General features: G+C 72.0%; 39 protein-coding genes and 1 tRNA gene (1 of these 40 running past the window's edge). 13 read left to right on the top strand and 27 right to left on the bottom strand.

All coding sequences use genetic code 11. The annotated features are described in order from the left end of the window. Positions 1-278 precede the first annotated feature (278 nt). Positions 279-1,364: a YihY/virulence factor BrkB family protein gene (locus tag EDF23_RS11350; protein WP_123293934.1), complete on the top strand. Its 1,086-nt coding sequence runs from the start codon at positions 279-281 to the stop codon at positions 1,362-1,364. A gap of 58 nt (positions 1,365-1,422) precedes the next feature. On the opposite strand, the gene EDF23_RS11345 is transcribed toward EDF23_RS11350, so the two are convergent. The 3 genes from EDF23_RS11345 to EDF23_RS11335 form a co-directional block, all read right to left on the bottom strand. Then, a complete protein-coding gene (locus tag EDF23_RS11345) occupies positions 1,423-2,913 on the bottom strand; it encodes an aspartate ammonia-lyase (protein ID WP_123341055.1) in 1,491 nt (496 codons plus the stop codon). A 299-nt stretch (positions 2,914-3,212) separates the two neighbouring features. Then, positions 3,213-3,509: a hypothetical protein gene (locus EDF23_RS11340; protein ID WP_123293936.1), complete on the bottom strand. Its 297-nt coding sequence runs from the start codon at positions 3,507-3,509 to the stop codon at positions 3,213-3,215. Continuing rightward, positions 3,509-4,765: an inorganic phosphate transporter gene (locus EDF23_RS11335; RefSeq protein ID WP_123938824.1), complete on the bottom strand. Its 1,257-nt coding sequence runs from the start codon at positions 4,763-4,765 to the stop codon at positions 3,509-3,511. Before EDF23_RS11335 ends, EDF23_RS11340 begins: the two co-directional genes overlap by 1 nt. Before the next feature lie 117 nt (positions 4,766-4,882). On the opposite strand from EDF23_RS11335, the gene EDF23_RS11330 reads away from it, so the two are divergent. The 3 genes from EDF23_RS11330 (at position 4,883) to EDF23_RS11320 (ending at position 8,709) form a co-directional block, all read left to right on the top strand. Beyond that, complete coding sequence (locus tag EDF23_RS11330; RefSeq protein ID WP_131878592.1) at positions 4,883-6,571, top strand: sodium:proton antiporter; 1,689 nt, start codon at positions 4,883-4,885, stop codon at positions 6,569-6,571. A 51-nt stretch (positions 6,572-6,622) separates the two neighbouring features. Then, positions 6,623-8,191: an ABC transporter permease gene (locus EDF23_RS11325; RefSeq protein WP_132084015.1), complete on the top strand. Its 1,569-nt coding sequence runs from the start codon at positions 6,623-6,625 to the stop codon at positions 8,189-8,191. A 230-nt stretch (positions 8,192-8,421) separates the two neighbouring features. Further along, positions 8,422-8,709 carry a hypothetical protein gene (locus EDF23_RS11320; protein ID WP_111084562.1) on the top strand — a complete coding sequence of 96 codons (288 nt, stop codon included), beginning with the start codon at positions 8,422-8,424 and terminating at the stop codon, positions 8,707-8,709. A 30-nt stretch (positions 8,710-8,739) separates the two neighbouring features. On the opposite strand, the gene EDF23_RS11315 is transcribed toward EDF23_RS11320, so the two are convergent. After that, positions 8,740-9,258, bottom strand: a complete 519-nt coding sequence (locus EDF23_RS11315; RefSeq protein ID WP_159573127.1) for an 8-oxo-dGTP diphosphatase — start codon at positions 9,256-9,258, stop codon at positions 8,740-8,742. A 64-nt stretch (positions 9,259-9,322) separates the two neighbouring features. Here EDF23_RS11315 and EDF23_RS11310 point away from each other — a divergent pair, with 64 nt between their 5' ends. Then, positions 9,323-9,673 (top strand): tryptophan synthase subunit alpha, encoded by a 351-nt coding sequence (locus EDF23_RS11310; RefSeq protein WP_131921691.1) that lies wholly within the window; start codon positions 9,323-9,325, stop codon positions 9,671-9,673. A gap of 80 nt (positions 9,674-9,753) precedes the next feature. Then, complete coding sequence (locus EDF23_RS11305; protein ID WP_131921690.1) at positions 9,754-10,644, top strand: aminodeoxychorismate lyase; 891 nt, start codon at positions 9,754-9,756, stop codon at positions 10,642-10,644. A 111-nt stretch (positions 10,645-10,755) separates the two neighbouring features. Here EDF23_RS11305 and EDF23_RS11300 read toward each other — a convergent pair whose 3' ends face one another. Beyond that, complete coding sequence (locus EDF23_RS11300; protein WP_131921689.1) at positions 10,756-11,955, bottom strand: amidohydrolase; 1,200 nt, start codon at positions 11,953-11,955, stop codon at positions 10,756-10,758. Between the two features lie 74 nt (positions 11,956-12,029). Here EDF23_RS11300 and EDF23_RS11295 point away from each other — a divergent pair, with 74 nt between their 5' ends. Together EDF23_RS11295 and EDF23_RS11290 are read left to right on the top strand one after the other, a co-directional pair. Beyond that, positions 12,030-13,340 (top strand): Fic family protein, encoded by a 1,311-nt coding sequence (locus EDF23_RS11295; protein WP_131921688.1) that lies wholly within the window; start codon positions 12,030-12,032, stop codon positions 13,338-13,340. A 40-nt stretch (positions 13,341-13,380) separates the two neighbouring features. Further along, positions 13,381-15,525 carry a S9 family peptidase gene (locus tag EDF23_RS11290; protein WP_131921687.1) on the top strand — a complete coding sequence of 715 codons (2,145 nt, stop codon included), beginning with the start codon at positions 13,381-13,383 and terminating at the stop codon, positions 15,523-15,525. A 107-nt stretch (positions 15,526-15,632) separates the two neighbouring features. On the opposite strand, the gene EDF23_RS11285 is transcribed toward EDF23_RS11290, so the two are convergent. The 3 genes from EDF23_RS11285 to EDF23_RS11275 are packed head-to-tail and all read right to left on the bottom strand — an operon-like array spanning position 15,633 to position 18,321. After that, positions 15,633-17,162 (bottom strand): CYTH domain-containing protein, encoded by a 1,530-nt coding sequence (locus tag EDF23_RS11285; RefSeq protein ID WP_131921686.1) that lies wholly within the window; start codon positions 17,160-17,162, stop codon positions 15,633-15,635. After that, a complete protein-coding gene (locus tag EDF23_RS11280) occupies positions 17,159-17,998 on the bottom strand; it encodes a hypothetical protein (protein WP_131921685.1) in 840 nt (279 codons plus the stop codon). The genes EDF23_RS11285 and EDF23_RS11280 overlap by 4 nt, the downstream gene beginning before the upstream one ends. Then, positions 17,995-18,321: a helix-turn-helix transcriptional regulator gene (locus tag EDF23_RS11275; RefSeq protein ID WP_123293946.1), complete on the bottom strand. Its 327-nt coding sequence runs from the start codon at positions 18,319-18,321 to the stop codon at positions 17,995-17,997. The genes EDF23_RS11280 and EDF23_RS11275 overlap by 4 nt, the downstream gene beginning before the upstream one ends. Positions 18,322-18,389: 68 nt before the next feature. On the opposite strand from EDF23_RS11275, the gene EDF23_RS11270 reads away from it, so the two are divergent. Continuing rightward, entirely contained in the window at positions 18,390-18,662 is a 273-nt protein-coding gene (locus EDF23_RS11270) for a mycoredoxin (RefSeq protein WP_123293947.1), read from the top strand. 116 nt (positions 18,663-18,778) lie between these two features. Here the strand turns inward: EDF23_RS11270 and EDF23_RS11265 are convergent, their stop codons facing one another. After that, positions 18,779-20,905, bottom strand: coding sequence for a DEAD/DEAH box helicase (locus EDF23_RS11265; RefSeq protein ID WP_165901102.1), 2,127 nt, complete (start codon positions 20,903-20,905; stop codon positions 18,779-18,781). Positions 20,906-21,528: 623 nt separating this feature from the next. Then, entirely contained in the window at positions 21,529-22,773 is a 1,245-nt protein-coding gene (locus EDF23_RS11260; protein ID WP_111084551.1) for an aminoglycoside phosphotransferase family protein, read from the bottom strand. A gap of 80 nt (positions 22,774-22,853) precedes the next feature. On the opposite strand from EDF23_RS11260, the gene EDF23_RS11255 reads away from it, so the two are divergent. Continuing rightward, positions 22,854-23,927 carry an aromatic acid exporter family protein gene (locus tag EDF23_RS11255; protein ID WP_131921684.1) on the top strand — a complete coding sequence of 358 codons (1,074 nt, stop codon included), beginning with the start codon at positions 22,854-22,856 and terminating at the stop codon, positions 23,925-23,927. A gap of 60 nt (positions 23,928-23,987) precedes the next feature. Here EDF23_RS11255 and EDF23_RS11250 read toward each other — a convergent pair whose 3' ends face one another. Continuing rightward, on the bottom strand, positions 23,988-24,326 hold the full coding sequence (locus tag EDF23_RS11250; protein WP_111084550.1) for a hypothetical protein: 339 nt from the start codon (positions 24,324-24,326) through the stop codon (positions 23,988-23,990). A gap of 225 nt (positions 24,327-24,551) precedes the next feature. On the opposite strand from EDF23_RS11250, the gene EDF23_RS11245 reads away from it, so the two are divergent. Next, entirely contained in the window at positions 24,552-25,229 is a 678-nt protein-coding gene (locus tag EDF23_RS11245; RefSeq protein WP_111084549.1) for a response regulator transcription factor, read from the top strand. Beyond that, on the top strand, positions 25,226-26,737 hold the full coding sequence (locus tag EDF23_RS11240) for a HAMP domain-containing sensor histidine kinase (protein WP_123293948.1): 1,512 nt from the start codon (positions 25,226-25,228) through the stop codon (positions 26,735-26,737). Before EDF23_RS11245 ends, EDF23_RS11240 begins: the two co-directional genes overlap by 4 nt. 50 nt (positions 26,738-26,787) lie before the next feature. Here the strand turns inward: EDF23_RS11240 and EDF23_RS11235 are convergent, their stop codons facing one another. The 15 genes from EDF23_RS11235 to rplU form a co-directional block, all read right to left on the bottom strand. Continuing rightward, positions 26,788-30,213, bottom strand: coding sequence for an error-prone DNA polymerase (locus EDF23_RS11235; protein WP_131921683.1), 3,426 nt, complete (start codon positions 30,211-30,213; stop codon positions 26,788-26,790). A gap of 22 nt (positions 30,214-30,235) precedes the next feature. Further along, positions 30,236-31,864, bottom strand: coding sequence for a DNA polymerase Y family protein (locus EDF23_RS11230; protein WP_131921682.1), 1,629 nt, complete (start codon positions 31,862-31,864; stop codon positions 30,236-30,238). A 34-nt stretch (positions 31,865-31,898) separates the two neighbouring features. Next, complete coding sequence (locus EDF23_RS11225; protein WP_123938836.1) at positions 31,899-32,759, bottom strand: hypothetical protein; 861 nt, start codon at positions 32,757-32,759, stop codon at positions 31,899-31,901. A 66-nt stretch (positions 32,760-32,825) separates the two neighbouring features. Beyond that, complete coding sequence (locus tag EDF23_RS11220; RefSeq protein ID WP_131921681.1) at positions 32,826-34,430, bottom strand: anthranilate synthase component I family protein; 1,605 nt, start codon at positions 34,428-34,430, stop codon at positions 32,826-32,828. Continuing rightward, entirely contained in the window at positions 34,409-35,332 is a 924-nt protein-coding gene (locus EDF23_RS11215) for an aldose 1-epimerase family protein (RefSeq protein WP_131921680.1), read from the bottom strand. Before EDF23_RS11215 ends, EDF23_RS11220 begins: the two co-directional genes overlap by 22 nt. A gap of 78 nt (positions 35,333-35,410) precedes the next feature. Next, positions 35,411-35,486: transfer RNA gene (locus tag EDF23_RS11210), tRNA-Ala, on the bottom strand. Between the two features lie 108 nt (positions 35,487-35,594). Continuing rightward, a complete protein-coding gene (gene rsfS, locus EDF23_RS11205) occupies positions 35,595-35,969 on the bottom strand; it encodes a ribosome silencing factor (protein WP_131921679.1) in 375 nt (124 codons plus the stop codon). Between the two features lie 131 nt (positions 35,970-36,100). Beyond that, positions 36,101-37,618, bottom strand: coding sequence for a hypothetical protein (locus EDF23_RS11200; RefSeq protein WP_165901101.1), 1,518 nt, complete (start codon positions 37,616-37,618; stop codon positions 36,101-36,103). Continuing rightward, a complete protein-coding gene (nadD, locus tag EDF23_RS11190) occupies positions 37,615-38,214 on the bottom strand; it encodes a nicotinate-nucleotide adenylyltransferase (protein ID WP_111084540.1) in 600 nt (199 codons plus the stop codon). The genes EDF23_RS11200 and nadD overlap by 4 nt, the downstream gene beginning before the upstream one ends. A 10-nt stretch (positions 38,215-38,224) precedes the next feature. Next, positions 38,225-38,425: a hypothetical protein gene (locus EDF23_RS11185; protein ID WP_123293955.1), complete on the bottom strand. Its 201-nt coding sequence runs from the start codon at positions 38,423-38,425 to the stop codon at positions 38,225-38,227. Positions 38,426-38,466: 41 nt separating this feature from the next. Beyond that, positions 38,467-39,732: a glutamate-5-semialdehyde dehydrogenase gene (locus EDF23_RS11180; RefSeq protein WP_123293956.1), complete on the bottom strand. Its 1,266-nt coding sequence runs from the start codon at positions 39,730-39,732 to the stop codon at positions 38,467-38,469. 378 nt (positions 39,733-40,110) lie between these two features. Beyond that, positions 40,111-40,929 carry a glutamate 5-kinase gene (gene proB / locus EDF23_RS11175; RefSeq protein ID WP_228505024.1) on the bottom strand — a complete coding sequence of 273 codons (819 nt, stop codon included), beginning with the start codon at positions 40,927-40,929 and terminating at the stop codon, positions 40,111-40,113. A gap of 7 nt (positions 40,930-40,936) precedes the next feature. Then, the gene (gene obgE / locus EDF23_RS11170) at positions 40,937-42,523 is read right to left on the bottom strand and encodes a GTPase ObgE (protein WP_131878560.1); all 1,587 of its coding nucleotides are present in this window, start codon (positions 42,521-42,523) and stop codon (positions 40,937-40,939) included. A 132-nt stretch (positions 42,524-42,655) separates the two neighbouring features. Continuing rightward, the gene (gene rpmA / locus EDF23_RS11165; protein WP_071257351.1) at positions 42,656-42,907 is read right to left on the bottom strand and encodes a 50S ribosomal protein L27; all 252 of its coding nucleotides are present in this window, start codon (positions 42,905-42,907) and stop codon (positions 42,656-42,658) included. Positions 42,908-42,919: 12 nt separating this feature from the next. Next, positions 42,920-43,228 carry a 50S ribosomal protein L21 gene (gene rplU / locus EDF23_RS11160; RefSeq protein ID WP_111084536.1) on the bottom strand — a complete coding sequence of 103 codons (309 nt, stop codon included), beginning with the start codon at positions 43,226-43,228 and terminating at the stop codon, positions 42,920-42,922. Positions 43,229-43,407: 179 nt separating this feature from the next. Between rplU and EDF23_RS11155 the strand changes: the two genes are divergently transcribed. Continuing rightward, positions 43,408-43,680: a DUF4031 domain-containing protein gene (locus tag EDF23_RS11155; RefSeq protein WP_123313478.1), complete on the top strand. Its 273-nt coding sequence runs from the start codon at positions 43,408-43,410 to the stop codon at positions 43,678-43,680. A gap of 457 nt (positions 43,681-44,137) precedes the next feature. On the opposite strand, the gene EDF23_RS11150 is transcribed toward EDF23_RS11155, so the two are convergent. Beyond that, on the bottom strand, positions 44,138-44,623 hold the 3' portion of the coding sequence (locus tag EDF23_RS11150; RefSeq protein WP_131921676.1) for a hypothetical protein. Its footprint extends 477 nt past the window's final position; 486 of the gene's 963 nt are visible here — the last part of the coding sequence; its start codon lies beyond the right edge, outside the window; its stop codon occupies positions 44,138-44,140.

Here is a 44,623-nt window from a genome sequence, read left to right as displayed (position 1 = left end):
GCAGCCCAGAACCGTCGCTTGTCCTCACGCGTGTGCCAACGACCCACACCAACACCTCACCACTCAAGGTGTTGCAACCACCCCTTGAACCCAAGCGCGGGCGTCTGTCGCTTTCGCGAGACGGACGGCAGACCGTGGCGGGATCGTGTCGCTCTGACGGGGTCGACGCGACCAGGGGCGGACGGGAGGCGCGGGGCGGGCCCGCCACGGGCCTCCCGTCCGCACCGCGGCGCGACCACGGCACGGCGTGACGTCACGTGTCGGGTACCGTACAACGCATGCCGGACAGCGCATCGCGCGACCTCCAGCGGACGGGAGTCCGCGCCGTCGTCCGGCGCACCTACCACTCGGTCATCCGGCACCGCGTCGTCGACGCGGCCGCGTCACTGACGTTCTTCGCGCTGCTGACCGTGTTCCCCACCGCGCTGACCGTGGTCTCCGCACTGTCGATCGTCGACCGCAAGGGCGACAGCCTGGCCGACATCATCGGTGTGCTCGGGTTCATCCTGCGCCCGGAGACGGCGCAGCACCTCGAGACCCCGCTGCGCCAGCTGCTGACCCTCGACAACCCGTGGCTCGGGTTCGCGACCGGCGTCGTGCTGACACTGTGGTCGCTGTCCGGGTACGCGACGGCGTTCGGGCGGGCGATGAACACCTCGTACGAGGTCGAGGAGGGGCGGCGGATCTGGAAGTTCCGCAGCATGATGCTCCTCGTGACCCTGCTCGTGATGGCGGGCGGGGCGATCGCGATCGTGATCCTGCTCGGCACCCCGACGATCTCGGCGGCGATCGTCGCGTCGTTCGGCTGGGCGCCGTGGATCGACGACGTGTGGAACGTCGTGAAGTGGCCCGTGCTCGCCGCCGACCTCGTCGTGATGGTCGCGGTCCTGTACTACGCAACCCCGAACGTGAAGACGCCGCAGTTGCGGTGGGTGTCCGCCGGTGCCGCGTTCGCCATCGTCACCTGGGCGCTCGCGACCCTCGGCTTCGCCGTCTACGTCGAGACGATCGGCGGCGGGAACCGTGCGTACGGGTGGCTCGGCGGCGGGATCCTGCTGCTCGTCTACCTGTACATCTCGAACTTCGTGCTCGTGGTCGGCGGTGAGCTCGACTCCGAGGTGATCCGGATGCGGCAGCTCCTGGCCGGCATCGAGGCCGACGAGTCGATCCGGTTGCCGCTGCGCGACGTCACGCGCAACTTCACGCTCGCCCGCTGGCGGGACGCCGACATCGCCGCCGCGCGGAACGTCCGGACCACCGCGGCCCAGGTCGCCGCCGACGAGGACGCCGAGCCGACCCCAGAGCAGGAACACCTGCGCGACGTGGCCCAGCAGGTGCGCGTCGGCGAGGCGCCGATGCCCTGAGGAGGGGTCGCGCTTGCGCTTCGTTCGTTGCGCTTCGTGCGCCTGCGCTTCCAGCTCGTCAGCGCTCGCGCGCCGCTCGGTCCAGCATCTCCTCGGTGACCACCGGGATCGCACCGGTCGCGAGCTCGATGCCGGACAGCCGCGCCGGGCTCAGCACGCGCTGCACCTGGTCCTCGTCCATCAGGCCGGCGGCCACGACGAGCGTCGAGATCGGCGTCGACGTGGTCAGTGCCGTGTGCGCGATCGACGCCGCAGCCGCGTAGCCGATGTACGGGGTCAGGGCCGTGACCACGCCGACGTTCGTGTCGACCTGCGCAGCGAGCTTCGCCTCGTTCGCCTCGATGCCCGTCACGCAGTGCTCGCGCAACGTCGCACAGCCCCGTGACATCCACTGCAGCGACTGCAGGATCGAGTGCGCGATGATCGGCTCGAACGCGTTGAGCTGGAGCTGACCGCCCTCGGCCGCCATCGTCACGGTGGTGTCGGCGCCGACCACGGCGAACGCGATCTGGTTCACGACCTCGGGGATCACCGGGTTCACCTTGCCCGGCATGATCGACGAGCCCGCCTGGCGCGCCGGCAGGGTGATCTCGCCGAGTCCCGCCTGCGGCCCGGACGCGAGCAGCCGCAGGTCGTTGCAGATCTTCGAGAGCTTCGCGGCACTGCGCTTCACCGTGCCGGACAGCGTCATGAAGGCGCCGGCGTCACTCGTCGCCTCGATCAGGTCCGGTGCCGTCACGACGTCGATGCCGCTGGCGTCCTGCAGCTGCCGGCGGACCTCGTCGCGGTAGAGCGGGTCCGCGGTGATCCCGGTGCCGATCGCCGTCGCACCGAGGTTCATCTCGGCCAGCAGCGGCAGGACCTTGCGGAGCAGGTCGGCGTCCTCCTGGATCGTGTGCGAGAAGCCGGTGAACTCCTGCCCGAGGGTCATCGGCACGGCGTCCTGCAGCTGCGTCCGACCGACCTTGAGGACGTCGGCGAAGGCGTTCCCCCGCTCGGCGAACGCCGCGGACAGCTGCTCGAGCTGCTCGATGAGCCGCCGGGCGGAGAAGATCATCGCGATCTTGATGCTCGTCGGGTACGTGTCGTTCGTCGACTGGCTGCGGTTCACGTGGTCGATCGGGTGCAGGTACCCGTAGTCGCCCCGCTCGTGGCCGAGCAGCTCGAGTGCCCGGTTCGCCAGGACCTCGTTCGTGTTCATGTTCGTGCTCGTGCCGGCGCCGCCCTGCACGATGTCGACGACGAACTGCTCACGCAGGGCGCCGTCCCGCACCTCCTGCGCAGCACGGTCGATGGCGTCGGCACGCTCGTCGTCGAGGACCCCGATCGCCCGGTTCGCCCGCGCTGCCGCCTGCTTGACGGTGGCGAGCGCCTCGATGAGGTCCGGGTACACCGAGATCGGCACCGACGTGATCGGGAAGTTCTCCAGTGCCCGCAGGGTGTTGATGCCCCAGTAGGCGTCGATCGGGACCTCGCGCGACCCCAGCGAGTCGCTCTCGGTACGGGTCTGCGCCCCGGTGGGGGCCTGTGCTGCTTCGTTGCCGGTCACACGTCGAGGCTAGCCCAGTCCGTCCGGCCGGTCCGGGAGCCGGGCGGGAGCGCGCACATGGTGAGCAGGAATGGTCGGGTCGCCGGAACGCACTCGACCATTCCTGCTCACGAAGCGCGCGTCGCGTCAGCGCCGCCCACACCCAGCCGGACGGGAGGCACGGTGCCAGGCCGCCACGGGCCTCCCGTCCGGTGGGCGCGAGCGATCGCGTGCCCGTGGATGGTGAGCAGGAATGGTCGGGTCGCCGGAGGGCACTCGACCATTTCTGCTCACGAAGCGCGCGTCGCGCGCGCCCCGCGTCAGTGGAACTGGGGGACGATGAGGTAGATGCCGTACAGCACGACGGCGCCGCAGACCGCGTAGCAGAGGATCGCGAGCGCACGGAAGGCACGCACCGCGGTCGTCGCTCCGGCGGGGTTCGGGAACCCGGCGGTCGCCGGACCGATCGTGCCGTCGTCCTTCACGGTGAACTTGCCCGCGCGGGTGTCCGCGGCGCTCCAGAACCGGAGACCGACGGAGTACACGGCGACGACGAAGCACGACGAGACCACGGCGACGAGCGCCACGGTGACGAACGCGAACCAGTCGATTCCCATCAGCGACGGCCTCCCTTGCGTGCGGCCATGCGGCGGAGCGTGCGCTCGCGGCTCAGCGCTGCGCGGCGGTCCGCGACGGCGTCGGCGCGCTTCTTGCGCTGCAGATCGCGCAGTTCCTTGCGGGTGTACACGGCGTTCGCGGCGACGTCGACCTCGATGGCCGAGGCGCCTTCGTGCGGCTTCCGGAGCGACCACAGGTACAGGCCGAGGATCACGGCGGCGCCGACGATGGCATCGATGACGAGCCCCATGACGCCCAAGCGCGCGATGCCCGAGGCCACCGCGCCCACGGCTGCAGCGGCGGGCAGCGTGATGAACCAGGCGATGACGATCTTGCCGGCGGTGGACCACTGGATCTTCGAGCCGCGGCGGCCGAGCCCGGCACCGATGATCGAGCCGGAGGACACCTGCGTGGTCGAGAGCGCGAAGCCGAGGTGGCTGGACGCCAGGATCGTCGCGGCGGTCGAGGCCTCGGCGGCGAAGCCCTGGGTGGCCCGGATCTCGGTGATGCCGGACCCGAGCGTGCGGATGATGCGCCACCCGCCCGTGTAGGTGCCGAGCGCGATCGCCAGGGCACAGGCGACGACGACCCAGAACTGCACGCCCTGGTTCGACGACTGCGCCCCCGAGGCGATCAGCGTCAGCGTGATGACACCCATCGTCTTCTGGGCGTCGTTCGTGCCGTGGGCGAGCGACACCATCGACGAGGTGAAGATCTGCCCGACACGGAAGCCGCCGCGCTCGTTCGGGAACACCGGGCGCTTCGTGATCCGGTACGCGATGCGCGTCGACAGGAACGACACGAGCGACGCGATCACCGGGGACGCGAAGGCCGGGATGATGACGACCGTCAGCAGCGCGACGTAGTTGACGGACTGGAACCCGGCGCCGACGATCGCGGCTCCGATCAGTCCGCCGAACAGCGCGTGCGACGACGACGAGGGCAGCCCGCGGAGCCACGTGATCATGTTCCACACGACCGCTCCGATGAGCCCCGCGAAGATCATCTCCGGTGAGATCGCGACGCCGCCCGGGCCCTCGTTGATGAGGCCGTGCGAGATCGAGGTCGCCACCGCGGTGCTGAGGAACGCACCGACGAGATTGAGCACCGCGGCGACCGTGACCGCGACCTTGGGCTTCATGGCCCCGGTCGCGATCGGAGTCGCCATCGCGTTGGCGGTGTCGTGAAAACCGTTTGTGAAGTCGAAGAAGAGGGCCAACGCGATGACCAGGACGACTATGAGTGTGATGTCCACCGCGGGCCAGTGTTCCCCATCGACGGCCTCCGGAGCAAACCTGATCGGCAACCTGCTGTTCACCGGAGCTTCAGACTCGTTCAGATTCGGAACCATGCCGATGCGAGAATGAGTCCCATGGACACCGTCGAGCTCCTCATCCTGTTGGTCGGATCGCTCGCGGTGACCGGGTTCGCACGGGCGAAGGGGCTCCCCGCTCCCCTGCTCGTGACGGCGGTCGCGCTCGCAGCGTCGTTCCTGCCGGGGCTCCCCGCGATGGAGATCGACTCCGAGGTGATCCTGACGGTGATCCTGCCGCCGCTGCTCTACTCGGCGGCGCTCGACGTGTCGTGGCAGAGCTTCCGGACGTCGATCAAGCAGATCCGGCGTCTCGGCATCTTCCTGGTCATCGTGACGGCCCTCGTGGTCGGCGCGGTGGCGTACTTCCTGATCCCGGACATGACCCTGCCCGCGGCGATCCTGCTCGGTGCGATCGTCGCCCCGCCGGACGCGGTGTCCGCCGCCGCGATCGGTCGCAAGCTCGGGCTCCCGCGCCGGGTGATGACGGTGCTGTCCGGCGAGAGCCTGATCAACGACGCCGCGTCCCTGACCCTGGTGCGCGTGTTCACCTTGATCATCGCGGGGACGTCGCTCACCATCTGGCAGGACCTCGGCATCTTCGGCCTGGCGATCGGCGTCGGCCTGGCCGTCGGCATCGTGCTCGGCGTCGTCGTGCACTGGATCCGGATGCGGCTCAACGACCCCGTGGTCGAGACGATCATGAGCATCCTGCTGCCCTTCGTCGCGTACATCCTGGCCGAGGACCTCTCCGGCTCCGGCGTCATCGCGGTCGTCACGGCCGGCCTGTACATCGGCTACAACTCGCCGAAGGAGGGCTACGCCACCCGCCTGCAGGAGCGCCCGCTGTGGACCAGCATCGACGTCATCCTCGAGGGTTTCGTCTTCGCCCTGATCGGCCTGCAGCTCAACACCGTGGTGCAGGACCTGGTCGAGAGCGAACGGAGTCTCGGCCAGACACTCACCGCCGCGGCCGTGGTGCTCGGCGTCGTGATCCTGGTGCGGCCCCTCTTCATCTTCGAGTCGTACGTGCGCAACCGGTTCAACGGGCGATGGCTCCGTCCGCTGCGCATCAAGCTCTCCCGGGGCCACCCGTCACTGCGGTGGATGCGCGGGACGGCCGAGCCGAAGCTCAACTGGCGCGAGCTCACCGTCATCTCGTGGACCGGCATGCGCGGCGTGGTGACCCTCGCCGCCGCGGTGTCCGTGGTCGCGAGCCCGACGCAGATCCCCGCACAGGACACGATCTTCATCATCGCGTTCTTCGTCACCGTCGGCACGCTGCTGCTGCAGGGCCTGACCCTGCCCTTCGTCATCCGTGCACTCAAGGTGCAGGACCCGGCCGAGGGCGAAGAGGACGTCCGGAGTGAGATGCGACTGAACCAGCGCACGACCGAGGCCGCCATCGAGCTGCTCGAGAAGCGACGTCCGGACTGGTCGAAGCAGTACGGCGCCGTCGCCGTCGACTCCGTGGTGAACCGGCTGAAGGCACGGCTCGAGCGGCAGGTCGAGACGTTCCGGCAGGACGCCCTCGAGGAAGAGGTCGAGGAGCGCAACGCCCCGATGCGCCTGCGTGGCTCGCAGATCCAGGACATCCGGCGCGAGCTGCTCGACCGACGACGCGAGATCGTGCTCGAGGAGCGCGAGAAGGGCAACCTCGACGAAGAGGTCATGCGCCGCGTGCTCGTGACCCTCGACGCCGAAGAACTCGCGATGGACTCGGCGCAGGCGTCACGCAGCCGCTCCTGAGGGCCTCGGCGTATCCTGGCGCTCCGTCCGAGAACAGGAGCACAGCGCCGAGTGAGCACGCCGCGGAACGACGTCAACAGGAACGACGACACCCCGGACCGTCCCGGAGGGTCCCGGCCGACGTCGGCGCCGAAGCCACGCAGCACCCGGCCCTCGGCCCGCGGGACCAAGCCCCGTCGCGGCGCGAAGGTCGCCGGTTCCACCCGACCGGCTCCGCGCCGACAGGCACCCGTGCCGGCACCGCAGCAGCACGGTGCGTACCGCCGCTGGTACTCGACGTTGCACCCGTCGCTCCAGCTCATCGGCCTGCAGCTCTGGATGCCGCTGTTCTTCATCGTCGGCTTCTGCCTCTGCTACGTCTTCGCGTTCCACGCACCGCACCCGCACGACGTCCCGATCGCCCTGGTCGGCAGTGACCCGACACTCGTCGCTGCGGTGCAGAAGGCCTTGCCGGGCGAGTTCGTGTTCCACACCTACGACTCCCTGGCCGCAGCGAAGCGTGACGTCATCGCCGGCTCGATGGCGGTCGCCTACGACCCCGCGACGAACGAGTTCTTCAAGGCGAGCGCCCACCAGTTCCAGGTCGCGAGCCTCGTACCGGCGACGCTGAGCGCGGTCCTGACCGGGATCGGGGTCGCGACCCCGAAGACCACCGAGCTCGCTCCCCTGCCCGCGTGGGACGAGTACGGCACCGTCCCGATGTACGTCATGCTCGCCTGGTGCATCGGCGGCTACATGGTCGCGATGTTCATCGGGATCATGGGTGGCCCGCTCCGGCACCGCACCCGCATGACCGTCATCGTCGTCGGCGGCCTCGTCATCTCCCTCATCACGAACACGCTCGCCGGTCCGGTCGTCGGCGCCATCCACGGCCACTGGATCCAGCTCGTGCTCATCGCGTGGGGGTGGATCGTCGCGATCGGTCTCGCCGTCAACGGGCTGAGCTACTTCGTCGGCCGGTTCATCGCCGCCCCCGCCATGATCTGCTTCGTGTTCCTGTCGATGCCGTCGTCCGGCGGGGCGTACCCGAAGTGGTTCATGCCGGAGCCGTTCGCCTGGCTCAACAACGTCGTGGTCGGGTCGAGCATGGTCGACATGATCAAGCACCAGATCTACGGCGTCGGCCCCGGCCCTGCCCGCGGCCTGATCACGATGGGCTGCTACGCCGCGGTCGGCCTCGTGCTCATGTACTTCGGCAAGAAGTGGTGGGAGCGCCGACGCATCCGCGCCATCGTCACGGGGCGGACGACGATGTTCCAGGACGCCAACACCGCGAACCGTGAGTTCCTCGGCAAGGAACGCGACGCCGAGCTCGAGCGCCACGGCCTCGAGTCCACCGAGACGGGCACCCTGAGCGTCCTGAGCGACGACGACTGGGAGGACGCCCGCGTCGGCGGCGACGTCTTCACGGGCGGCCGTGACGGCCTCGAGACCGAGACCACCCCCACCGGCCGCATCCCCGTGCAGCGGACCGGGGACCGCACGGGAGGCGCGGGGACCGGACCGCGCACCCGTCCCGTCCCACGCACCGGGGGCTCCAGGGCGCCGGCTCGGTCCGACACGTCGGCCCGCGTCGACGCCGGGGACGAGCCCCCGCACGGCCGGCACGCGGACCGGTAGCTCGTTCCTGACGATCGCGCCGCTCGCGCAGACCGACTGCGTGCGCATGTTCCGACGATGCACCAGTCGAACGACGCGCACTCTGTCGCATGATGCACATGCATCGACTGCGTGCGCATGTTCCGACGGTGCACCAGTCGAACAACGCGCACTCTGTCGCATGATGCACGTGCATCGTCCGTGCCGGCACGCGGACCGGTGAGGCGTCGGCGGCGCGTATCCTGGGAGGCATGAACCCCCGCATCACCTGGCACCGCGTCCTCGTCACCGTCGTCGTCGTGCTCCTCGTGCTGACGGTCGGCTTCTACGTCGCGAGCATCGTGCTCGCTCCCGCCGACGGCCGGAACACCGCCGGGCTCTTCGTCGGCTGGGCGATGTTCGCCATGGTCGGCGCGATCGTGTTCGGGATCATCGACTTCTTCGTCCGGCCCCTCGGTGGTCGCAGCGGGGACGCCGAGGTCATCGCCGCCGCCGAGGAAGCACGCACCGGCAGCACCCGCACCCAGCAGACCCGCTGATCCGCTGATCCGCAGACCCGCTGATCCGCTCTACGCGGGGGTCTCGACACCCGTCCCGGTGAAGCCCGCGACCGTCGCGTCGTCGTCGGCGAACGTGAAGCGTGCACGCACCGCACCCCCACGGAGCACCGCCGGTAGCCAGTACTTCGCGTCGTCCCACATCGCCTCGTAGGGGACGTCGGCGACCGGGATCCACCGCGGCTCGAGCTCGTCGGAGCCCGACGGGCTGCCCTGCCAGCGGCGGCACACGAAGACGTCCGAGACCTGGGACCAGGACGGCCGGTACGGGAACCGGTAGTCCAACGTGCCACGGGCCTCCAGGTCGACCGTCTCGAGACGCAGGCCGACCTCTTCGCGCACCTCGCGCACGGCGGTCTCGACCGCCGTCTCACCGGGCTCCCGCTTGCCGCCCGGGCCGACCAGCCGGCCGGTGCCGAGGCCGCGGCGCTTCTCCCCGAGCAGGACCTCGGGCCCGCTCGCGCCGTCGCGCAGCAGGTAGACGACGACCACTCGGGGGTGTTGGGACTTGCTCTCGTCGCGCGGGGTCACCCGTCCAGTCTGGCCGAAGATGTGTCGTACGCTCTTCCCATGGCAGGCGTGCTGCGGGGGCACCATGGCTGAGCCCCGCAGGACCGGGCGCAGCCTCGAAGTGCTGCGCGCCGAGGCGGCGGAGGAGATCTCGATGCTCGTCGAGCACCGGAGCCGTCAGGGCGAGGACCCGTGGGAGTTCATGCCGACGCTCCCCACGGTGGACGAGCAGGTCGTGCTCATCCTCCGGGCCGACGCGGTCGACCTCGACGCCGCGATCGGCAAGCGGCACGCCCAGTGGTCGATGCACCCCGCGTCCGGCCAGGGCACCGCGCTCGGCGAGGAGTACCACCGGTTGCGCCGGATCGCGCTGCAGCACCCCGAGCTCACCCAGGCGGTGTGGAAGCTCATGGGAGCCCTGCCCGACGCGAGCTGACGCGCACGTACAAAGCGCGTCTACGCACGAAGCGCGCCCACGCACAACGTGCGCGGACGCGCGTGCGGTTGGATGGGCGCATGACCGAAACCGTGCTCGCGATCCTCAACCAGCCCTCCCGCGACGCCGCGCCGCACGACCCCGCAGCGGACGCCTTCACCTGGGCGAAGCCGCTCGAGGAGCACCTGCAGGTGCAGGACCTCGGCGTCACCCGGGGCGACGGCGTGTTCGAGACGATCACGGTGGTCGACGGTCGTCCGCAGGCCCTCGAGGCGCACCTCGACCGGTTCGGCCGCTCCGCCGCGATGCTCGACCTGCCCGCGCCGGACCCCGACGCCTGGCGGCAGGCGATCGAGGCCGTCTGCGCCCGGCTCGACCCGGTCCGCGAGGCCTTCGCGAAGACCGTCCTGACCCGTGGCGTCGAGGGCACCGACCGACCCACCGGCTGGGTCTACGCCGCACCGTCCGTCGACTCGACCGCCGCGCGCACCGAGGGCATCTCCGTCGTCGTGCTGGACCGCGGCTACCGACACGACGTCGAGCGCACCTCGCCGTGGCTGCTGCAGGGCGCGAAGACCCTGTCGTACGCGGTCAACATGGCCGCCCTGCGCGAGGCCGCCCGGCGCGGTGCCGACGACGCCCTGTTCGTGTCGAGCGACGGCTACGTGCTCGAGGGCACGCGCGCGAACCTGATCCTGAAGGTCGGCGACCGGCTCGTCACGCCGCGCACCGACATCGGGATCCTGGCCGGCACGACGCAGGCCGACGTCTTCCGCTTCGCCGAGCAGGAGGGCATCGAGACCGCCTACGAACTCGTCACGCTCGCCGACCTGCAGGCCGCCGACGCACTCTGGCTCGTGTCGAGCGTCCGGCAGGCGGCGCCGATCCGCTCCGTGAACGGCGACGCCCGTGCGGTCAACGCGGACCTGACGGACCGCATCAACGAGTTCCTGCTGGCGCGCGAGGTCTGAGCCGGCCAGGTCCGCCGGCCGTCACCGCCCAGCGCCCCCGGCGCCACGGACGGGAGGCCCGGATCGCGACGTGCGGGCACGTCGCGATCCGGGCCTCCCGGCTCTCCCCCGCTACCAGCGCGGGGTGGTGACGCCCTCGCCGTTCGCCCACTCGAAGACCTGCCGGCCGTCGATCCAGACGCGCGTCGCGCGACTGGTCGCGTCGAGGGGGTCGCCGTCCCAGAGCACGAGGTCGGCGTCGTGGCCCACGGCCAGCCGACCGACACGGTCACCGAAGCCCAGGAACTCGGCCGGGTTGACGGTGAGCGCCTCGAGCGCGGTCTGGGCGGGCAGGCCCTCCTTCACCGCGGCGGTGGCCTGGTCGACGAGCATGCCGATCGGCACGACGGGGGCGTCGGTGGTGATCGCGACCCGGACGCCGGCGGCGGCGATGGTGGCGAGGTTCGGGATGCCGCGGTCACGGAGCTCCACCTTCGAGCGGCTCGTGAACAGCGGGCCGTAGATGACCGGGATGTCCTTCTCGGCGAGCAGGCTGGCGATCTTGTGCGCCTCGGTGCCGTGGTTCACGACGAGTCGGTACCCGAACTCCTCGGACAGCCGGATGGCGGTCGCGATGTCGTCGTGGCGGTGGGTGTGCTGGTCCCAGACGAGTTCGCCGTCGAGGACCCGGACGAGCGCCTCCTTCGTCAGGTCACGCGCGAACGGCTCACCCTTCGCGGCGGCGGCGTCACGGGCGGCACGGTAGTTCTGGGCCTCGACGAAGGCGTCACGGATGATCTTCGCGACGCCCAGGCGCGTCGACGGCGTCTGGCCCTTGCCGCCGTACACCCGCTTCGGGTTCTCGCCGAGCGCGCTCTTGATGCTCACCGAGTCCGAGATCAGCTGTTCGTCGACGGTGCGCCCGCCCCAGGTCTTGATGGCGACGGTCTGGCCGCCGATCGGGTTGCCGGACCCCGGCTTCACGACGATGCTCGTGATGCCCCCGGCGAGCGCGTCGCGGAAGCCCTCGTCGTCGATGTCGATCGCGTCGATCGCACGGACCCCGGCCATGTTCGGGCCGGTCATCTCGTTCGTGTCGTTGCCGGCCTCGCCGTTCGCCTCCTCGTGGATGCCGACGTGGCCGTGCGACTCGACGAACCCGGGGACGAGCCACGCACCGGCGGCGTCCACGACGGTGATCCCCGGGGGCGGTGTGACGTCCGGGCCGATCGCGGTGATGCGGCCGTCCTCGACGACGACCGCGCCGCCGTCGAAGGCGGGGGCGGAGACGGGGACGACGTGGGCACCGGTGATCGCGAAGGAGTTGCTCATGCCACCAACGCTACGCGGACCGGCGAAATACGAATTCCTGGCGTCGGGCGTCCGGGGGTCCCTACGCTCCCGGCATGGTGCATCGGAACGAGACCCCGGACGTCCACGACGGCTCGACCGCGCTCGGGGGCCAAACCGCGCACGGCGGCGTGCTCGTGCACCGCGGATGGCCCGTGCACGGCAGCGCGGAGCGTCCGTGGCGCAGCGCCCGCCGGGGTTCCCGCGCCGACCGGATGACCACGTCCGTCCGCGTGTCGCTGCCGCCGCGGATCGCTCGTGCTCGGTGGGTGCCCGACGCCCGGACCGAGGCGCTGCTCGACCGCGCAGCCGCGGCGCTCCGGTCGCTCGACGTCCACCACGGTTCCCGGCTCGCGCCGCTCGGGTCGGTGATCGGTCGGACCGAGGCCGTCGCCTCGTCGCGGATCGAGGACGAGTCCGCGTCGCTCGACGACTGCGCCCGAGCCCTCGTGGGCATCCGCGCGAACCCGAGTGCGACCGTCGTCGTCCGCGCCGCCGGAGCGATCGAGGGGTTGGTCGCGGCAGCGGACACGGGCGTGATCACCGAGGCCGCGCTGCTCGAGGCGCACCGGCTGCTCATGCGCGACGACCCGGTCGACGGGCGGTACGCCGGGCGCTACCGCAGCGTCCAGAACTGGATCGGTGGCGGTGACACCCCGCGGCTGGCGACGTACGTCCCGCCGCCGCCGGAGCTCGTCGCGCCCCTCATGGCCGACCTGTTCGCGTTCCTGCACCGGACGGACCTGCACCCGATCGCCCAGGCCGCGATCGGGCACGCCCAGTTCGAGTCCATCCACCCGTTCACCGACGGCAACGGCCGGATCGGACGTGCGCTGATCAGCGCCGTGCTGCGACGCCGGGGCGTCACGACGACGGTGACCGCGCCGATCGCCACCGCGCTCGCAGCGGATCGGGGCCGGTACTTCCGGCACCTCGCGCGGTACCGCGACGGGGTCGTGGACGCCCTCGTGACAGACGTCGCGAGCGCCATCGGCACCGTGTGCGACGAGGCGACCGTGACCGCCCTGCTGCTCGACGAGCACGCGGCCGACCGGATGGCGGGTCCGTGTGCCACGAGAGCCCACGCCGTCGTCGGACGGGCGCTCTCCGACGACCCGGTCCTGACCGAGGCCCGACTGCAGGACCTCCTCGCCGGTGTCGACGACGGGCCGGTCGACGACGACCTGGCCGGCTCCGTGGCCGCAGACCTCGTGCGCGCCGGAGTGCTGCGTCCGGTCACCGAGCGGCGGCGTGACCGTGCCTGGGTCGCACCGGCTGTCGTGGACGAGCTCGAGGCCTTCGAGCAGCGGGTCCGCGCGGGGGTGGCGGGGCGGACGCGGTCCGACCGGTTCGGGGCGGCGGCGTGACGCCCGGCTCGCCACGGGGCCGTGCGCATAGGGTGGGACGGTGAGCACCGAGCACTCCCAGGCCACCCCGCCCACCGCCGCCAAGCGGCCCGTGACGCGGACCCACCACGGCATCGACTTCGTCGACGACTACGAGTGGCTGCGTGACAAGGAGTCGCCGGACACCCTCGCCTACCTCGAGGCCGAGAACGCCTACACCGATGCCGCCACCGACCACCTCGCCCCGCTGCGCGACCGCGTCTTCGCCGAGGTCAAGAACCGTGTGCAGGAGACCGACCTCTCGGTGCCGGTGCGCATGGGCGACTGGTGGTACTTCACCCGCACGGCCGAGGGCAGCCAGTACGGCGTGCACTGCCGTGCGCCGATCGCCGGTCCGGACGACTGGACCCCGCCTGCCGTCGTCGAGGGCGAGTCGACCCTCCCTGGCGAGCAGGTCGTCCTCGACGGCAACGCGCTGGCCGACGGCCACGAGTTCTTCTCCCTCGGCACCTACGACATCAGCGACGACGGCACCCGCCTCGTCTACGGCATCGACGTCGAGGGCGACGAGCGGTACACCCTGCACGTGCGCGACCTGGCCTCCGGCACCGACCTGGGCGACGCCATCCCGAACACCGGGGCGGGCGCGACCTTCGACCCGGCCGGCCGCTACGTCTTCTACCCGACGGTCGACGAGTCGTGGCGTCCGGACAAGATCTGGCGGCACGCCGTCGGCACGGCAGCGTCCGACGACGTCCTGGTCTTCGAGGAGCCCGACGACCGCTACTGGGTCGGCGTCGGCGTCACCCGGTCGTCGCAGTACATCGTCATCGAGCTCGGGTCGAAGATCACGTCCGAGGCCCTGGTGCTCGACGCCGCCGACCCGACCGGCGAGTTCCAGGTCGTGTGGCCGCGACGCGACGGCGTCGAGTACGAGATCGAGCACGCCATCGTCGGCGGCAGCGACCGGTTCCTGGTGCTGCACAACGACGGTGCCGAGAACTTCGAGCTCGTCGACGTCCCCGCCGACGACCCCACGTCCGAGCGCGACCGCCGGGTCGTCGTGGCGCACCACACCGAGCGCCGCATCGAGTCCGTCGACGCCTTCGCCGGGCACCTCGCGCTCGAGTACCGCTCCGAGGCGCTCCCCCGCATCGCGATCATCCCCATCGAGGGCGACGGGTACGGCGACGCGCACGAGGTCCCCTTCGACGAAGCGCTGTTCTCGGCCGGGCTCGGCGGCAACCCCGAGTGGGACCAGCCGACGCTCCGCATCGGGTTCACCTCGTTCGTCACCCCGTCCGAGGTCAGCGACCTGGACCTGGCGACCGGCCAGGTGACGGTCCTGAAGCGCCAGCCGGTGCTCGGCGGCTACGACCCCGCCGACTACGCGCAGGAGCGTGACTGGGCCACCGCGTCGGACGGCACCCGCGTGCCGATCTCGCTCGTCTGGCGCCGCGACGCCGTCGACGCGGACACCCCCTCGCCGCTCCACCTGTACGGCTACGGCTCGTACGAGCACTCGATCGACCCGGGCTTCAGCGTCATGCGCCTGTCGATGCTCGACCGCGGCGTCGTCTTCGCGGTCGCCCACGTGCGCGGTGGCGGCGAGATGGGCCGCCACTGGTACGAGAACGGCAGGACCCTGACGAAGAAGAACACGTTCACCGACTTCGTCGCGGTCGCCGACCACCTGATCGAGTCCGGCCGCACCACCGCGGACCGGCTCGTGGCCGAGGGCGGCAGCGCCGGCGGGCTCCTGATGGGTGCGGTGGCGAACATCGCACCGGACCGGTTCGCCGGGATCGTCGCCGCGGTGCCGTTCGTCGACGCACTCACGAGCATCCTCGACCCCGACCTGCCGCTGACCGTCATCGAGTGGGACGAGTGGGGCGACCCGCTGCACGACGCCGAGGTCTACCGCTACATGAGCGAGTACACCCCGTACGAGAACGTCCGCGACGACGTGCAGTACCCGCGGATCCTCGCCGTGACGTCGATCAACGACACCCGTGTGCTCTACGTCGAGCCAGCGAAGTGGACCGCGAAGCTGCGTGAGGTCGGGGCGCCGGTGCTGCTGAAGACCGAGATGTCCGCGGGCCACGGTGGCGTGAGCGGTCGGTACGCCTCGTGGAAGGAGCGAGCGTTCGAGCTCGCTTGGCTGCTCGACGTGCTCGGGCTGGCCGACGAGGCGCCCGCCGCCTGATGACTTGGTGAGCAGAAATGGTCGGGTTGCCCTCAGGCACCCGACCATTTCTGCTCACGAAGCGAGCGCCCGCGCCCGCGCCCGCGCCCGCGCCCGCGGCGTGCGGCTCACACGCGGTTGAGCGCGTGCACCGCCTCGTCGTAGGACTCCTCGGCCAGGCGCACCCGGTCCCCCGCGAGCACGCCGTAGCCGAACGTCCCCTCGCCACCGCGTTCGGCGATCGCCGCGTTGGTCCGCAGCGCGTCGAGGGCGTGCAGCGATCGGACCCGCTCGGTCAGTACGTCGGCCGCGCTGCCGATCCGCTTCCAGAGCGCGTGCGGGAACGCGTCGTCGCCGAGGACGTCCATCGCCATCCGCGCCCGCATCGTGCCCTGCCAGGCGGCTTCGGTGGTCGCACGGTCGGCGGCCTCGCGCTCGGCGGCGGTGTCCGAGGTGTCGTCGGCGACCGCGGCCCGGACGAGCTCGCGGATGTGCGGCTTCACGACGGCGCCGACGTCCTGCGCGACCTTCTTCGGCGATCGGAGCGACCACTCGGTCGGGGTCGGCCGTTCGACGGCGTCGTCGAGCGCGTCGAGCAGCTCGAGGAACGGCTCACCGTGCACGAACGCGACGACGTCCCGCACCGACTGGTCGCGGCGTTCACGGGTCGAGGCCAGGATGCGTTCGCGGGTCATGGAGTCGACCAGGTCGTCCTGCGCCGGGGTCGACGCGCGCGGCAACCGGTCGATGAGGTACTCGTTGAGTGCTGCGCGCGCGGTCACGGCAGCCAGGCCGTCGGCCGCCTCGGCGGCGCGGTCGACGGTGTCGCCGGCGGCGAACGCCGGACGGTAGGCGCCGAGGATCGACGCGATCTCGAGGGCGGTCTCAGCCGTCTGCCGGAGGTCGGCCGCGTCGCCGGAGCGGAGCCGCGATTCCTGGCCGAGCAGCGCAGCGCGCAGCTTCCGCAGTCGCTTCACGAGGACGCGTGCGGTCGTGCCCTTGTCCGGCTTCTCCTCGGTCTGGAGGCGCGGTGCCGGTGCTCCTGCCAGCCCGCGTGCCAGCTTGGACGCGACGGCGGCGGGGCCGGCGCCGACGGCCGCGAAGCGCGCGTCGAGGACCGCGAAGAGCTCGTGCGCGACCTGCGGGTCGACGTCGGCGACGGCCTCGACCTCGACCTCGCGCCAGGTGCGCGGCGTTTCGGGAGCGTCGTCGTCGAGGCGCTGCGCGGTCACCTGGTCGTCGGCGAGCTCGGCGACCTGGTCGCCGTCCTCGTCGAGCAGGCGGGTCACGGTGCGGGTGGTCGAGATGCGGACCACGGGGCGCAGGCCACGGCCGCGGCGCTCGGTGAAGAGCGCCGCGAGGACCTCGGTCGGCACCGTGTCGGCGTCGTCGGTCAGCGGGAAGTGCTGCTCGTGGCGGACCGTGTCCGACTCGGAGCGCTTGATGTGCCACCCGGCGTCGGGGCCACCGGTCCGCCGGCGGACCGTGACCCGCGCCGCCACCAGGTCGTACCGCTCGGTGTCCCAGTACGTCGCATCGAGCTCGAACGGCTCCTGGTGCTCGGTGCGGAGGATGCCACCGGCACCGACGAGGTCGGGCAGGGCACCGCCCTCTGGCAGGTCGTAGGTGCGCTCGATCTCGAGGTGGGTGTCACTCACACGGTCTTGTCTACCAGGGCTTCACCGTGCGCCTCGACCACCGCGGGCGCATCGGTGGAGAACCGTGACGCCACCACGGCTCCGACGACGGCGACCAGGAACGGGACGAGCTGCCCGATCCACGACACCAGCGCCATCGCGGAGTACGGGATCCCCGAGCCGTTCGCTGCTTCTGCGAGCGGGAACACCAGTACGGCAGCGACGACGGGCAGGACGAGGAGCGAGTACGTCCACACCGGTCGGCGGAGCACCACGAGCCAGACCGCGAGCAGCCCAGCCGCGATGACGCCGACCTGGACCGGGACGTACACGGGGACGTTGAGCGAACCGCTCGTGATCGCCCACCACACTGCGGCGATGGCGAACACGGCAACGGCACCGAGGACCCGGCGGCGGCGTGCGACGTCCGACACCAGCAGGACGCTCGTCGCGACGGCGACGCCCGGCACCACCGCGAGCCCGATCCCGACCATGTCGAAGACAGGACGCGCCTCCGGCAGGCCGTTGTACCGCTGCAGGAGCGCGAGGACGCCCACCGAGACGACGAAGGACAGCACTGCGAACGCGACGAGCACCGGGATCGTGCGGATGGTGTGCGGTGCAGAACGGACGGGCGTCGGCAGTGCGGTCATGGTGTCCCCCCAGGTGGAACGGTGGCCGGCGCGTCGGTGGAACAGCGCCGTGGTGAACGCGCCGAACGCGAGTGCGGTCGGCGAGAGGTCGAGTTCGTGGGCATCGCGGACGTCGGCGAGCCACTGCTCGCGGCGGGCAGCGCGGTGTGCCGCGGGTGAGACCGCGACGGCGACCCCCACGAGCGCCCGGTCGAGCGCGCTCACGAGGTCACCGGCCGGTGGGCCGAGCGAGCCGGACGAGCGGGCGTCGCGGCGGACGGACGCGCGGCGACGAGGTCGCGTGCGGCGTCGACCCCGTCGGGCGTGAACTCGTAGAGCCGACGACGCGGCCCCGGCCGGCTGGTCTCGTCGTCCCACGACGACGTGATCCACCCCTGCCGCTCGAGTCGCTCGAGGATCGGGTAGACGGTGCCGGCCTGGCGCCCGGTGGCCTTGATGACGAGCAGCCCCCATGCCGGACCGTCGACGGTCAGCAGTGCGTCGAGCACGTCGAGCGTCGGGGCGGTGATGCGTTGGATCGGATCCATGCGGCTTAACCTAGCTATATCGGATAAGCACGTCAAGGGCGTCCAGAAAGCGGGGTTAGCCTGACGCCATGAGCGACACGATCACCCGCGAGCAGTTCACCCCCGAAGCCGGCGGCGTCACGATGTTCACGACCACGTGGTGCGGCTACTGCGCCCGGTTGAAGAACCAGATGACGAAGGCCGGCGTGCCCTTCACCGAGGTCGACATCGAGCAGACCCCGGGCACGGCGGAACTCGTCGCCGAGGTCAACGGCGGCAACCAGACCGTCCCGACGCTGGTGTTCCCCGACGGCAGCACCGCGACGAACCCCTCGCTGGCCGAGGTGCAGTCCCGCATCTGAGCGGCGCCCCCCTGGCGCGGACCCCCGCACGACCGAAGTCCGTCCGAACCGCGTGATCACGTGGTTCGGACGGACTTTGGTCGTGCTGAACTGATGCGCGCCGCGCGACGCGGTCCCTAGCCCCCGAGCGCCTCGGTCAGCAGCGCGGCCATGGCGTCGAGCTGGATGTCGCCGGAGTCGACGAGTTCCTCGTCCGAACCGTCGAGCGCGCGAGCGGCCAGGGACGCCTTCGAGTCGATGAGCTCGGCGATCTTGGTGTCGATCGTCTGCGCGGCGATGATGCGCCACGCAGTGACGGGCTCTTCCTGCCCGATGCGGTGCACGCGGTCGATTGCCTGGGTCTGCTCAGCGCTCGTCCACGACAGCTCGGCGAGCACGACGTTGGACGCCACCTGCAGGTTCAGGCCCACGCCGGCCGCGGTGAGCGAGCAGACGATCACGGCGACGTCAGGGTCGTTCACGAACGAGTCGATCTGCGCCGTGCGCTGCGTGGCCGTCTGGTCGCCGCGGATCGTGGCGGTGCGCAGGCCACGTCGAGCGAAGACCTCTTCCGCCTGGTCCATCACGTCGAGGTGCTTCGCGAAGAACACGACCTTGCCGACGTTCGACGCGAGTTGCGCGGCGTAGTCCGCTGCGAGCTGGGCCTTGGCGCGACCGATACGTCGGACCATCGAGAACACGTTCTCGCCGGTCGACGACGCGTCCTGGTCCTCGAGCTCCCAGCGCGCGACCTGCCGGACGAGCTTGTGGTCGATGCCGACGACCGGGTCCTGCCCGGTGCGGGCGTCGAGCGCCTGGTGGTACCGGCGGACGAGCTTCGCGGTGAGCTCGCGCTCGGCGTCGCGGATGGAGCGGCCCTCGTCGCCGTCGAGCTCGACGGGGATGTCGGCGATCCGGCGGGCCGGGATGTCCGCGGCGACGTCGACCTTGCGGCGTCGGACGATGCCCTGGTCGATGACGGCACGACGGGCCTCGACGAAGAAGCCCTGGTCGGCGGGGGTCAGCCCGATCTCCTCGAGCTCGTTCATGAGCTTCGCGCGGGGCTTCTTGTCGTCGATCCAGCCGAGGTACTCCCAGATGGTGCGGAAGTCCTCGACCGAGTTGATGAGCGGGGTGCCCGTCAGCGCCATGAGCAGCGGTGCTGCGGTGCGCTGCCGGATGCGGTCGGCGATCTGCAGCACGAACCGTGCCCGCTGCGAGTCCTTGTTCTTGATGAAGTGCGCCTCGTCGACGACCATGCCCTTGAAGCCGAAGCCCCCGAGCCAGCCGGCGTGCCGGTCGAGGATCTCGTAGTTCACGATGATGATGTCGGCGAACCCGTCGAGGTCGTTGCCGTCCCCGTGGATGACGGTGGCGCGGTGGTTCGGCACCCAGCGCTCGGCTTCGCGCGCCCAGTTCGTCTTGACGACGTTCGGCACGACGACGAGCAGCGGGAACGCGTTCGCGGCGTCGGCGGCGAGCAGCGACTGCGCCGTCTTGCCGAGGCCCGGCTCGTCGGCGAGCAGGAACGTGCGGTGCCCCTGCGACGCGGCGGCGACCAGTTCGGCCTGGTGCTTCATCAGCGTGGTGCCGGAGCGGGAGTGCAGCGAGGTCGGCTCGGGCAGCGGCATCGTCGCCGCTCCCCCGCCTGCGCCGTACTCGAACGACTTGAACAGCGGACCGAAGAGCTCCCAGTTCGCCAGGCGACGCGGGTGCGCGACCGGCTGGTCGGCGAGTGCGAAGTCCGGCGGCAGGAACGGGTTGGCGAGCTGACGCTGCACGACCGCCTGCGGGGTGACCGCGCGCACCGGGGTCTCGGCGACCGGGGTGGGCTCGGCCGCGATGACGAGGTCCTCCGGCTGCAGCTCCATGCCGCCGGCGATCATCATGTCGCGCTTGACGGCGCGGGTCGCCTCGGAGACCTGCACCTCTTCTGCCAGCAGCTGGATGACGCTGGTGTCGCGGGCCGCGGTCTTCGCGAGGATCGTCGCCACGCCGTCGAGCCGCTTGAGCTGCTCGGCGCGCTGCGAGTCGGTGAGGTCGGTGTCGCCCTTCACCCGTGCGCGCTCTTCGCGCATGAGCAGTGCGACGGCTTGGAACTTCGTCCGGTTCGTCGCCTTGAGCGGTCCACGCTGCGCCGCCGCCTCGACCTCGCGCACCGCGCGGGCGAGGACGGGGATCACGCCGTCGTTGTCCAGCGGCCTCGTCCGACGTGACGCGGTCCGCGTCCCGCCGGCAGCTCGCCGGGTGCCTGATCGAGCCAACGCTCCTCCTGTTCCGCCCACGCATCGGGGCGAGCCGCCCGTGGGGCGGAAGTCCTGCACCGGGGCCTGACACGGCTCCGGTTCGGCTGCGGGCCACCGTGGCCCACCGCATCGCCGGTCCCCGCTTCGGGACGTCCGGTGGAGTCCCGCGGACCGTTCCACCGCGAGCGCCTGCTCGGCGCCGGGTGCGACGGTCCGCGCCGGGATCCGGCGTCGTCGCACGCACGTGACGCCCCCGCGGGGCGGTCACGGCCCGGTTCCCGCGTCGATCAAGTGATCGACGGCTGCGTCCGGAATCGACGCGGCACGCGGGAACGCGGTGCGTGCGCGCTCAGTTTACTCCCCGACCCCCGACAGAGGCGACTCCTCGTCGCCCGCGCGCGTCGCGCCTCCTGGAATGCCCCGTGTGCCGGCCGGGAGGCACGGTGCGGGCCCGCCACGCGCCTCCCGTCCGACGCCGGTCGCGTCCACCCCGCCGACGCGACAGATCCCGGGTCCCCACGCCGACCACCCCGCCAAAGCGACGGATCCCGGATCCCCACGCCGACCACCCCGCCAAAGCGACAGATTGCCGCCAACGTTCCGCGCAGATCTGTCGTTTTCGCGACGGGGGCCGCGAGCCGTCAGACGCGGGGCGCGGACCGCGGGCGGACCAGGCCGGCCGCCGGCAGGACCGGAGCAGCCTCGGCCAACGCGGCCCGCGTCGCCGCGAGGAGCTGCTCGGCGGTCTGGATGCCGTTCGCGGAGCCGGTGGTCGCCTGGCCGCCGGCGTGGGCGAGCAGCTGGGCACCGATGGCGGGCCCGATGCGGTCGGCCTCGCGCGGGTTGCGGGCGACCCAGTCGCGAGCGATCGCGTCGGCGAGGCGCTCGGCCGCGGCTCCGCGGTCGGCGTCTCCGCGCGATCGGTGCCAGAGGCCGGTGACGACCAGGTGGGCGACGACCGCCCCGATGTCACGGACCGGGAAGCCCCACCCCGCGGTGTCGATGTCCAGCAGGCCGGAGATGCGCCAGGGCTCGTCCTCGTCGACGAAGACCTGCTCGAGGTGCAGGTCGCCGTGCACGACCTGCTTCGTCGCGCTCGTCCAGCCGATCGACCGGCGGCCGATGGCGTCGTACAGGCGGTCGATCTCGTCGGCGTCCTGCGGCAACGCGGCGATGAGCGTGCGGCGGTGCCAGTCGGCGTGGTCCATCGCGTCGGCACGGGCCTGCTGGGTCATCGGGACGGTCGCGACCCGACCGCTCAGGGCGGCCAGCGACGCGACGAACCGCGGGTCGTCGGCGATGTCGAGGATGCGGCTGCCGGCCGGCACGCCGCGGATCCGCTCGAGTACGAGGAGCCCGTCGCCGCGGCTGGACAGCACGCGGGGCACCGGCAGGCCCGCCGCCACGAACTGCTCGTGCGACTTCACGATCGGCGCGACCCGGTGCGGACGGACGATCTTCAGGAACAGGGTGCGCTCGGGGGCGTCCACCCGCACCACCGCACGCTTGCCCGGTCGGTACGCGGCCACCGTGAGCACCGGGTCGGTGACCGGCATGCCGAGCGTCGTCAGGAGCTCGGCGACCGCGTCGCGGTAGGTCACCTGCGGCAGCACCGGCAGACCCGGGTCGTTCGGGTACGCCCACACCGAGACGGGTTCGCCGGTCGCGGGGTCGGTGACGATCGCACTGTTCTGGTCGTGCGCGCCGCCGGTGTCGACGTACGTCAGGACGGTGGCGCGCTGGCCGTTCCGGTCGACGGTGTCGACCTCGTAGCCGTACAGGTAGCCGTTGCCCGAGGGCTCGACGGAGTGCGCCCGTGCGGCCACGACGGAGGTCCCGGAGCCGGCGAAGGCCTGCGGGATGACGCGCTCATGGTTGGGCCACACGACATCAGTCAACCGTGTCCGGACGTTTTCGTCGCGTTCGTGCACGGCTCGGCGTGCGGGCGGTGGCTAGCGTGGTCGGGGTGAACCCGGTCGCGCGTCTCCGCAGCTCCAGTCGCACGCCGTTCCTGCAGGTCGTGAAGACCGCGGTCGCGGTCGTCGCGGCGGTGCTGCTGTGCCGGCTGCTGATCCAGGGACCGTTCCCGACCTTCGCCGCGATCGCCGCGCTGCTCGTCGTGCAGCCGAGCATCAACCAGTCGTTCGTCAAGGGCCTCGAGCGGAGCGCCGGTGTCGTGCTCGGCGTGCTGCTCGCCACCGGGTTCCACCTGCTGCTCGGCGACTCGGTGTGGGTCGTCCTGCTCGTGGTCGTGCTCGCCATCCTCATCGCCTGGGTGCTCCGGCTGACCCCGACCTCGGCCACCCAGGTGAGCATCAGCGGGATGCTCGTGCTCACCGCGGGGGTCGTCACGCCGAACTACTCGGCCGACCGGATCCTCGAGACCGTGATCGGTGCGGTCGTCGCCCTCGTCGTGAACGCCCTGATCATCCCGCCGGTCCTGCTCGAGCCGGCGCACCTCGCCGTCGCCCGACTCGCCCGCGACACCGCCGTGGCCTTCGAACGCGTCGCGATCGGCCTGACCGAGGGGTGGGACCGCGACCGGTGGCAGGACGCCCTGGTGCGGGCCCGCGCGCTCCGGCAGCAGCACGCGAAGACCGAGGCATCACTGAACGCGGCCCGCGAGTCCCTGACGATGAACCCGCGTGGCGGCCGGCACCGCACGATCCTCGACCGCGACGTCGCCATCACCGAGCACCTGCGCGTCCTGGTCACGCGCGTCACCGGCATGACCCGGGCGATCCACGACAACACCGCACCAGACCTGCGCGCCGATCCGGTGGTCGGCGGCATCGCGACCGAGGTGGCCCGGATCGGATCGGACGTCCGCGCGCTGAGCGCCCGGGTCGAGTCGACACAGCTGGACCCGTCGTTCGCCGCGGGCGCCGGTGGGGACGATGCCGGGGTGGCGACCGCCGAACCCGCGCTGACCGCGCCGATGGAGATCGTGCGACCGAACTCACGGCACTGGGTGCTCATCGGCGCCCTGCTCGAGGACGTCCGACGCGTGCGCGAGGAGCTGCTCGGCGAGGACGACTGACGCCGGTCGGTCGCGGCGTGCCAGTGCCGGCGCCGCTCGGGCGCGGCGTGCCGGTGCCGGTCAGCGCGTGGCGCGCGCGGCTTCGGCCGCCGTCTGCACGACGTCGTCCCAGATCACCGCGGCCGGCACGGCGGGATCGGTGCCGGGCACGCCCACGTCGGCGAACCGGCTGATCTCCGCGACGACGGCCTCGGTGCCGACTTCGCGCGCCGCGCGGCTCGCCACGTCGGGGACGGCCGTCCGCAGTTCGGCGACCACGCGGTCGCGGCGGACGCCCTCCATCTGGCCGAGTGCGCCGATGCCCTTCCACGCGGCATCGAGCTCCGCGCGGAGACGGACGATGGCCGGGTGGTCGACGGACGGGTGGTCGACGGACGCGTGGTCGATCGGGTCGTTCATGGTGCCCCCTGGTGCAACGGACCGCCCTTCGGGTAAGCGCTGTCCGCCAGGTGATCCTACCAATGAAGCAAGAAGTCCTCATGTCCCTAGAACGCGGGACAGACCGTTCTGCCCGGTGGCCTGGCAGCCACGGTACCCGCTCCTGTGACGAGATTCAGTGAGTTCGGCCCGGGCATCGACCCTCCGCGCCCGTTCGATGCCACGATGGGTCCGAGGAGGTCCACTATGCGGCTGTTGGTGGTCGAGGACGACGACGAGATGCGTGCCCTGATGGAGCGCGGTCTCGCTGCCGAGGGGTACCGCGTGACGGCGGTGGAGAACGGGGTCGAGGCGCTCATCGCCCTCGGCGAGCAGGCGTTCGACCTGGCCGTCGTGGACGTGATGATGCCCGGCATGTCCGGGTTCGAGCTCGCACGACGCATCCGCGAGCGCGAGGACCCCGTGCGGATCCTGCTCGTCACCGCGCGCGACGCCGTGGACGACCGCGTGTTCGGCCTCGACGCCGGCGCGGACGACTACCTCACCAAGCCGTTCGCGTTCGCCGAGCTCACCGCCCGGCTCCGCGCCCTCGGTCGCCGCGAGTCCGCCGGGGCACCCCGCACGATCGAGGTCGGCGACGTCTCGATCGACTCCGAGGCCCGTCGCATCTCGATCAAGGGCCAGCGCGTCGCCGTCAGCCCGACCGAGTTCGCGCTGCTCCGCCTGCTGGCTCGCTCCGCCGGCAGCGTGGTCGACCGGCCGAAGATCCTCGAAGAGGTCTGGGACGGCTCGCAGCACGTCGACCCGAACGTCGTCGAGCAGTACATCTCGTACCTCCGCAAGAAGCTCGTCGCCCACGAGGCCACCGTCGCGATCGCCACCGTGCGCGGCCGCGGGTACCGCCTGGATCTGCTCGGGGCGTGAGCGGGGCCTCCGCTCGCCCGGGGCCGGACCGCCCACGACGCGGTCTGGTCCGCCCCCTGCGCCTGCTGTCCCTGCGGGCACGGATCACGATCGGCTCGACGGCGATCGCCGCGGTCGTGATCGTGCTGCTCGTGCTGGTGATGCGGTTCCAGGTGGTCAGCGTCGTCGCGAGTGCGACCCGCACCCTGTTGGACGCCGACGCCGACCCGTACGTCGCCACGCTCGAGGTGGACAGCGATCCCGACCTGTCCCCGCCGGGCAACGCGCAGCTCGTCGCCGTGGTCTCACCGTCCGGCGACATCGTGCTCTCGACGATGCCCACCCGGGTGGAGAGCGCTCTCGGCAGCCTGACCTCCACTCCGGCCGGCACCTCGATCATCCGGGTGTCCGGGTCCGAGTACCGCGTGGTCGTCGAACACCCCGTGAACCAGGCCGGCCGGTGGACGGTCGTCGCCGCCCGGAACTCGCAGGCCGAGGCGATCGTGGTCGACGACCTCACCTCGACCCTGTCGCTCACCGGCGTCGCGATCCTGCTCGCCTTCGGCGTCGCTTCGTGGATCCTGGCGACCGCGGCACTCCGTCCCGTCAACCGCATGCGCCGAGAGGCCGAGCGGCTGTCCGTCGCGCCCGAACGGGCCGAGCTGCCCGTCGGCCCCGCGCAGGACGAACTCGCGTCCCTGGCCACGACCCTCAACGCCTTCCTCGCCCGCACGCGCCAGGCCACCGAGCGGGAACGGCAGATGGTGTCCGACGCCAGCCACGAGCTCCGCACACCGCTCGCCATCCTGACCACCCAGCTCGACCTGGCGTCGCTCGACGGTGACGACGCCGCCGCCCTGGCTGCCCACATCGAGCGCGCCAAGCACAGCGTCGCCCGGCTCTCCCGGTTGGCGAACGACCTGCTCGCGTTGTCGCGGATCGAGGAGTCCGAACGGCGGGAACAGGACGGCGACCAGCGCCCGGAGACCGCCTGGTCCGACCTCGGCGACGAGGTCATGGCGGCCGTCGACCGGGTCCGGCTCATCGCGTCGGCCAAGGACGTCACCGTCGACTTCGACCTCGAGGCCCCGGTGGCCGTCGGTGGCTCCGGGCCCGGCATCGGCGGTGGGACCCACGAGCCCCGCTACCGGCTCGACACCGGCGGCATGGCACAGCTCGTCACGAACATCGCGGGCAACGCGGTGTCGGCGCTCCCCCGCGGCGGCGGCATCTTCGTGTCCTGGCGCAGCACCGGCGGCGAGGGCGTCCTGCAGGTCACCGACGACGGCCCCGGTGTCCCCGAGTCGTTCATCCCGGTGGCGTTCGACCGGTTCACCCGACCGGACGAGGCCCGGAAGTCGCGCCCGAACCCTGATCCGGCCACCGGTGCGATCGCCCTGCCGGGTGGATCCGGGCTGGGGCTCGCGATCGTCCGTGCGGTGGCCGAACGCGCCGGCGGGACGGCATCGCTGCGGAACGTGCGCTCCGGCGGACTCGAGGTCACGGTGCGACTGCCCGAGGTCGAGTAGCCGCGCGCCTCCTCCGCGCCCGCCGCGCGCGGACCGCTGCCCGCGACCACTCACTGGAAGTCCCGCGACCGCGTGCGCACGGACAGCGACAGGTGCTCGATCCGGTCCGCCACCAGGTTGACCACGCCGTCGGGCGACCGCTCGAGGATGCCGCGGACGATCACCGCCGGGGATTCCCGGGCGACCCGGCGGTAGCGGCCCCACACCCCGACGCTGCAGATGACGTTGACCAGCCCGGTCTCGTCCTCGACGTTCATGAACGTGATACCCGATGCCGTCGCCGGACGCTGCCGGTGCGTGACGATCCCGCCGATCTCGACCCGCCGCCCGGTCTCGGCTGTCGCGGTGTCCTGCACGCTGAGCACCCGGCGGGCGGCGAGCCGGTCGCGCACGTGCCGGACGGGGTGGTCGTCGGTCGTCATGCCCGTCGACCACATGTCGGCGATCAGGACGTCGCCGCTCGTCATCTGCCCGAACAGCGGCGGTTGGACGACGACCTGCGTGTCGGGCAGCTGATCGGCGCGCTCCGCAGCGGCCTGGGCCGCCGACCACATCGCACCGCGGCGGTCGATGTCGAACGGGGCGAAGGCGTCGGCAGCGGCGAGCGCCTCGAGCTGCGCCGTCGTCAGCCCCACCCGGCGGGCCAGGTCGGACATGTCGACGAAGGGGCCGTTCGCGTCACGCTCGGCGACGATCTTCTCGGCGCTCTTCCGGCTGAGCGAGGCGACCTCGGCGAGTCCGAGCCGGACCGCGAACGCGCCGTCGCGGCGGTGCCGTGCGGTGTCGTCGGGCAGTGCCTTGTCGAAGGGCAGCACCGGCGGCTGCTCGGTGTGCAGGCAGGCGTCGTCACCGCACGGGGGCACCACCTGGTCGTCGCCGAGCGGTTCGAGCGTCGCGTCGACACCCGAGCGCAGGATGTCCGGTCGGAGCACCTGGACGCCGTGCCGACGGGCGTCGGCGACCAGGGTCTGCGGTGAGTAGAACCCCATCGGCTGCGCGCGGAGCAGCGCGGCCAGGAACGCCCCCGGGTAGTGCAGGCGCATCCAGGCGCTCGCGTAGACGATCAGGGCGAAGCTGATCGAGTGGCTCTCCGCGAAGCCGAAGTTCGCGAACGCCTGGATCTTCGCGTAGATCGCGTCGGCGTCCTCGCCGTGGATGCCGTTGTCCGACATGCCCGCGTAGAGCTTGTCGCGCAGCCGGTCGATCTTCTCGTGGCCGCGCTTCGACCCCATCGCCCGCCGGAGCAGGTCGGCGTCGTCGCCCGAGCAGTTGCCGACCGCGATCGCCATCTGCATGAGCTGCTCCTGGAACAGCGGCACCCCGAGGGTGCGTTCGAGCACCGGTTCGAGCGACGGGTGGATGTACGTGATCGGTTCCTCGCCGGTCCGACGCCGGATGTAGGGGTGCACGGCACCGCCCTGGATCGGGCCGGGGCGGACGAGGGCGACCTCGATCACCAGGTCGTAGAACCGCCGTGGGAGCAGCCGGGGCAGGGTGCCCATCTGCGCGCGGGACTCCACCTGGAACACCCCGATGGTGTCGGCTCGGCAGAGCTGGTCGTAGACGCCCTGTTCCTCCTTCGGCATGGAGTGCATCTCCCAGCGCTCACCGCAGTGCTCCGCCGCCAGGTCGAACGAGTACTGCAGCGCCGCGAGCATGCCGAGGCCGAGCATGTCGAACTTCACGAGCCCCATGAAGGCGCAGTCGTCCTTGTCCCACTGCAGCACGGTGCGGCCGTCCATCCGCGCGTGCTCGATCGGCACGACCTCGCCCACCGGCCGGTCGGTGAGCACCATGCCGCCCGAGTGGATGCCGAGGTGGCGCGGGAAGCCCAGGACGTCGCTCGCCAGCCCGACGACGGCCGGCGGGATGTCGTGGTCCTGGCTCTCGGTCACCGAGCCCCACCGTTCGACCTGCTTCGACCAGGCGTCCTGCTGCCCCGGGCTGTGGCCGAGGGCCTTCGCCATGTCGCGGACGGCACCCTTCGGGCGGTACGTGATGACGTTCGCGACCTGGGCGGCGTTGTACCGGCCGTACTTCTCGTAGACGTACTGGATCACCTCTTCGCGGCGGTCCGAGTCGAAGTCGACGTCGATGTCGGGCTCTTCGTCGCGCATCGCCGACAGGAACCGCTCGAACGGCAGGCCGTAGCGGATCGAGTCCACCGCGGTGATCTCGAGCAGGTAGCAGACCGCGGAGTTCGCGGCGGAACCCCGCCCCTGGCAGAGGATCCCCCGGCCGCGGGCGTACTGCACCATGTCGCGCACGATCAGGAAGTAGCCGGGGAAGTTCTTGTCCTCGATCACCGCGAGCTCGCGTTCGATGCGCTCGCGCTTCTGCGGGTCCACGCCGTCGGCGCTGCCGGGGTAGAGCCGACGGGCACCCGTCCAGGTGAGCTCCCGCAACCAGGACATCGCGGTGTGGCCGTCCGGCACGTCGAGGTCGGGCAGCCCGGGCTTGACCGTGCGCAGGCGGAACCCGAGTTCGTCGGCCAGCGCGACGGTGTTCCCGATCGCCCCCGGGTACCGCCCGAACCGCCGGGTCATCTCGGCGCCGGAGCGCAGGTGCGCGGTGTCGGCGGCCGGCAGCCACCCGTCGATCTCGTCGAGGCTGCGCCGGGCCCGGACCGCGGCCAGCGCCGTCGCCACCGGGAACCGGTCCGGGGTGGCGTAGTGGACGTTGCCGGTCGCGACCAGGGGCAGCGTGTACCGCTCGGCGAGGGTCGCGAGCACGTCGTTCCGCGCACTGTCGAGCGGGTCGCCGTGGTCGAGGAGCTCCACCACGACGTTGCTGCGCCCGAAGCGGTCGAGCAGCACGCGCAGCGCGGTCTCCGCCGCGGACTCCCCGCCCTGCTCGAGCGCCTGCCGGACGGTGCCCTTCCGGCACCCGGTGAGCACCCGCCAGTGTCCGTCGGCCCGTCCCGCGAGCTCGTCGAGGTCGTAGCGCGGGCTGCCCTTCTCGGACCCGGCCGCGAGGTGCGCACTCGTCACCGCGCCTGCGAGCCGGTGGTAGCCGTCCTGCCCGTCGGCGAGCAGGAGCAGGTGGGAGCCCTCGGGATCGGGGACGCCGTTCTGCGGTTCGGTCAGGCCCAGCGAGAGCTCGGTGCCGTAGACGGTGCCGACCTGCGGGTACGCCTCGGCGACCTCGGCCATCCGGGCGGCACCGTAGAAGCCGTCGTGGTCGGTGAGGGCGAGGGCGTGCAGGCGCAGCCGTGCGGCTTCCTCGAACAGCTGCTCGGGCTGGCTGGCACCGTCGAGGAAGCTGAAGGCCGAGTGCGCGTGCAGCTCGGCGTACGGCACGACCGGAGGGCCGTCGTCCGCAGCCGCCGGCTGGTCCGTGGGGACGTACGGCTCGCGCTTCCGCGACCACGCCGGGCTGTCCCCGCCGTCGCCGGCCTTCGCCGTCCCCGGACTGCGCTTGTCCGACAGGGCGCGTTCGAACTGCGACCACGGCACGGGTGGGTTGCTGTAGCCCATCAGGTCCTGCTCCTGGATCGGTTCACGTGGCGATCGCCTCCGCCCACCACCGGTGGTCCGCCAGCACCAGGTACCAGGCACGGCCCTCGGCGTCGACGAGCTGCAGCCGGTGCAGTCGTCGGCCGCCGGACTCCCACCACCGCACGACGAGCGGCCAGGGGCCCGCCCAGGCCGTGACGGGTGCGAACCCGCCGCCCCGGTCCCCCTCGGCGCGGAACCGTTCGGGTGCGCCGGACAGCACGCCGCGGTCGTCGACGTCGACGCTCGCGCCGTCGCCGGAGACCACGTCGACCGGCCGGGGACGCTCGAGGACGGTGGCGGGCGGCGGCCCGGGCAGTTTGCCGGGCCACGGGCGGTCGCGCACGGTGGCCAGGGCACGCTCGCCGCCGGGCGGGGCGTCGCCCCACGGCACGAGCACCACCCGCTCGGACAGGGTCCGGCCACCACCGACCCGCGGGCTCACCACCCCGTCGTGCCCGACCATGCCCTGGATCCGGGCCAGCCCGTGGTGCACGCGCTCGTCCGGTCCGGAGCCCCAGAGTCCGCGTTCGTGGTTCGCCATGTCGTCGACGGCGACCGGCTCGAGCACGACCGAGGTGACGGGGGCCTCGAGCCCGGTCGGGTCGACCCCGCCGGCGAGCTGCCACCGCACCCGGTCGACGACGTCGGCGGCGTCGAACCACCGGGGGTGCGCCCACGTGCGTTCGAGCAGGATGTCCCGCTCGTCAACGATCCCCACCCGGATGGTCGTCGCGACCAGCCCCGCGGCGCGGAGGCGTGCGGCGAAGTCGTCGGCGGAGCGCCGGAACGCGAACGCGATCTGGTCGGCACGGTCGAGCGGGGGCTCGAAGGCGGCCTCGATCCGGAGCTCGGGCGGGATCGCGCGTGCCGAGATCTCCCGCGGGTCGCGTCCGCCGGCCAGCCGGTGCAGGAACGCCCCGGCGACCCCGAACCGGTCGCGGACCTGCTCGTCACTGAGCGACGCGAAATCGCCCAGCGTGGTGATGCCGAGCCGGTCGAGCACCGTCGCGAGCTCGGGGTCGCCGAGCACACCGAGGGGCAGGGCCGCCAGGAAGTCCGACGAGCCGGAGACCGGCACGATCCGTACCCGTTCGCCGGGACGCACCGGCCGGGCCCGTGCCGCCTGCTCCGCCGCAAACGGGGTGTCCGCCACACCGGCCCGCACCGCCGGGGCGCCGTGGTCGGCCGCGATCCCCGCCAGGGTCGCCGCGGCCGCCCGCTCGCCGCCGTAGTACCGCGCCGGCCCCCGGGCACGCAGGGCGAGGGTGCCGGGCCGCAGTACCTCGACCCCGGGGACGGCCGCCTCGACCGCGCGGATGACGGGTTCGAACGCGCGGTGGTCGAGGGCGTCGTCGTAGGGGTGCACGACGAGCTCCGGACAGCGCGCCTGTGCCTCGCGCACCCGGAGGCCCCGGACGACGCCGTGCTGCCGTGCGGACGCGGAGCTCGCGAACACCAGACCCTTCGCGACCACGGCGAAGGGTTGCTCCGGCGGCGCCCCGGCCGCGCGGGCCGCCGCGATCACCGGCCAGTCCGGGCACCAGAGCACGATGGTGCGGGTCGGCGGTGGCTCGGGCAGCGCCCCGCCGCGGGCGATCGCGTCGGCACGGACACGCCCCGGCGCGATCACGACGCCACCGCCACGCCCAGCAGCACCCCGGCGATCACGACGCCACCGCCACGGGCCGCAGCACCCGGGTGTCGCCGGACCCCACCGACGGCACGGGGGTCGCCGTCCGGACCGTGCCGTCGGCCGCGGGCAGGAGCAGTTCGGCGCTCGTGGGGCGCACGGCACCCGCACGACCGGTCGCCGTCACGGTGGCGCGACGCTCGGTCAGGTGCCCGTGGCCCTGCCCGATGCCGCTCCACACCGACGACGTGATCCGCAGCGTGACGTCCGCTCCCGGCCAGGACCCGAGCGCGACGAGGGCCCCGCCGCGTTGCCGGAGCCGGGCCGACAGGCGGGCGACGTCGCCCGGCACCACCCGGCCGAGCGGCCGGGTGAGGACGATCTGGGCGACGTCGGCCATCGCCGCGGTCACCGCGAGCCACTGGTCGCCCGGATCGGGGACGAGCACGAGCCGCTCGAGGTCGATCCCCGCGGCGGCCGCGGCCTCGATCCCGAAGGACGGCACCCCGACGACCGCGCACCACGCACCGGACGCCGAGGCCGCCTGCAGCATGGTGATCGCGAGCAGCACCGACTCGGGGACGGCGTAGGTGCCGCCGACCCGGATCGCACCGCCGGGCAGCAGGGGTTCGAGAGCGGAGGCGGTCGGGAGCCCAGCGGTGTCGACACGGGTGGACTCCATGTCGGTGACCCGGGACCGCAGGGACGTGATGCGGTCGAGCGCCGCCCGGGCGTCACCGAGGTGGTCCGCAGCGCCCGCGCCGCCCCCACGCGCAGCACCTGCGCCCGCGCGCGCAGCACCCGAACCCCCGCGCGCAGCACCGCCCCGCCCGACCCGGTCCGGGCCGGGCGACCGGAGTGCCGCCGCTGTCTGCATGCCCTCATATTCGAACATGTGTTCGATGATGTCAATCGCGTCCGACATCCGTGGACAATCGGGTCGAACGCGTGTTCGGTCAGCTCACCACGTCGCCACCGCTCCGACCGCGCCGAGCACCGACCGCGTCTTCGTCTCGACCTCGTCCGCCTCGTCCGCCGCCACCGACGACCACGTCACCGCTCCCCCGGCCCCGAGCGTCCGCGACCGGACCTCGACCGGACCCACCCCGCCGCCCGGGGCGTCCACCACCGTCACCAGTGTCCGGATGACCACCGACAGGTCGACCGCCCCGCTCGCCGAGAAGTACCCGATCGTCCCCGAGTACACTCCGCGCGGCGCGCCCTCGAGCCGGTCGGCGATCGCCATCGCGCTGATCTTCGGCGCGCCGGTCATCGACCCCGGTGGGAACGCCGCCCGCACCACGTCCGCCGGCGCCGTCCCCGACGGCAGCACGGCACCGATCGTCGACACCATCTGGTGCACGCTCGCGTAGGTCTCGACCGCGCACAGCCGTTCGACGTGCACCGACCCGGGGATCGCCGTCCGCAGCAGGTCGTTCCGCAGCAGGTCCACGATCATCACGTTCTCGGCACGGTCCTTGGCGCTCGCCGCGAGTTCGTCCCGCACGGCCGCGTCGGCGGCAGCGTCGGCGAGTCGTCGCCGCGTGCCCTTGATCGGTTCCGCCAGCACGGTGCGGTCCGCGGCGATCCGCAGGAACCGCTCCGGCGACCGGCTCGCCACGCGCAGCGGGCCGAGCCGCAGGTACGCACCGAACGGGACGGGGTCCGACGCCCGCATCCGGATGTAGTCGTACAGGTGCGGGTCGTACAGATGCGGGTCGGACAGGTGCGGGTCGGACAGGTGCGGGTCGGACAGGTGCGGGTCCGTGCCGGGGCCGACCCGGGCCTCCCGGCCCCTGCCCGGCACGGAGAAGGAGGTGGTGAGACAGACCTGGAACGCGTTGCCCTCGCGGATCTCGGCGCGGCACGCGTCGACGGCGCGTTCGTGGTCGGCTCGCGACGTGCGTCCGACCGCTGACGACACCCCGGCCGGGAGGCCCGTGGCCGCGTCCGCCACGTCGGCCGGCGACGGCGACCCGGTCACCGTCTCGAGCCACGCCCGGTTCTGCGCGCTGGCCGCCGGTTCCGCGTCGGCGACGAGCGTCAGCGCCCAGGCATCGCCGGTGTGGTCGACGACCACGGCACGGTCCACGAACCGCAGGTCGGCGTCGGCGTGGCCGTCGGCGGTGCGGTCCGGGCCGCCGGACTCGCGACCGAGCTCGTACCCGAGGAACCCGACCCAGCCGAGTGCGAAGCCGCAGCCGGCGATCGGCTCGGGCAGCTGCGGCGTCCGCGCGAGGAGGTCGGCCAGCACGGTGAAGGCCGGACGGTCGTCGGAGGACGACGAGCCGAACCAGCCGGCAGCGGGCGCGGCGACCTCGACGGACGCCTGCCGGTCCTGGTGGCGGAACCGGGCCCCGAACGGCCCATCCGCCCACGTGAGCACCGACCATCGCGCCCGTGGTCGAGCGGCCTCCGGTGCGCCGTCCGGCAGCGCGGAGTCGAGCCACACGAGGTCGCCGTCGGCCGCGGCGGCCAGTGCGCCGAGGTCGGGGACCGGATCGAGCTGGCGGACCTCGATGCGGGCGCCGGCCGACGGACCGGTCAGATCGCGGAGATCGTCCATGCGGCGGCGTGGGACGCACCGGGGGCGAGCACCACGAGACCGCGGTCGACACCGTCGTTGAAGGCGTCCGGGGCGCACGTCATCGGCTCGACCGCCAGGCCGGCGCGGTGGTACTCGGGGACCACGTGGTCGGCCGTGTGCACCTGCACCCACGGGCACACCGGACCGAAGGTCGCGCGGACACCCCGGCCGTCCGCTGCGGTCAGGGCGATGGTCGCGACCCCGTCGGCGTCGCGGTCGAAGCCGGTGAAGGCGTGGTCGATGAACCGGTCGCCGATGCGTGTGGCGGTGCGCAGGTCGAACTCGTCGTGCACGGGGACCAGGTCGGTCGGGATCAGCCGGTCCGGCGTGACCTCGAGCACCTCGGCCGCGGGCAGGGTGAGGGTCCAGTCGTCGACCGTGCCGGCGCCGGCGACCAGGTACGGGTGCGGGCCGGTCCCCCACGGGGCGTCGTCCGCGCCGGAGTTCGTGCCGGTGATCGTCGTGTGCAGCCCGGCGTCGTCCAGCCGGTACTCGACCAGGACCTCGACGCGGTACGGGTAGCCCGCCTGGGCCTGCACGGTGGTGGCGAGCACCACGCGGTCGGACTCCTGCGCCTCGACCCGGAAGTCGGTCCAGGCGACCAGCCCGTGCAGGGCGTGGTGCCGTGCCGGTTCGGTGAGCGCGAGCTCGTGGTCGACACCGCCGAACGAGTACTCGCCGTCGACGACGCGGTTCGGCCACGGAGCGAGGACGGCACCGCGGAACGCCGGCCGGACCTCGTCGGCGGCGAACGGCACGATCAGGTCGCGACCTTCGTGCCGCAGGGTCCGCAGCGTCGCACCGACCGTGGCGATGTCGGCCGTGTACCCGGCGGCGGAGATCGTCAGCGGGGTTCCGGACAGCGGCGCATCGTTGCTCATGCGCTCAGCGTATCGGGCACGTGCGGCCACCCGCACCACGAAGAAACCCCCGCCGTTCCGGGGAACGACGGGGGTTGTTGGTGGATCTGAGGGGACTCGAACCCCTGACCCCCTGCATGCCATGCAGGTGCGCTACCAGCTGCGCCACAGACCCAGATTGTGTTGCTTCCGTGCCGACCAGTTCCCCGGAGGCACCATAGAAGCGTACACCATGCGAACGCCGGGCAACGAAATCGAAGCCGTCACCCGGGCGCGTCGCTGATCAGGCGGTGTGGTCCACCGGGAGCGCGAGCGGGATGGTCGGGCAGTCTGCCCAGAGCCGCTCGAGCGAGTAGTACTGACGGTCCTCGTCGTGGAAGACGTGGACCACGATGTCGCCGACGTCGATGAGGACCCAGCGGCCCTCGCTCCGGCCCTCGCGGCGGAGGGTCTTGGCGCCGAGCTCGAGGAGGCGCTCCTCGACCGCATCGGCGATGGACTGCACGTTGCGCTCGTTCCGACCGGTTGCGAGCAGGAACACGTCCGTGAGCTGCAACGGCCCGGTCACATCGAGCGCGACGAGGTCCTCGGCCTGCTTGGCGTCCGCCGCGAGAGCGGCGGCCTGCACGAGTTCCAGTGCGCGAGTGGAGGCGGTCACGGATTCCTTCCGGTCGTCGACCCGGCAGGGAGCCGGATCGCTTGATGGGTCACGATCATAAGCCACCCCGCCGACGCACGGCCAGGCCGCGGCCGACGCAGGTGTCGGGATCGGTGGTTCGGGTCGGGGCGTCAGCCGCCGAAGGTGTGGGTCGTGACGAGCGCGACGATGATGACCGCGGCTGCGGCGACACCGACGGCGCCGACCGTGACACCGAGGATGAGCGGCGTGCGCGACTCCTTCGGCTTCGCGGCGGCGAGGACGACCTGGCGGGTCGAGGTGTGGCTGGACACCGCGCGGCTGGCGCGCACCGGGCTGGCGTCGGTCTCGGGCTGCTCGTCGTGCTGCTCGAGCAGGCGGTCGACCTCGGCACCGTCGATCGGTCGGTGCGACCCCGTGGAGGACAGCGACGCGGGCAGGTCGATGGACCCGGTGAGGATCACCTCGCCCGTCGCGTTCAGTGCTCCGGTCGGGTCGGCCAGGGCCGAGTTCGGCAGGATGATCGCGTTGGTGTCGGTGACCGCGATCCGGCGGGTGCCGGTCGAGTCGTCGTGCACCTCGGCGTCGTTCGAGCCGTGCGCCTGCTGCGACCAGTGCCCGACGGGCGGCTCGAAGGCCGTCGTCATCGGCTTCGGCTCGGCCGGCCGCTGGAAGGACGCGGGGACCTTCGGGGGCTCGGTCCGTGCGGGCTCCGGGATCGGGACCTCGTTGGTGTCGTCGTCCTCGGGGTCGAGGGACAACGGGAACACCGCCGGGGTCGACGGAGCACCGTCCGGGATCCCCGGGAGCGGCGTGGCCGTGGGGTGCTCGGGTGCGGCGGCGTCGACCGATGCGTCCGCATCGGCCGGCGTCTCGTCGGTACCCGTCTCGTGAGTGCCCGTCTCGTCGGTGTTCGTCTCGTCGGTGCGCGGCTGGTCGCTGGAAGCCTCTGCGGGGCTGTCGTCCGCGGCGGGGCTGTCGTCCGCGGCCCCGGCTTCGGGCTGTGCGTCGGAAGCGTCGTCGGCGGGCGGCGACCAGGTCGACCGGTGGCGCCGGGGCTCCTCGGCGTGCGCAGCGGCTTCGTCGAGCGGCTCGAGGGCGTCGGGCGACCCGTCCGCCTCGGTGGCCTGGGCGACCGCTGCCTCGTCGAGCACCGTGGGGGTCTCGGAACCGGACGGCTCGTCCGCGGCGCGCGGCGCCGAGGTCGGCTCGATGGTGTCGACCGAGCCGAGGACGTCCTCGACGGTGCGGTCGGAGGACTGCGGCGTGGGGTTCTGCAGCGGGACCGGCAGGACCGCCTGGTTCTCGGCGGCGCGCTGCTGGCGGATCTGGCGGCGGGTCAGACCACCGCTTCCGGGCACGATCTCGGTCGCCGAGGCGGGCGGGAACGGGGACACCCCGGCCGCGGGAACGGAGGTCACGGGCACGGAGGGCGCCGAGGCCGGCGTGCCCGTCGTCGCTGTCGCGGCGGACGCCGGAGCGGAGGACTGGGCCGGACCGCCGGGAGCGGGTGCCACGTGCGAACCGGGCCGAGGACGGGGTTCCGTCGACTCGGCGGGTGCGGCGACGGTCGGCGGCGGCGTCGCGGGCTGCGAACCGGCTGCTGCGGCACGCTCCCGCTCGCGCGCCTGGCGCCGCGACAGGGGCGGCTGCGCGTCGGACGAACTCATGCAACGCTCCGATACAGGTGGTGCTTGGAGATGTACTGGACGACCCCGTCGGGGACCAGGTACCAGACGGGGGAACCACGTCTCACCCGGTCGCGGCAGTCGGTCGACGAGATGGCCAGTGCGGGGACTTCGAGCAAGCTTACGTCTCGCTCGGGGAGTCCGCTGATGCTCAGGTCGTGTCCCGGACGCGTCACGGCGACGAAGTGCGCGAGGTCCCAGAGACCATCATGGTCTTTCCAGTCGACAATCTGCTGAACGGCGTCTGCGCCCGAGATGAAGACGAGCTGCGCGTCGGGCCGCTGTTCGTGCAGGTCGCGGAGCGTGTCGACCGTGTACGTCGGGCCGGGGCGGTCGATGTCGACGCGGCTCACCGTGAACATCGGGTTGGACGCGGTCGCGATGACCGTCATCAGGTAGCGGTGCTCGGCATCCGTGACGCCGGACTTCATGTACGGCTGACCGGTGGGGACGAACACGACCTCGTCCAGGTCGAACGCCCGAGCGACCTCGGACGCCGCGACGAGGTGACCGTGGTGGATGGGGTCGAACGTGCCGCCCATCACCCCGATGCGCGGTCGTCCGGTGCTCTCGAGCATCGGGTGCAGATCAGCTCTTGGTGTGACCGAACTCGTCGACACCCGTCTCGTGGTGGCGGGTGGCCTCGAACTTCTGCGAGTGGCGGTAGGCCACGTCGCGGAAGCTCCAGGTGACGAAGCCCAGGAAGATGAAGAACAGCGCGCCGACGAGCGGGAACACGAACGCCGGGGCCCCGGAGGCGTGCTCCGCAGCTTCTGCGAGGAAGGTCATCGTTCGGTGCTCCGTTCGGTCGGGGAAAGACGCCGTTCAGTCTAGCCGCGGATCTGGCCGTTCCCGCGCACGATCCACTTGGTGCTCGTGAGCTCCGGCAGCCCCATCGGGCCACGCGCGTGCAGCTTCTGCGTCGAGATGCCCACCTCGGCGCCGAAGCCGAACTCCCCGCCGTCGGTGAAGCGCGTCGACGCGTTCACCATCACGACCGCCGAGTCGACCGTCGCCAGGAACCGCTCGGCCGTGTCGACGTCGTTCGTGACGATCGACTCGGTGTGGTGGGTGGACCAGCGCGCGATGTGCGCCATCGCGGCGTCGACGTCCGGCACGACGCGGATCGACAGGTCGAGGTCCATCGACTCGGTCGCCCAGTCCTCGTCGGTGGCGCGCAGCACGCCCGGCACGATCGCCCGCGTGGCGTCGTCGCCACGCAGCGTGACACCGGAGGCGCGGAGCCGGTCCGCGAGCACGGGCAGCAGCCGCTCGGCCGCCTGCTCGTGCACCAGGAGGGTCTCGAGGGCGTTGCAGACGCTCGGCCGCTGCACCTTGCTGTTCAGGACGATGTCGACGGCGCGCTGCTCGGGCGCCGATGCGTCGAGGAACACGTGCACCACGCCGGCACCGGTCTCGATCACGGGGACCTGCGACTCGGTGACGACGGTCTGGATGAGCGAGGCGCTGCCGCGCGGGATGAGCACGTCGACCAGGCCGCGGGCGCGCATGAGCTCGGTGGCGCCGGCACGGCCGAACTCGTCGATGGTCTGCACGAGCTCGCGCGGCAGGCCGACCGACTCGACGGCGTCCTGGATGCGCGCCACGAGCACGGCGTTCGTCCGCTGGGCCGCCGAACCCCCGCGGAGCACGACCGCGTTGCCGGACTTCAGCGCGAGCGAGGCGATGTCGACCGTGACGTTCGGTCGTGCCTCGTAGATGGCGCCGACGACCCCGAACGGCACCCGCACCTGGGTGAGCTGCAGGCCGTTCGGCAGCGACGAGCCCCGCAGGTGCTCCCCCACCGGGTCCTGCAGGCCGACGACGTCCTCGACCGCGGTGGCCAGCGCCTCGACGCGTGCGGGGTCGAGCCGGAGGCGGTCGACGAGGCCGGAGGACAGACCGCTCTCCTCGCCCGCGACCAGGTCACCGTGGTTCGCGGCGACGATCTCGTCGGTGGCGGCGCGGACCCCGGCGGCGATCGCCACCAGGGCGGCGTCCTTGACCGCCGTCGTCGCGGTCGCCAGCGCCGACGAGGCGGTCCGGGCAGCCACGAGCGTGTCGGTCAGGGTCGGGGCGGGCGCGATCGACGACATGGAACGATTCTAGGTCCGCTCGTCGGCCCGTGACGGGCGTGACGGCGTCTCGCCGGCCGACCGGTCACGACACGTCGTCCTGCGCCACGCGAGCGGTCGCCGATCGTCGCTCCGCGCCGACCCCGTCGACCGGTCCCGACCGTTCGACGCGGTCCGTCGGTGCGTCGTGACCGCCTGGAGGCCCGGCAACGGTCCCCGGGACCCGCGCCGGGCCTCCAGGCGGTCGCGTTCACCACGCCGACCGGTCACGACACGTCGTCCGGCGCCACGCGAGCGGTCGCAGACCGTCGCTCCGCGACCCCCGCACCGACGGTCCCTGACCGGTCGGCGCCGTCCCAGCAGCGAGTCGTGACCGCTCCGGGCGCGGTCCGACCCGTGTCAGGGACGCGGCGCGGCGTGGAACCAGGTGCCGACGTGCTCGCCCGACAGGGCGCGGTCGACGAGGGCCGTGGCGGTCACCAGGACCGACGTGCCCGCCTCGGCCGCGAGCCGTGCAGCCGCGACCTTGGTGCCTGCTCCCCCGGTCCCCACGCCGGACTTGCCGACGGAGCCGAAGGTGACGCCCGCGAGCTCGTCGCCGAACGGTACCTCGTCGATGCGCTCGGCGCCGGGCTGCTCCGGCGGCTTCGTGTACAGGGCCTCGACGTCCGACAGCAGCACCAGCGCGTCGGCACCGAGCAACCGAGCCACCAGGGCGGCGAGCCGGTCGTTGTCGCCGAAGCGGATCTCGTGTGTGGCGACCGTGTCGTTCTCGTTCACGATCGGCAGCACCCGCAGGGCGAGCAGCCGGTCGATGGCGCGCTGCGCGTTGACCCGGTGCGTGGGGTTCTGCAGGTCGCCGGCGGTCAGCAGGATCTGCGCCGCGACGACCCGGTGCCGGTCGAGTTCCTTCTGGTACCGGAACATCAGGACGTTCTGGCCGGTGGCCGCGGCGGCCTGCTGCGTGGCGAGGTCGTCGGGACGGCCCTCGAGCCCGAGGAACGGGAACCCGGTCGCGATCGCACCGGACGACACGAGCACGACCTCGGTGCCACGGCCGTAGGCGCTGGCCAGGGCGTCCACCAGCGGACCGATCTGGCCGGCGGCGTCACCGCTGACCGAGGACGAGCCGACCTTGACCACGATCCGCCGCGCACGCGGGATGTCCTCTCGCCGGGTGACGGGTCCGAGGTCGGTGCGGGCGGTCGTGTCGGTCATGCCGCGGTCAGTCCTTCTGGTCGCTGGTCTCGAAGTCGCCGGTCTCGACGCCGGTCTCGGGGTCGCCGGTCTCGGGGTCGTCGCTGGTGACGACCTCGTCGTTCACCCAGAGACCGGAGACACGCTCCTGCTCGAGCTCGGCACGGGCGGCCGCCTTGGCGTCCATCCGCTCGAAGTACTCCTCGCGACGCTCGTTGCGGGTCGGACGCGAGGTCGCACCGATGCGGGCGTCGGTCCCGCGCGCGCTCGTGATGAGCTCCGCGGTGGACGTGAGCGTCGGCTCCCAGTCGAAGACCATGCCGCCGTCGCCACCGATCACGACGGTCGAGCCGGCCACCGCGCCGGCCTTGAACAGGCCGTCCTCGACGCCGAGCTTCGCGAGCCGATCGGCCAGGAAGCCGATCGCCTCCTCGTTGGTGAAGTCGGTCTGCTGGATCCAGCGCTCCGGCTTCGCGCCGCGGACGCGGAAGAAGCGGTGCTCCTCGCCGCCCTCGGCACGGACCGTGAAGCCCTGGTCGTTGACCGCACGGGGGCGGATGACGATGCGCTCGACGACGGGCTCGGCCGCGCGCTTGGCACGACCCTGCTCGACGACCTCGGCCAACGCGAAGGTCAGCTCACGCAGACCCTTGTGCGACGCCGTGGAGATCGGGAACACGCGGTAGCCACGGCCCTCGAGCTCGGCGGTGACGAACTCGGCGAGCTCGGCGGCGTCCGGCACGTCGATCTTGTTGAGCGCGATGAGCTGCGGACGCTCGAGCAGCGGCACCTGGCCCTCCGGAACCGGGTAACGCTCGAGCTCGCCGAGGATGACGTCGAGGTCGCTGATCGGGTCGCGGCCCGGGTCCATCGTCGCGCAGTCGATGACGTGCAGCAGGGCTTCGCAGCGCTCGACGTGCCGCAGGAACTCGAGGCCGAGGCCCTTGCCCTCCGACGCGCCCTCGATCAGCCCGGGGACGTCCGCGACCGTGAAGCGGCTCTCGCCCGACTCGACGACGCCGAGGTTCGGGGTGAGCGTGGTGAAGGGGTAGTCGGCGATCTTCGGCTTCGCGGCCGAGATCGCGGCGATGAGCGAGGACTTGCCGGCGCTCGGGAACCCGACGAGGGCGACGTCGGCGATGGTCTTCAGCTCGAGGCTGATGTCACCCGCCCAGCCCTCGGTGCCGAGGAGCGCGAAGCCGGGGGCCTTGCGCTTGGTGGTGGAGAGCGCCGCGTTGCCGAGGCCGCCCTGGCCACCGGGGGCCACGACGACGCGCGTGCCGGGCTCGGTCAGGTCGGCGATGACCTCGCCGGCCTCGTCGTACACGACGGTGCCGATCGGGAGCGGGAGCTCCTGGACCTCGCCGCTGACGCCGCTGCGGTGGTCGCCCATGCCCGGCTGACCGTTCTTGGACGAACGGTGCGGAGAGCGGTGGTAGCCGAGCAACGTGGTGACCTGCGGGTCGGCCACGAGCACGATGTCGCCGCCGTCACCGCCGTTGCCACCGTCGGGCCCGGCGAGGGGCTTGAACTTCTCACGGCGGACCGAGACGCAACCGTTGCCGCCCTTCCCCGCGCTGAGGTGCAGGGTCACGCGGTCGACGAAGGTCGCCATGGTTCCACTCCTGGAAGATCGTTGCGCCGACGGGGTCCGTCAGCGCGTTGTGCCGACGTGATCCGTCGGCGGGAAAAGCGAAGGAGGGGCGGGCACTCGGCCCGCCCCTCCCGCTGAAGCTGATCGTCGCGACTACGCGTTGACGATGTTGATGACCTTGCGGCCACCCTTGGTGCCGAACTCGACCGAACCGGCCGAGAGGGCGAACAGCGTGTCGTCGCCACCGCGGCCGACGTTGGCGCCCGGGTGGAAGTGGGTGCCACGCTGGCGGATGATGATCTCACCGGCGTTGACGACCTCGCCACCGAAGCGCTTCACGCCGAGGCGCTGAGCGTTCGAGTCACGACCGTTGCGAGTGGAACTCGCACCCTTCTTGTGTGCCATGAGCTGACTCCCTTACGCGATCTTGGTGATCTTGACGCGGGTCAGTTCAGCGCGGAAACCCTGGCGCTTCTTGTACCCGGTCTTGTTCTTGAACTTCTGGATGATGACCTTCGGACCGCGCAGGTCGTCGAGCACCTCGGCGGTGACGGTCACGTTGACGAGCTCGGAAGCCGCCGACGTGATCTTGTCACCGTCCACGAGGAGCACGGGGGCGAGGTCGATGTTGCCCTTGTCGTCCGCCTTGACACGGTCGACGGTCAGGATGGTGCCGACCTCGACCTTTTCCTGACGGCCGCCGGCGCGCACTACTGCGTAAACCACGTGGAAATCCTTACGTAACTCTGCTTGAGGGAAGTCTCGGGTGCCCACTTCTGCACGAGCGGCTCCCGGAAGGCCGGGCCCGATCGGCGACGCAGGCAGAACGGCCCGCTGACACCAGGGATCGAGAATACTCGATCCCCATGGGTCCGGTCAAACGGCGACACACGTACGATTGCACGGTGACCGTGTTGATCGACCCACCGACGTGGCCCGCTCACGACACTCTGTGGTCGCACCTCGTCAGTGATGAATCCTACGCGGAACTCCACGCGTTCGCTGCACGCGCCGGTGTGCCGCGTCGTGCGTTCGACCACGACCACTACGACGTGCCGCTCGCGAAGTACGACGAACTGGTCGCCGCGGGGGCCTCTGCGGTGTCCGGCCGGGAGCTCGTGCTGCGGCTCATCCGCAGCGGTCTGCGCGTGGCGCAGCGCGACAAGCGCGCCCACTGACTCGCCGCGCGTGCGTCCGGCACGCACGGTGCGAGGTTCCCGACTCGGTGCCGGGCACGCCGGCTCGCACGGCGTCCGGAACCTCGCACGGTGCGGACGGGAGGCCCGGCGCACCCCCGCCACGTCCGTCCTGTCGCATGGTGCGCGGCCGCGTCTCGGGCACGTGCGCACCGTGCGAGGTTGCCCACAGCGTGCGAGGTCGGCAGCACGGTGCGTCGCCAGAGGCTCGCACCGTGCCGCGGCCGCTGCACCGCCCGGTGAACCTCGCACGGTGCGGCGACAGGCGGACGCCGCACCGCGCAGGACCGTGCATGACCGCGGTCGCGGCTCGGGCACGTGCGCACCGTGCGAGGTTGCCCACATGGTGCGAGGTACGAAGGCCGCACCATGTGGTCAACCTCGCACCGTGCAGCGCCCACACGACCGCCCACACGACCGCACGAGCGACGAAGCGAGTTCAGCGCGGCGCTGGACCACCCCAGGGGGCTGCCGGCGGCTGCTGCTGGTCCGGACGGGGCTGTGCGCCGTACTGGCCGCCGTACTGCCCGTGGGGGTCCGGCTGGACCAGACCCTGTCCGTACGGGCCCTGCTGCGGCTGCTGCGGCCCCGGCTGCACGGTCGCGGGCGGGACGGCGTCGGCGGGCCGTACCGTCCCCGGCAGGCCGGACGTCGGCGCGGGGCCACGGTTCCGTCGCGGGCGCCCGAGCCACAGCCACGCCGCGGTCGCACTCGCCAGGAGCATCACCGTGAACGGCACGCCGTTGCGGAGCGGGTTCGTGACGACGTCGATCACGAGTCGGGAACCTCCCGAGGTGATCGCCCCGAACGCGCCCGTGAAGACACCGACGAGCGCGAGGGCGATCGTCCCGGCAGCCCCGGCGAGCACGGCGCGGAGCAGCACGGTCGGCAGCGGGCTGCGGCGGGCGATCGGGGTCAGGAACGC

The sequence above is a fragment of the Curtobacterium sp. PhB128 genome (assembly GCF_004340725.1).
In the GTDB taxonomy this organism is placed as follows: Bacteria; Actinomycetota; Actinomycetes; order Actinomycetales; family Microbacteriaceae; genus Curtobacterium.
The sequence above is the reverse complement of the archived record's forward strand: the minus strand, read 5'-3'. Positions and strand labels throughout refer to the sequence as shown.

Bases quoted from the DNA above. Each gene is read 5' to 3' on its own strand.
- obgE (WP_131878560.1), bottom strand. From the start codon at position 42,523: ATGGCGACCTTCGTCGACCGCGTGACCCTGCACCTCAGCGCGGGGAAG.
- EDF23_RS11180 (WP_123293956.1), bottom strand. From the start codon at position 39,732: ATGTCGTCGATCGCGCCCGCCCCGACCCTGACCGACACGCTCGTGGCT.
- EDF23_RS11295 (WP_131921688.1), top strand. From the start codon at position 12,030: ATGGTGCATCGGAACGAGACCCCGGACGTCCACGACGGCTCGACCGCG.
- EDF23_RS11340 (WP_123293936.1), bottom strand. From the start codon at position 3,509: ATGGGAATCGACTGGTTCGCGTTCGTCACCGTGGCGCTCGTCGCCGTG.
- EDF23_RS11270 (WP_123293947.1), top strand. From the start codon at position 18,390: ATGAGCGACACGATCACCCGCGAGCAGTTCACCCCCGAAGCCGGCGGC.
- nadD (WP_111084540.1), bottom strand. From the start codon at position 38,214: ATGCTCGAGAGCACCGGACGACCGCGCATCGGGGTGATGGGCGGCACG.
- EDF23_RS11225 (WP_123938836.1), bottom strand. From the start codon at position 32,759: ATGTTCGAATATGAGGGCATGCAGACAGCGGCGGCACTCCGGTCGCCC.
- rpmA (WP_071257351.1), bottom strand. From the start codon at position 42,907: ATGGCACACAAGAAGGGTGCGAGTTCCACTCGCAACGGTCGTGACTCG.
- EDF23_RS11220 (WP_131921681.1), bottom strand. From the start codon at position 34,430: ATGGACGATCTCCGCGATCTGACCGGTCCGTCGGCCGGCGCCCGCATC.
- EDF23_RS11330 (WP_131878592.1), top strand. From the start codon at position 4,883: ATGGACACCGTCGAGCTCCTCATCCTGTTGGTCGGATCGCTCGCGGTG.
- EDF23_RS11350 (WP_123293934.1), top strand. From the start codon at position 279: ATGCCGGACAGCGCATCGCGCGACCTCCAGCGGACGGGAGTCCGCGCC.
- EDF23_RS11235 (WP_131921683.1), bottom strand. From the start codon at position 30,213: ATGGGCTACAGCAACCCACCCGTGCCGTGGTCGCAGTTCGAACGCGCC.
- EDF23_RS11245 (WP_111084549.1), top strand. From the start codon at position 24,552: ATGCGGCTGTTGGTGGTCGAGGACGACGACGAGATGCGTGCCCTGATG.
- proB (WP_228505024.1), bottom strand. From the start codon at position 40,929: ATGACCGACACGACCGCCCGCACCGACCTCGGACCCGTCACCCGGCGA.
- EDF23_RS11275 (WP_123293946.1), bottom strand. From the start codon at position 18,321: ATGGATCCGATCCAACGCATCACCGCCCCGACGCTCGACGTGCTCGAC.
- EDF23_RS11300 (WP_131921689.1), bottom strand. From the start codon at position 11,955: ATGAGCAACTCCTTCGCGATCACCGGTGCCCACGTCGTCCCCGTCTCC.
- EDF23_RS11215 (WP_131921680.1), bottom strand. From the start codon at position 35,332: ATGAGCAACGATGCGCCGCTGTCCGGAACCCCGCTGACGATCTCCGCC.
- EDF23_RS11200 (WP_165901101.1), bottom strand. From the start codon at position 37,618: ATGAGTTCGTCCGACGCGCAGCCGCCCCTGTCGCGGCGCCAGGCGCGC.
- EDF23_RS11185 (WP_123293955.1), bottom strand. From the start codon at position 38,425: ATGACCTTCCTCGCAGAAGCTGCGGAGCACGCCTCCGGGGCCCCGGCG.
- EDF23_RS11310 (WP_131921691.1), top strand. From the start codon at position 9,323: ATGGCTGAGCCCCGCAGGACCGGGCGCAGCCTCGAAGTGCTGCGCGCC.
- EDF23_RS11320 (WP_111084562.1), top strand. From the start codon at position 8,422: ATGAACCCCCGCATCACCTGGCACCGCGTCCTCGTCACCGTCGTCGTC.
- EDF23_RS11305 (WP_131921690.1), top strand. From the start codon at position 9,754: ATGACCGAAACCGTGCTCGCGATCCTCAACCAGCCCTCCCGCGACGCC.
- EDF23_RS11250 (WP_111084550.1), bottom strand. From the start codon at position 24,326: ATGAACGACCCGATCGACCACGCGTCCGTCGACCACCCGTCCGTCGAC.